We start from the raw sequence: 57671 nt of genomic DNA, 5'->3' as shown, positions 1-57671 counted from the left end.
ATATGTTTCTTTAAATAGTTTTATATCATTAAATATGTAACCAAAAATAAACTCTGCAATTTGAATTGCGTGTACGCCTCTAGCATTTGTTAATTTAATTCTTCTTTTGTCGATATAATCGAGTGGTAAATTATTTACACCAGTAGCAAACCACGCTATCAATTTTAAGTTCTTGCATTTATCTAAAAAGGTTTCATCTACTTCGCTATGATAAGCTACCAATACATCCGCTTCTTTTAATACATCATTATCAGCTAATTCTGGATGCTTATAGAAAGTAAATTCAACTTTAGGAAATGCATTTACTAATCTTTCTTCTTGATCCTTCAATTTCATCAAAGCAACTACCTTCATTTATATCATTCCTTCAAAAAGTTTTTTAAGTCTTCTATTTGTGTTTTAACTTTAACTTTTTCAATAACATGTATTACTTTATTATCTTCATCAAGAACAAATGTAGTTCGAACTATCCCCATTGATTCTTTACCAAAAGATTTTTTCAGTTGATATACACCAACCTTTTCAGATAATTGATAATCTTCATCTACTAACAAGTCAAAATTTAGGCTATGTTTGTTTGAGAAATTAGAATGTTTCTTCTCACTGTCCCCACTTATACCATATACTTTAGTATTCAATTCATTAAAATCTTCTAAATTATCTCTAAAGTCACATGCTTCTGTAGTACATGTAGGTGTATTATCTCTTGGGTAAAAATACACAATAGATTTACTGCCTTTTAAGTCTTCACTAGATATTGTTTCACCATTTTGATTCTTTAAATTAAAATCTGGAAATTTGTCACCAATTTTTGTCATCATATACACTCCTTATCAACGATAGATACTTAATTTTATGATACGATATATATGAAAATAATTAAAACAAAAGAGGTTGATAAAATGGATTTTAAAAATAGTGAATATTTACAGACACTTTCTGATGAATATATTTTAGGTGGCGTTAACTCCCCTTCTCGTTCATATAAAGCGGTCGGTGGTGGAGCACCTGTAGTTATGAAAAAAGGGAAAGGCGCTTATTTATATGATGTAGATGGAAATAAATTCATAGATTATTTACAAGCTTATGGCCCTATTATAACAGGCCATGCTCATCCTCATATTACTGAAGCTATTAAAGGAGCAGCAGAAGATGGCGTACTACTAGGTACACCAACTGAATATGAAATTACATTTGCTAAAAAGCTACGTGAAGCTATCCCTTCATTAGAAAAAATTAGATTCGTCAACTCAGGTACAGAAGCTGTAATGACTACAATAAGAGTTGCGCGTGCATATACAAAAAGAGATAAAATTATAAAATTTGCTGGTTGTTATCACGGTCATTCAGATTTAGTACTAGTTGCAGCGGGTAGTGGTCCAGCTCAATTAGGAACGCCTGATTCCGCAGGAGTACCAAAAAGTGTAGCTCAAGAAGTAATAACAGTTCCTTTCAATGACATTGAATCATTTAAAGAAGCAATGGAACATTGGGGCGACCAAGTTGCTGGTGTTCTAGTTGAACCTATTGTAGGTAACTTTGGTATGGTTGAACCTAAAGAAGGTTTTTTAGAAGCTGTAAATGATATTACTCACGAACATGGTGGCTTAGTTATTTACGATGAAGTGATTACAGCATTTCGTTTCCATTATGGTGCAGCTCAAGACTTACTGGGCGTATACCCTGATTTAACTGCTTTTGGTAAAGTAATTGGTGGTGGACTACCAATCGGCGCTTATGGCGGTCGACAAGAAATCATGGAACATGTTGCACCTTTAGGTCCAGCTTATCAAGCTGGTACAATGGCTGGTAATCCATTATCAATGAGAGCAGGAATTGCATTATTAGAAGTTCTTGAACAACCTGATGTATATGATTATTTAGATAAACTAGGTAAACAATTAGAAGATGGTCTTCTAGAATTAATTGAAAAACATAATGTTAAAGCTACAATTAATCGTATTAAAGGTGCTTTGACTATCTATTTCACTGATGAAAAAGTTGAAAATTACATTCAAGCTGAAAACACAGATGGTGAGAAGTTTGCTAAATTCTTTAAATCTATGCTAAATCAAGGTATCAATTTGGCTCCATCTAAATATGAAGCATGGTTCTTAACAACTGAACATACTGAAGAGGATATAAAAGAAACTATAAAAGCAGCAGATATCGCTTTATCTCAACTATAAACTTGAAAATTGTTTAAAAAGAATGTATAACCTATATATATATAATAGACTTGTGAATAAAGTTACAAGCTTTCTTCAACAACAGAAAGGAATGGTTCTATGAAATTTGGGGCAAGAATATTTAAGACAGGTATCGCAATTGTCCTTGCTATATTTCTAGCAAATTTACTACCAGGTTCAGTCATGCTTACTTCCATAGCTGGGGTTACAGCAATGGTAGCTATGCAACCAAGTGTTTATCGATCATTTAAAACAGTAGTAGAACAATTTCAAGGTAATATCATTGGTGCGGTTACTGCCATTACCATATTCTCTATTTTTGGTAACAATGTAGTCTTTATTGGTCTTACTGCGGTTATTATTATTTCAATACTTTATAAATTTAATTTACAACACGTTTCTAATTTAGCCGTTGTTACAGCTTTAATCATACTTGGGCATCATGAAGGCGACTTCTATATTTCTGCATTCTACAGATTTGCTCTCGTTATGATAGGTGTATCAAGTGCATTCATAGTGAATTTTGCTTTTCTACCACCAAAATTTGAAACTAAAATGTATTATAACTCTTTAAATATCTCTACAGATATATTTAAATGGTTCAGATTAGTATTAAATGGTACAACAGAATTTCATTACGTTAAACAAGATTTAGAAAATATTAGAACTCGTATTGTAAAGTTAGAACAGTTTTATCTTTTCTATAAAGAAGAGAGAGCTTATTCTAAGAAAAAAGCATTTGCTCAAATGCGCAAAAAGGTGCTATTTAAAGAAGCTATCATGGCAACTAGGCGAGCCTATGAAGTATTGAGAAAAATGAATCGGTATGAAAATGATATTCATAATTTAGATGATGACTTTAAAGTACAAATGAAATTTGAATTAGATGAATTGATGGCATTACATGAACAAATACTCGTTCGTATCTCACAAAAAGCAAAACACGAACTCGATAATGTGCCTGATCATCTAGTAGAACCATATAAAGAAGAGCTAATGGATATTTTCATTAAAGAAATCACAAGTAACCCTGATCAAGATGATTATGATATAGAAAACATAATGCAAGTCATTTCAGCAATGTTGGATTACAAATCTAGTATTTTACATTTAGATAGACTTTCATCAAGTTACTTTAAATTCCACCCTGAAGATAGTGATATAGAAATTGCTGAGGAAGATTTCGATTTATAAGTTTGACTGGCAAAGCTACAATATTAACACTTATCTTAAAAAGAGACGGAGACACTTTTATGTCTCCGTCTCTTTTATTATATTGCTCTTTTTTCATTATATAAAGATTTTTTATACTGTATACCATTTAACACGTGCCCATTATAACTTCTATAGAGTATATGTTTTTCTTCTATTTGATTCGGACTTTTAACTCCAACTGCAGCTGCTAAATTAAATAATCCTTCATGCAAGCTTACAATATAATTCGACACTCTATATTCTTTCTCTGATACGACTAATGCTGTTTCTTTTTTAGGGTCAGTAGTTGCAACACCAACCGGACAATTATTAGTATGACATTGTTGTGCCATGATACACCCTACATTAATCATCAAACTTCTTGCAACATTGACTAAATCTGCGCCTAATCCTAATGCAATAGCAATTTGATCAGGTGTAATTAATTTACCTGAAGCGAATACTTTTACTTTATCTCTAATTCCGTTGTTTTTGAGTTCTAGGTCAAGCAGTGGTAAAGCAGTAAACAGTGGTAATCCTACTGTATCCGTCAATTCTTGAAAAGTTGCCCCTGTCCCACCTTCACTACCATCTACTGTAATGAAATCAGGAATGATTCCACTTCTTGACATTTCGCTTATCAAATCTTTTAAGTCTTCTATATTACCTACTACGATTTTAATTCCTACAGGTTTTTCTGATAGATTTCTTAACTTATCAACAAATTGTAATAGCTCTAGGTTATTATGTAGAAATTCAAATCTATTTGGTGAGTTAACAGTTTCATATGGCGTCACGTTTCTAATTTCAGCAATTTCTTTCGTTATCTTCTTGCCATCAATATGCCCGCCTCTTGTTTTTGCACCTTGAGCTAATTTTAGTTCAAAAGCTTTTACTTGTTCTATTTTAGATTTCTCTATAAATTCATCCTCATCGAAGTTACCTGCTTTATCTCTTACTCCGAATAATCCCGGGCCAATTTGAAAAATGACGTCACAATTTCCGGATAAATGATGGTCACTTAAACCACCTTCTCCTGTATTCATCCAAGAACCGCTTCTTGCTAAGCCTTTAGATAATGCAGTTATAGCATTTTTACCAAGTGCACCGTAGCTCATCCCTGATTGGCCTACTAATCTATTTACTACAAAAGGATGCTTTAATTCTGGACCAATTACCATTTCATTAGTTTCCGTTAATTTATAAGGTTCTACAGTTTTTTTAACTTGTGACTCTTTTCTATCAAATAACCCTTCATTATCAACATTATAAATATAAGTAGACATCATATCTTTTTGATTTATTTCTAATTCATCAACATCTATAGGAAACATAGAATTTTGAATATAAAAACCTGGTTCTTCAAATTGTCTCTTAGAACCAAAACTTTCTATTCGACTCTTATATTTACCTGGCATTACCATATTTAAATATTGCTTTCTAGAAAATGGTTTGCCATCGTTATCATTTAATATTAGATATTGTCTTAATTCTGGCCCAACACTTTCTAAAAAGTATCTTGCTCTCCCTAGTAAGGGATAATTTCTTAATACGCTATGATGTTTTTGTCTTTTGTCTATTATATAAAGCGTTACCCCCGTGATTAACAATCCAATTATAATAACAAAAAATAATATGTTCACAATTAATTGTAATACACTTAGAAAAGTCATAAAAATTCCCCCTCTTTTCTACTATGATAACTTAATAATATCATAGTTAGATAGAGGGGGGTGTAATTTTACTCGAAAGATTGTATATTGTATAAATTGAAGTAGCTGCCTCTAGCTTCCATTAACTCTCTATGCGAACCAACTTCTTCAATATTTCCATTTTGTATAACGACTATTTTATCTGCATGCGTAATTGTTGAAAGTCTATGCGCAACAATTAAAGTCGTTCTTTCAGCGCTTAATATTTCAAGTGCATCTTGAATAATTTTTTCACTTTCTAAATCTAACGCACTTGTCGCTTCATCTAGAATCAGTACAGGTGGGTTATTTAAGAATATTCTCGCAATAGATACACGTTGTTTTTGTCCACCTGAAAGTTTAACACCACGTTCTCCTACTTCTGTTTCATATCCATTAGGCAATGACATAATAAAGTCGTGAGCATTAGCTTTTTTACTTGCTTCAATGACTTCATCTTCAGTCGCGTCTGGTTTACCTAATAATATATTTTCTTTAATTGAATCCGAGAATAAAATATTATCTTGTTCAACCATGCCTACTTGATGACGTAAGCTCTCTGTTGTGAAATCTTTAACGTTATGTTCATCTATCATAATTCTACCTTCTGTTACATCATAAAATCTAGGTATCAAACTAATTAATGTAGATTTACCGCCGCCACTCATGCCCACAAATGCAACTGTTTCACCTTTATTAATATTTAAATTAATTTGATGTAACACTTCATCGTCATATTCATTATATTTAAATGAAACATTTTCAAATTCAATATCACCATTCGTAATTTTAATGGGTTCGGCATCTTCTGTATTTTTAACATCGTATTTTTCATCAAATAAATGAAAAACTCTGTCCATAGAAGCAATACTTTGAGTTAACGTTGTTGATGAAGAAACTAGTCTACGTAACGGTCCATAAAGTTGTTCTAAGTAAGCAACAAATGCTGCTAAAGTCCCTACTGTTAATTGTCCATTTATAACTAAAAATCCTCCGATACCTACTACTAACAATGGCCCTAAATCTGTTACTGTATTGATGACAGCAAATGATTTAGCGTTCCATAATGTATGTTCAGTAGCTTTCGTTAGAAAATTACGGTTACGTTCGTCAAATCTTTTTTCTTCATTTTTTTCAATAGCAAAACTTTTAATCACAGACATTCCAGAAACTCGCTCATGTAGAAAACCTTGAAGCTCAGCTAAACTTTGTGATCTTTTTCTAGTTAGCCTTCTTAACTTTCCGAAGAAGTAATAAATACTAAAGATGAATAGTGGAAAAATTGCAATTGCTGCAAAAGTTAATTTAATATCTAAAACAAACATAATACTTAATGCTATAACAATTGTTACTAAGTCTAGCCAAACATTCATAAGCCCTGTTAATATAAAATCTTTTGTCTGTTCAACGTCATTAATAACACGTGAAATTACTTCACCCGCTTTGTTGTTCGCATAAAATCTTGAACTCAAAGCCTGTAAATGTGTATATAATTTTTTACGAATATCATACAAAATCTTGTTAGATGTCCATTGCGCTAGATATTGTCTAAAGTACTCTATTGGTGGTCTTAAAACTATAAATATAAATCCCATAATTAATAGTGCATAAGTTAACTTTTCAGTTTTTTGCCCAATTGATAGTGCACCATTATTTATTACATCATCAATAACGAATTTTATTAATAATGGTAATAATAAAGGAATCCCAAATTTTAAAATCCCAATGATAATCGTACCTACAATATGCCAAGTATATGGCTTTACAAATTGTAAATACCTTTTGATCATTTTTGTTCCCCCATTCATAATATCAAAACGAAACAGCCTAGCAGATCGCTAGGCTGTATAATTTTTTCATTCTCCTGGATAATGTCTATCAATAGAATGAAATCTTTCTTGCCAAACTTTAATAAAGTCAGGCGCAAATGGTCCTTTTTTCCTTTCAATCCATTGTTGTAGAATATCAACATTTCTTCGTAGAATTGTATCAATATCTTTTGGATAATTCATTTGTTTCATATGCTGACGATATTCATCTTCATCTAAGAGATGATATTTCCCACTTGGGTACACTTTTATATCTAAATCGTAATCAATATATTTAATTGCTTCTTCATCACAAACAAATGGTGAAGAAAGATTACAATAATAATAAACACCGTCGTCGCGGAACATACAAATGACATTAAACCAATATTCAGCATGGAAATAAACAATCGCAGGTTCTCTTGTAACCCAAGTTCGTCCGTCACTTTCTGTTACGAGTGTACGATTGTTTCCACCGATAATGACATGACTCGTACCTTTAAGAATTGTTGTTTCAGACCATACACGATGTATATTACCATCATGTTTATAACTTTGAACCTTAATTACTTGGCCTTCTTTTGGTATGGATTCTTTGACCATGTTCCACACCACCTTTTAAATATTTACCAAGCTATTATATCATACTTCAATAAATAATCTAAAATAATGTTTTAGTTAAAGTAATTGATTCATTTGCGTGAAAATTTTAGTCATTGATGTAGAAAATGACAAAGTATCTTTTTCGTTTTTGTTCATCCACTTATAAGGTAGTTTAATATTTTCTTTTTGCATGTATGCCTTATATACTTTCATATTCCAAGTCATATGCGTAAATACATGTTTAGTTTGTATAACAGGTTCATTTTCTATCGTAATGACAGCATCAAGTTCATCTTCAATAGCATCAATACTTGTGTCTTGTTCAAACATTGGAAATTCCCACATACCATTTAATAATTTAGTATCTCTTTTACGTATAAGGATTTGACCTTCTCGGTTCGTAATATAAAGTACGTCATAATCAATTGTTTTTTTCTTAATTTTCTTTTTCTTAACTGGTAATTCTGAAACAACACCTTCTGCAAATGCTTCACAGTGCTTTTGAACTGGACATAATATACATATAGGCTTTTTAGGTGTACAGATTGTAGCGCCTAGTTCCATCATCGCTTGGTTAAAATCACCAGACTTTGTTTCTACGAATGGTTGCAATTCTTTTTCAAACAATTTTTTAGTTTTAGGTTGAGCAATATCAGCATCGTTACAAGTTAACCTACTCCAAACTCTCAATACATTTCCATCCACTGCCGGCAATGGATGATTATGTACGATACTCATAACAGCAGCATTAGTGTATGGACCTACCCCTTTAAGGGATTGAAAGCTTTCTGGATCATCAGGTACTTTCCCATTATATTTGTTGTGGACTTCTTTGACCGCTTCATGAAAATTTCTAACCCGTGAATAATAACCTAAACCTTCCCAATATTTAAGGACATCTTCTTCATTTGTAGTACTTAATGCTTCAATTGTAGGGAAACGCTCTATAAAAGCATTATAATATGGTCTTACAGTATTAACTTGAGTTTGTTGCAACATCACTTCACTTAACCAAATGTAATATGGATTTTTAGTTTCTCTCCAAGGCATTTGTCTTTGATTTTCATCAAACCATTTAAGTAAATCGTGCTTAAATTCATTTATTTCTAACATTTTGACACTACTTTCTGGTTAATTGCTTTAAGATTTCTATACTTATGCTATATAATATATATCATATACCTTAAAGTAAAGAGGTGAAATTTATGGATACTGGAACACATGTCGTTATGGGTGTAGCCTTAACTGGCCTTGCAACGTTAGATCCAAACGTAACACCAACGTTTGCAGCAGTTGCAACTGGTATTATGGTTGGCTCTCAAATTCCTGATATAGATACAGTATTGAAGTTTAAAAATAATGCTATATATGTAAAAAACCATAGAGGAATCACGCATTCTATTCCTTTTACATTATTATGGCCACTTATTTTATCATTTTTAATATTTGTTATATTTCCAAGTGTTAATTTATTACACATTTGGTTATGGACACAGCTTGCTGTATTCTTTCATGTTTTTGTAGATATTTTTAATTCTTATGGTACACAAGCACTCCGGCCAATTTCTAACAAATGGATACAATTAAGTATTATAAATACCTTCGACCCTATCATATTCATTACGCATTTGATTGCTATACTTTTTTGGACATTAGGATTGAATGCGGGTGTTGCATTCGGCACACTATACCTTGCACTGGCATTTTATTATGCGATACGATTCATATTACAAGATGCTATCAAGAAACAAGCTTTAAAACAAATCCAACAAGAGCATAATCCAGTGAAAATTTTCGTAGCTCCAACCATTCGTTTTATGGAATGGCGCATTGCGATACAAACTGAAACGCACGATTATGTTGGACGAAGCTACGGTCGTAACGTTTCATTTAATGATGTCTTCAAAAGACAAGCTTTCCCTAACGACCATATTATGGAACATGCTAAATTCGACAAAAATCTCAGAGCATTTTTAAACTTCAGTTCAATATATAGATGGGAAGTTACTAGAGTAGATCAACATACGACAGAATTAAGGTTCATCGATTTAAGATATTTAAAAAATGGCCATTATCCATTCGTTGCGATACTACTACTAGATGACGATATGAAAGTCACAAGTTCATATATCGGTTGGGTCTTTACAGAAGAAAAATTAATGAAAAAATTAGAAGTATAATTAATATATGACACGAGAAAGTTCAGCATATAAAAAATCCCCTTTCAAAGTTTTAAACGTTTAAGTTGCATACTTTGAAAGGGGGTTTTTCTTCAGTTTAATCTTTAAAATATTTTACTTTATCTGCTCTATTAACATTTATCCAAGCTAAATACACAATACCTAATTCAAAATAAAATAATATGTGATAAGGTAAATTGGTTACAGAAGCATTCCCTAAAATCATTGTCTGTTGGAAACCATTAATAATATAAAATAATGGATTTAACTTGAGTACATTTACCCAAACAGCATACATATTATTCGGGACATATAAAACTGGCACGATGAATAATAATATGATTAATAAACCAAATACAATAAATCTCGTTTTATAGAAATATTTTCCCAGCAAACCAATGATGGATGCTAATGGAACAAGTAAAATATATGCCATTACTAAATAATAGAAAAAACCTAAATGATTAATATCTATTATTTCAGACATGTTTGTAGATACCATACCTGTAATTGTAATAATTATAAGAAACATTAACATTGCTAAAAATACTTGGGCAGATGTCCCAACATAATAAGGAACTGATAACCTATTGTATAGTGCCCCTTGCTTTCTTACAGTTTTCTCAGCGTGAAATAACGATAAAAATATCCATATATAAGCAAAAAATCCTACAAGTCTAAAGAATGAAGTTGATCGTTGTATATCTATTGTATCTCGTATCAACAGTTGTCCAAATGTTAAAATAAGCAATAATAACATTATACCAAACGCTGATAAATAGTACTTGTAATGATAACGAACTTCAAAGAAGCAATATTTGATCATATGTGGAAAATGCTTGATGTGTTGTTCAAATAATTCGTTCATATTAACCTCCTATAATCGAATAAAGATCCATTTGTTTGCTTTCAAGTCTGCTACCATATACCCGTCTCTTGATTTAACGACCCAATTATCACTAGAAATATTATATTTTTTGATGAGTTTTTCTTTATTTTTAATATCAAATGTAAAGCCAATTAATTTATTATCGCTGTCAAAAATCATATGGACTTTTTGACCTTCCATTTGCTCATTAAACCTATTTTCATTTTCTGGTCTGATAGTCTCAGATACTTGTTTATGGCTTTTATGCATAAAACTATTATAAAAATCAATATAATTTAAATAATTATCATCCACATAATCTTCTAATTCAGACCAATTTTTTTCTTCGTATAAGCCTGCTGGATTAAAGAAGTATAAATTATTTTTATTTGTTGTATAAGCTTGACTGTCTATTTCTAGTCTGTATTTAGATTCATTTTCACCAGTGACATCTAGGAAACTATATTGAGGAAGTTTATAATTTTTATCTTTAGATGATGATTGTACTTCTGTATCTTTTTTTAACGATAATATATATGCTGATTTGTCTATGTATTCAGGCTTACTGTTCGTAGCAATAACTTGTTTAGTTGTATCTTCTTTATTAGAACTTAAATTTCCTACATCCAAGAACATGAATAATGCTGCTAACGATGCGCCAATAAGAAAAGTCGTACCGTAAAATAACATTTTTTCTATAGAATTAGGTATTTTACCGTATTGATATTTGCGCATTCTTTTATAACCTTCACCTTGTGCAACTGGTAACTCTTGCTGTGATATTCTCCATTTCAAATCATATAACGACTTTTGTTCTTTGTCATAAAGTTGATTATACTTTTTATAATAATCTCTATAGTGATTTAAAACTTCTTTCACTGTACCTTCTTTTCTAACTTGACCGTATGTTAACCAAATTAAATAGTTGCTCATTTTCTCTATAGAATGAACATGATCATCTATCAATACTGCAGCTCTATCATTTTCTTTCTGTTCTGTTAAAAAATCATGAAATTTTTGTTGAAATGATTCATTTAAATATTGAATGATATTTGTAAAAATCGCTACAGTAGGTTTCATATAATTACTAATACCAATAAGTAATTGAGCATACTCACTTTGGGTAATTTCTTGGCATGTAGAAGTACCTTTATCTTTTAGCTCTGCAAAATCTAAAATCTCATCTTGTAACTTAGATATGTTTTTAGCACTAACCTTTGATAAACTTAGCGTTCTTATAATCAATTCATTTAAAGTTTGAAAATCATTTTCTTTATGCGAAACATCAGCAAGAAATGTTTGTTCGTTATTGGTTACTTTACCTATGTTGGGCGATATTTCCTTTGTCATTAATCTGCTGATTAATTCTTTACCTGATTCATCATCGCCTATTATGCCAAGTACTTCACCACGATATAGATGTACCGTCACATTCTTCAAAATAATTTCTCTATCTAAACGATTTAATTTGAACAAAGATATAATTTTATTCTGTTTTTTAGTTTTGTAATAATATTTTGTTGCATTAACAACTCTTACTAATATTTGCTGTGTCATACTGCACCACCATTATAGTTGTAGAAGACTAACTGGAATGCCTTCCTCAATTTTTGAACCTTTTAATCTAAAGCCCCACGCAAACACACCATTAATTCTTTCAACTTTAAAGTAACTGCGCGTCTCACCTATTAGTCCATAAACCTTTCCTGTTTCTATCTTAGATGTATCAACAAGATAAGCTTCTGCAATTAAAGCTTTTCTTTTATAAACTTCGTATTCATTTAGAATACCCATCGCTTCAGCTTTTCTCATTTTTTCTCTATAATCCGCTATTACTGTGTTTAATTCGTATTCTGTCATTTCTACAAATTTTTTATCTTCACTCATCTACAATACCACTTTCTCTTAATTTGTCATTAATCATATCAAATGTATAGCCTTTTCTCGCTAATGCTTGAACGACATGAGTTTTTAGTTCATATCCATTATATTTCTTTTGATATTTATTATATACCTTTTCTAAATCTTTCATCAAAATATTTTCAACATCGTCAGAAGTTGGTTCTATATTTAAATCTGTTAAATGCTCGTTAATAAGCGAAAAAGCATATCCTCTTTGTTGTAGCGTTTGTACGATAGATTGTTTTAACCTATTTGGTGGCTGTTTCTTTTTACTCATAATTTTATTTGCAATATTTATAATTCTATCATCAGACATTTCTTCTTCAAATTTTGATTTATATTTTAATATTAAATCATTTGATAGTCCTTTTTCTTTAGCTACTCTTTCAAAATGATCTGGACCTTTATCAGTTGTTTTTAAAATTGTATTTTTCAAACTTTCAATATAATCTTCGTGATTAATATAGCGATTGTTTTTACAGTAATCAATTACATCTTTAACTAAATCGTAACTGTACTCTTTGTCCGTTAAATATTGTTCTACTTCTAGTTCCGTTCTTTTTTTATGGGATAGATATATAATTGCTTGATTTAAAGCTTGTCTATATTGATCATAGTCTTTAATTTTTTGAAGTTGTTCTTTCGTAACTTCCATATCTTTTCTTAAATTAAAATATATATAAGTAGCTTGATCAATACCCATCTCAAATTCGTTGTTAATAAATAAATTTAGCCGTTCTTTGTTTTTCTTTTGTACTTCTAATTTAGTGATTTTCAGCAAATTGAATCCCTCCACATTTATATATAGAATACAATAAAACACACTGAGTTTAAAAGTTTAATCACTTAACCCAGTGTGCTTTGTTATTGCTTTAATTCATTTATAGCTTGTGTATATTGACTATCTGTAATATATTTTTGTTGTTTCATTTTCTCTAATGTTGATTTAATCCTTGTTACATAACTATCACTAATGTTATTAATATCGAAATTTGATGGCGCATTAACTACGCTTGCTAAAATTGCACTTTGTAATACTGTAACTTGTGGTAAATAAGGATTATTTTTATCTACTGTAGCGCCAAAATAATAATTAGCCGCTTCTTCTATAGTATAATTGTTTCCTCCGAAATATATATTATTAACATAAAAACTTAGTATATCATTTTTATCATAAGTATCTTCTACTCGCTTAGCTACAAACATTTCTTTTACTTTACGCGTCATTTGAGTTTCGTTCGTATAAAAATAATTTTTAACGACTTGTTGTGTTATCGTACTACCACCTTGTGTCAATTCACCATTTTTTAATGATACTACTAAAGCTCTTGATACACCTCTTAAGTCTATACCCTCATGATCATAGTACCGTTTATCTTCTACGGCAACGAATGCATTTTTCGTATAATCAGGCATATCTTCAACTTGAACATAAGATGGTTTATCTTCTATTTTTGTTAATTCATCTACGTCCGATGTTCTTGACCACATATACATAACTGCGATATAGAACGCGATAACAACTATGATTAATATAGCTAAAAATCCAAATAATTTGGACACTTTTTTTCTTTTTCTAGGTTGTATAGGTTCTTGATAGTAGTGTTGATATCTTCTATATTGAACTTCTTCTTCAGAATTTGTTTGAGAAATATCATTTTTCTTATTTTTAAATAGCCCCATCTTTGCGCTCCCTCATTCGTATTTCTTTTATTATTATATCTTGTAATAAGTATTTTAAACACTGGTTTTTACTTAAAAACAAGAAAATCAGTCCGGAGACTTACTTTTACGTATTACTTTTAGCGTATTTGGGTATATATATTAGTATATGCAAACAAGGAGGAATAATGAATGGCAAAAATAAAAGCAAATGCAGCACTTGTACAAGTTTTAAAAAATTGGCAGATTGACCATGTGTATGGAATACCTGGTGATTCAATAGATAAAGTTGTTGATGCTCTTAAAACAGAAGAAGAAGCGATTAAATTTTATCATGTGAGACATGAAGAAGTCGCTGCACTTTCCGCTAGTAGTTATGCTAAGCTAACTGGAAAAATAGCAGTAGCTCTAAGTATAGGCGGACCAGGAGCAATCCATCTATTAAATGGTATGTATGATGCCAAAATGGACAACGTGCCTATGCTTGTATTAGCTGGTCAAACAGACTCAGACAAATTGGGAACAAAATTTTTCCAAGAGGTTGATTTACCAGCATTATTCGAAGATGTTGCCGTTTATAATAAACAAATTGAATCAGCGGAAAACATCCACGAAACAGTTAACGAAGCAATTAAAACAGCATACGCTAAAAAAGGTGTTGCTGTACTTACAATTCCAAGTGATATATTAAGTGGAAAAATAGAAGATAAAGTTCCAAGAGAAACTTATGAATTTCAAAATTCAGTTAAATATGCTGAAGAAAGTGAAGTTCGAAAAGCAGCTGAATTAATTAATAATAGTGAAAAACCTGTTGTATTAACGGGTGTTGGAGCTAAAGATGCAAAAGATGAACTACTCGATTTCATCGATCACATTGATGCGCCGGGTGTAATCACATTACCAGCAAAAGGTATCATCCCTGATAAACACCCTAATTTCATGGGTAATTTAGGTAAAATTGGTACAAAACCAGCTTTCGAAGCTACTAAAGACGCAGACTTATTAATTTTAGTCGGTACTAACTATCCTTATGTAGATTATTTACCTGATAAAGATATACCATGTATTCAAATCGACATTAAACCATCAGTTATTGGCAATCGTTTTAATGTAGATGTTGGTTTAGTTGGCGATACTAAAAATGTACTAGATTCATTAACTAAAGAAGCTAAAAAAGTAAATGACCGTAAATTCCTTAAAGCATGTCAAGAAAACATGAGAACATGGAATAAATGGCTTGAAGAAGATAGAACAGACGATAGCATGCCAATTAGACCTGAAAGATTAATGGCAGAAATTGAAAAAATAGCTACCAAAGATACTGTTTATTCAGTAGATGTTGGCACTTCCACAGTTTGGAGTACACGTTATTTACAGCTAGACCATAATAATCAATTTATTACTTCATCATGGTTAGGTACAATGGGCTGTGCTTTACCAGGAGCAATCGCTAGTAAAATAGCAAATCCTGATAAACAAGCAATCGCAATTACCGGTGACGGTGGTTTATCTATGGTTATGCATGACTTTGTAACAGCCGTACTATATAAATTACCAATCATTGTTGTCGTATTAAATAACCAAGAGCTTTCCTTCATTAAATATGAACAACAGGCAGCTGGTGAATTAGAATACGCTATCGATTTAGGAGATATAGACTTCGCTAGATTTGCTGATAATTGTGGTGGTATCGGTTATAACGTTTCAGATGTAGAAGATATTGCACCAACATTAGAAAAAGCAAAACGAGCAGATAAACCAGTAATCGTTAATGTAAGAGTAGATCCAGATGCTGCCCCACTACCAGGAAAAATCGTTTGGGATGAAGCACGAGGCTATGCGAAATTCGAAATTAGAACAGCGTTAGAAGAAAACAGATTAGAAAAAATGCCACCATTAAAAACATTAATTAGAAGATTCTTCTAAATTAATAGTCTAATTAGACGAGCTAAGGACATAAATCCTAACTCAAAATAAATAGCATCTCATTTCACTGATTTATTCAGTTAGAAATGAGATGCTATTTTTATATAATCTTCGATTTTATTTGTGCATGCTTAAGGTATGAGTCTTTGACCCAATGTCATATACCTTTGGTTATATTGGCAGTAGTTGACTGGACGGGCTTGTTTATACTTTCTTGCACGTTAGACTCTTAATTTTCTATTTAAGATTTACCATATAAAAAAACCACCCACCGTAATGGTGAGTGGCAATTAAAGCATTTATTGAAGCAATGCAAGTGATTCACGGTTAAAGTCTTCTAAGTCATCTGGTGTACGACTTGTGACGATGCCATTGTCAACGACTACAGATTCGTCAACGACTTTTGCACCTGCATTTTGTAAATCTTTACGAACTGATAAGAAACTTGTTAAAGTTCTACCATTTAATAAATCAGTATCAATTAATAATTGAGGTCCATGACAAATTGCGAATGAAGGTTTCTCTTCTTGTACGAAATGTTTTACGAATTCTCCAAAACGTCCTTTTTCATCTCCACGTAATAAATCAGGAGAAAAGCCACCAGGAATCAAGACTGCATCATAGTCTGCTGCATTTGCTTCATCTATACCAACGTCTACTTTAACTTTTTCGCCTTTTTTACCAGTGATTTCTTTACCTTTTTCTTCACCTACAACAACAACTTCGTGTCCTGCATCTGTTAATGCTTTTTGTGGGCTTGTTAATTCAACGTCTTCAAATAAGTCAGTTACAACTGCTGCTACTTTCTTACTCATAATATCAATCTCTTCCTTTCATAATGTGTCTACTCTCTGTATACCACATATCTGAAATTATAAACTTATTTCAAGTTTATTTTATGATAGGAAGACACCGTATTAGTCTTGCATAGCTTGAACTTTTTTCTCTAATTCATCTAATAATGCAATCCATTCATCCACATCAGAAACTTCCATATCTTCTGGATTCATTGCTTCAATTTCATCTAAAAAATCATATAATCTTTGTTTAATATCAGTCAAAGACGTCTTTTGGGTCATATTGATACTCCTTTTAATGTTTTTAATAATATTATTATGAATGATTACAAGTATAAAAACAATGATAATCCAGTATTGGCATTCATTCCTACATAAATAACCAAAACTAAAGGCCCATCACAGAGCGAAATAAGCATTTGACAAAAAGCTTGAAGAGATGGAAAATAAAAAATCGAGAGAGTAAACAAAAGTTTATTTTATTCAAAGTTAACGATAGTGCTATAAAATGAATGATATTAAACAGGTATCATTCAAGATGAAAGGATTTTATAAATGGCAATACATAGTGGTTTAAAGAAGAAAAAAATAACAATTAATAACGACCCTTGGGAAGCTTATAATGACATAGATGAACATGGCTCACTTCAACTAAGTAATATTGAATTTACAACTACGACTTTATGTAATATGAGATGTGCGCATTGTGCAGTTGGCTACACTTTACAATTGAGAGACCCTGACACTTTACCGATGGATTTAATTTTAAAAAGATTAGACGAAGTTCCTCATCTAAAAACAATCTCTATTACTGGTGGAGAGCCAATGTTTAGTAAAAAGTCTATTAGAGAAACAGTGGTACCTCTTTTAAAATATGCATATGATAGAGGTATTTATACTCAGATGAATTCTAACTTAACACTGCCTTTAGATCGTTATTTAGAAATTGCTGAATACATAGATGTGATGCATATTTCTCACAACTGGGGTACGATTGATGAATTCAGTGAAGTCGGCTTCCACGTAATGGACAAGAAACCACCTTTAAAGGCACGCTATAAACTTTACGAACAAATGATTCAAAACTCAGCTACTTTGTCAGAACAAGGCATGTTTGTATCAGCTGAAACAATGTTAAACCGTAACACTAAACCTTATTTGAAAAAGATTCATAATGAGATTGTACATGATATGAAATGTAGCCGACATGAAATACACCCGATGTACCCATCAGATTTTGCTAGTCAGTTAAACATCATGACATTAGATGAAATGAAGGAAACTATACATGATATTTTAGACTTTAGAGATAAAGATACTTGGATGTTATTTGGCACATTACCATTTTACCCATGCTTCTTAAATGAATCGGATCAGCACTTATTAAATCGTTTAAATCAAGCTGAAAATGTCACTTTACGAAATGACCCTGATGGTCGAAGTAGATTGAATGTTAGTGTATTTTCTGGAGATGTTATCGTTACAGATTTCGGTGATGAAACTGGATCAATCGCAAATATTAAACAAGATAAATTAGAAGATGTTTACCAAACATGGATAAATTCGTCACTAGCAAAGTCTTTAAATTGTCATTGTCCAAAAGTTAAATGTTTAGGTCCTAACTTACTTGTAAAAGATATGTATTATAAAGATGTAGACTTTAAAGCAAATGAGCATAGAATGAATCACTTATAAAAAGATTTCCTAATCCTAGCTTGTTTTAGATTTATCGGACCGTATTTTACATTTGCGGTTCGATATTTTTTATTTATCGAACCGCATTTTGCATTCCATATACTTCTTACATAAAATCCTCATCTCTGATTTTTCATTACAACATAGTTAAAAGAAAGATTTTTACATGATTTGCAATAAATATAAGAAAAAACAGTAGAAATTCAATATTAAAATTGAATTTCTACTGTTTTTGGATTTTCAGGACATTTATGACCAAGCCTAACTTTATTAAATATATAGTTTTGTCGACATAAATTCTAACGTTCTCTTGCTTTCGTCTCTTCTTTCGTGTCTTAAATTCACACGATCTTTAGCTGTTTCGTAAAACCACTTTTCATCTTCTGTTTCTGGATAAATAGCTGGTACTTTAACTTTTTTACCATTTTCGTCTAGTGCAACAAATGTTAAAAAGCTATATGCAGCTAAGTGTTTATTTTGGTTAATATTATCTTCACTGACAACTTTCACGCAAATTTCCATAGAAGAAGTGCCAGCATATGTAACGAATGAAACTAAAGAAAGTACTTCTCCAGTTCTAATCGGTTGAATAAAATCTACAGAATCAATAGATGCTGTAACTACTGAATTTCCACTATGTCTCATCGCTGCAATAGCAGCTATTTCATCGATTTCTGCAATTAATTTACCACCGAACATAGTATTATGATGATTTGTATCTTCAGGAAAAATCTGAATAGATTTAACGCTTCTTGATTCTGTCATGCCTTTACTTTCTTTCATTATTACATCCCCCTATTAAAAACTATGTAATTTAAAAATCTTGATATATTTAATACAGTTCTCTACTACCTATATAATATTTTAGGCTGAGACATAAATAATGTCTCAGCCTCATTAAAATTGATTAATGATAATGTTCTTCGTCATCGAAAACTTTCTTTTCTAGTGCTTCTTCTGCTGTATCAATACGTACTGATTCTTTGCCATCGAATGTTTTCGATAAATATAACATGATCGCTCCACCGAATGTAAAGATAGAGAAAACAAAAGCAATCATTACTGCCCATTCCATAGGTGTACTCATGATAACCCCTCCTTAGAATAACAAACTTTACAATTTTATTTATCTTTATTATACATGATGTTTTAGCAATTGGCTATGTTTTAAAATGCCCAGTTACCATCTCTAAAGACTGGTTCTCTCTCACCATTTTCTAAAATACCATCGATTGATAAATCTTTACTACCTATCATAAAGTCAACATGTGTCATAGAGTCATTTAAGCCATTTTCAGCTAGTTCTTCTTCTGTCATATTTTTACCAGCTTCAATACAGAATGCATAAGCTGAACCAAGAGCAATGTGGCATGAGGCATTTTCATCAAATAATGTATTATAGAATAAAGCATTCATGTTAGATATCGGTGAATCTACTGGCACAAGTGCTACTTCACCTAATCTTTTAGCACCTTCATCTGTTTCTAAAATACCTTTTAATATTTCTTCACCTACACCAGCTTTATAATCAACAACTTCTCCGTCTTTAAAAGTAATCGTGAAATCATCGATGATATTACCGGAATGGCTCAATGGTAAAGTGTTTTTAACAGTTCCATTTACACCATTTTTATGCGGTGCAGTAAATACTTCTTCAGTTGGCATATTAGCAACAAATGAATTACCTTTAGAGTTTACTGAACTAGCACCGCTCCAATATTGAAGTTTCGGTAATTCAATTGTTAAATCTGTGCCTTCAGATTTATAATGCAACGCTTTATACTTTTTATTATTTAAGTATTCAGCCTTCTCATGTAATGTCTTATCATGCTCTTCCCAAGCTTTAACCGGATCTTCTTGGTCAACACGTACTGTTTTTAATATTGTTTCTAATAGTTTATCAAACGCTTCTTGATCATCTAAATCTGGGTACATCATTTTTGCCCATCCAACAGAAGGATAAGCAGCAACGCACCAGCTTACTTTATCACTTTGAATAGCTACCATATAATCTTTAAATGCTTTACCACTTGCTGCCATAGCTTTATTAATTTTCTTCGGATCAGCATCTTTTAGGCTATCAGGACTTGAAGATATAAGCGATAAGAAAGCTGCTTTTCTATCTAAGTAATCTAATCTTTCATCGACTACATATTGTTTAATTTCACTAAAGAATTCTTCTGGTTCATATTTATATTTCAATTGTTGTAATCGATCATCTTTATATTTAACTTGTACGTCTTCTGCGCCAACTTTATAAGCTTCTTCAACTAACAAGTGAACGAATGAACTTGATTCAATAGATGCTTGAATATAGACAGGTTCCCCTTTTTGTACATTCAAACCGACTTTGACTAATAATTCTGCATACTTTTGTAAGTCTTTCTCATATCCCATATTGATAACCACCCTCTGCTATTTTCTTAATTCACCTAATGCTTGAGTAATTGCACTCATCTCACTTGCTGAAATGTTTTTTCTAGACATAACCATAGTATGAATATCTTTTAATTCCTCTTTCTTTTCTTCTGGAATTGCGTCTTTATTCAACACACTCGTGTTTACTAGACGTAATTTTTCTTTTAGATCATCTACCATTTGTTCAATTGTTTCTGTCATTTGTTATCATCCTTTCAGAATAAGTTTAGCAAAAAGTACATATAATTAAAATAGTGAAACTATACATTAACTTTACAATATATATTAAGATTATATACAATAAAATCAAGTAATTTAATAGGAGTGATATAAGATGGCAGTTCAAGAGATACTTTCATGGACACTATTTGAAAAAATAGACATTCCAAATGAAATTAATCAATATCTCGCTAATGGTGAAGAAGCTTATAGTGCTTTCAAAACATTTAGAGATACGGCAGTCTTTACTAATAAACGCATTATAATTCGTGATTTACAAGGTATAAGTGGCAAAAAAATCGAAACTTATTCCATACCATACAGTATAGTTTTAATGTGGTCTACAGAAAACGCAGGTAAATTTTTAGACTTAAACGGAGAAATAACCTTGTGGACTAAAGCTGGCCAATTTAAAATTAAAATCGGAAAAAATCTTGATATTATGCCATTCGAAAAGTTACTATCAAACGCTTTATTGTAGATTATTTGTGTTTACAATATCACATTAATGGGAATGAATGTAATTAGTTAAATTTTAAATAATAAATGATGCCTATGTAAACAAATTTTATGCATTTATATGATATGATATGTAGGTCGAAGATATTTATTTAGATTAATATATTGAAAGGGGAAAACATTATGCAAAACAAATTAGTTCCTGCAATTTTGATTGGTGGCGCTATCGGTGCAGCAATTGCATTAGCAGATAAAAACACACGTCAATCATTATCAAATCAAGTACAAAATATTAAAGAAGGTAACACTTCTAGAGAGCCTTCTAAATTCGATCAAATTAAAGACGAAGTTTTATATTGGAAAGATGTAATAGAAGAAATTCGTCGTAAAAACCCAGAGTTAGAACAATCTATTATGGATGCGAAAGACACATTCATTGAGAAGAAAAATAACAGACAAATCTCAGGTCCAAATCATTCATAAATTTTAAAAGACTAGGCTTCTTTAAGCGACCTAGTCTTTTTTAACATTAAATATAATTAGGAGAATTTTTATGGCAAAAGATAAATCTAGCTCAAAGTTTTTAGAACAAGCTAAACACTTTAAAGATGAACAAAAAAAGTCTATAAAAAAAGAAAACTATATTCAACCTCAAGTGTTTGAATCTAAAACACCAAAAAAAGATAATCAAATATTTTTTGTATCAAAAATAAATAAGCCGGCAAAATACACTAAAAATGGTAATATTTTAACTACGTTATTATATAGAATTAGTAAAGATAATGCTACAGGTTTAGCTGCACAGCTATCTTACTACTTCTTATTAGCATTATTCCCTACACTTATCTTTATATTAACATTGATTCCGTTGTTCCAAATTAGTCCAGATACAATTACGAACATGATTTCGGAAAATGCTCCTGGCGATACAGCTAAACTGATTACCGGTATAATTGATGACGTCATGCAGAACGCTAGTGGCGGCCTATTCTCATTCGGTTTAATTGCGGCGCTTTGGTCCGCATCAAACGGAATGACAGCTTTAATGAACGCATTTAATGTTGCATATGATGTCGAAGACGGCCGTAACGCAATCGTATTAAAAATAATGAGTGTGTTCTTCACAATCATTATGGTTGTTGTATTTGGTTTAGCAATTGCATTACCAATATTTGGACAACAACTTGGTAATCTATTATTTGGTCCACTTGGTTTAGAATCTGAATTACGTTGGATCTTTAGTTTAATTAAATTTGTGTTACCACTAATCGTGACATTTATAGTATTTATGACGCTTTACGCTTTAGCTCCAAATATTAAAATTAAATTACTTTCAGTAATTCCTGGTGCTGCCTTTACTACAATTGTATGGTTAGGCTCAAGTGCCCTATTTGGACTATATGTTAATAACTTTGCTAACTACTCAAAAACATATGGTAGTATCGGAGGTATTATCGTGTTAATGTTATGGTTATTCTTAACAGGATTAATCATTATCATTGGAGCAGAAATAAATGCTGTTTTACATCAAAAGAAAATGCTTAAACATGGGCCACCAGAACAGCAAACTTTTGATAATATAGCAGAAAATGGTGAGATGACGAATGCCTCTATTGAATGATATTTTAAAATTCAATCAGACCTTTGTGGCAAACAAAGAATATGAGAACTTTATTACTACAAAAACACCTAACGCAAAAGCAGTTATATTAACTTGTATGGATACACGGCTTACCGAACTATCAACAAAAGCATTAGGCTTTAAAAACGGTGATGTTAAAGTCGTTAAAAATGCAGGTGCTACTATATCGCACCCATATGGATCAACAATGCGAAGTTTATTAGTGGCAATATACGCTCTTGGCGCAGAAGAAATTATTATAATGGGTCATAAAGATTGCGGAATGGGTAACCTTGATGTAGGTTCAGTAATTGAAACTATGAAAAGTCGTGGTGTTACTCAAGATACATTAAATACGATTCAACACTCTGGCATTGACATTCAACGATTTTTAAGAGGATTTGACGATGTAATACAGAACATTGAATCGAACATACAAAAAATTTATAATCATCCATTATTCGACCAATCAATTCCGATACATGGATTAGTCATTGATCCACATGACGGGTCATTGGAACTTATACAAAACGGTTATGACGCTATTAAATAGCACTTTAACTTGTAAAATACTATTAGAGATTTAAATATCAATCACATAGTCAAAATAATGCTGCTACTTCGTTGAATTTTAGTCAACCGAGTAGCAGCATTTATTTATATATGATTTTGTATGTGTGTACTTATTTTTAATTTATCAAATTGTGTTGAAAAGCGTAAATAACAGCTTGTGTTCTATCTTGTACTTCTAATTTACTCAAAATATTACTTACATGTGTTTTTACAGTTTTAATCGTAATATGTGAAGCACTAGCAATTTCTTGATTAGAATAGCCTTTTGCAATTAATAATAGTATTTCCATTTCGCGATCTGTGAGCATCTCAAATAATTCAGCTTTTTGATTCATACGGTTACGCATTTTAACTAATACTTCCGCTTCAAATACTGATTCTTTATTATAAGTTTTACGAATAGCATTAGCGATATCATCTGCTGAAGTTGTCTTTAAAATATAACTATCAACTCCTGCATCTAAAGCTTGATATACTTCATTGTCATCTATAAAACTTGTTAACATCACAATTTTAACGCTTGGCTGGTGTTGCTTAATATATTGAGTTGCTTCGATACCGTTCATATCATCCATCACTAAATCCATTAATATTATATCTGGTTTCAGTTCTTCTGCTTTCTCGATTCCTTCTCTACCAGAAGCAGCTTCACCCACTACTGAGATATCTTCTTGTGTTGATAAATAACTTGATATACCTATTCTTACCATTTCGTGATCATCAACGAATAATACTCTAATTGTCATACTCTTCCTCCTTATTATTCGGTACCTTCACTTCTATTCTCGTTCCTGAATTAGGCATAGAAATAATATTAAGTGTTGCGCCAATTTCAAGTGCACGTTCATTCATAGTATTTAAACCATAGCTTTGAGGATCTCTTTTAGATGTGTCAAAGCCTACGCCATCATCTTGTAATCTTAAAATAACGTAATCGCTTGTTTCGATTAATTCTATTGATAACTTCGTACCTTTAGAGTGACGTAATGTATTTGAAATTGCTTCTTGCGTTATTCTAAACAAGTGGTCTTCAGTACCTTTAGCAATTTCTATATCCTCTATATCATAAACAACTTTCATAGGTATTTTTTGTTTTAAATCGACGACTAAATCTTTAATACCTTCACCCAATGATTTGTTTTTTAAACCTAATGGTCTTAAATGGAGTAACAATGCTCTCATTTCAAGTTGTGAATCTTGAATCATCTTTTCTAATAAATTAACTTGTTTTGCTAAAGGATCGGTTAATTCAGTAGATTTAATAGCAGATAACATCATGCTCGCAGCAAATAATTGTTGGCTGACAGAATCATGTAGTTCTCTAGCTAATCTTTGTCTTTCGTCTTCTATAATTTTCTTTACAACAGAATCTTGCATTTGGTAAGACTCATTAATAATTTGTTGAGATTTCAACCTTAATGTATAAAGTTCTTCATGTAATGGGATTAAAGTTTGATAAATTTCTAACGTTTCTTTGTGTAAATCTATTTCATGATTATTAACGCCCAACACTTCACCTTGAAAGGAACGTTCTAATTGTTCTTTAATCCAATGGTGTTGCTGATTAATCTTATAAGCTACTGCTGAACCTATGATAATACAAAGAAGTATAACAACAATATTAACGAATAAAAAGGCAGGTATACCCATTATTTGTGTATAAAACAAACCTTGAAAATAAATAATGTTAATAAATATTCGATCTAAGAAAAACAATACAACTACAATTGAATAAACAAGTATTAACATTGAACCAATGATACGTGAATAGTTATTCATCGGAAAATCACCTCAACATCTCCCATAAATGTTGAGTAAAATATATTCACTTTAAATGTATTTTTGTGACTATTAACGTTGTAGTGTACAGTTTCATTTTTAACTCTGTAAACTTCGTCATTTAAATATAATCTACCAAAAAGAGCTGTAACATGTACATTAACTTGGTAATTATATGGTACGATAACTTGAGTTTTACCTATAAGTTGCCTTACAACTATTACATTGTTTTCGGATAAATTGGCAGCTAAAGATAAATCTAATTCTACATCTCCTACAGCTTGTTGAATTTGGATATCATCCCATTTATATATGTAGTGAGGTGTTTTTTGAGGTAAGAACCAACGTTGTTTAATGAAAGACTCATTTATGTTTTCGTTAGCTGTCGTTTCGACATGCTCGACTTTCAAAGGTTTCTTCCTGTATATGATATAGCGAATCACTAAAAATATTAAAAATAAAAATAAAATCATAAGCATATACGGGTTTGAAAGTAACGCATAAATTAACAAGATAGCCCCTATCCAAAATAAAATTAGACCTCTTAATTTATGGAAGTATAAATAGCCTACATAAATAAAAATCATGCCCGTTATTACAACAAGCAGTAATCCTATTTTTTCAAAGAAGATATAGTAAATATTCGATAATAAAATTAAAATTGTTAATACAATTAATAATTCTGTCGATATAAATTTATTCTTCAATCTACCACTCCTATTTTAGAGAAGCGAATTCATTTGTGTGAGCATTGACCGCTCAGCTACAGCATGTGCAATTTGATCTAAAGTACGTTTTATCGTTTCTTCAATCTTTGCTGAATCACTTTCTAACATATTGATTTGTTTTTGTAACCATACTAAATCATGGTCTTCTAATTTTTTGGCATACGTAATTTTAAAGTCTTCTATTTTGTCCATATACTTATTGTCTAATTCTAAAGTATACTTTTCAATTAGTTCAAATAAGTTTTGACGCTTTTGTTCTAAATATAAAATATATTCTTCCATTGCTTTTATTTTAACATCTAATTGCTTTGCACATGTATCTAAACTTTCATAATAAGAAACAAGAATAAGTTGCTTTAATTGATTTGAAACAACATTAAACATAGAATCACCTATTTCTTTCAGATTAACCTCTATTATAAAATGTTATTAAAAATCTCGAAATGGACCTAGGAACCAACTTTCTATAGGTCCTTAGTCTTAGATAAGAAAGTATATAGAATGAATTAGGCTGAGACATTGATCAATGTCTCAGCCTCTGTTTTTAGTCTTCTAATTTCGTTAATAATAATGGTCCATCTTTAGTAACAACTATAGTATGTTCTATTTGAGCGACAAAACTTTTATCTTTCGTCTCAAATGCCCATTCATTTTTACCATCGCCAACAATTGTAGCGTTTGATGAAATAAACGGTTCAACTGCTAACACCATTCCTTCTTTTAGCAATTGCTTTTCTAAAGGATCAAAATAGTTCATAACATGTTGTGGTGAGTCATGTAGTGAACGACCAACACCATGGCCAGTTAAGTTTTTAATTACTTTCAAGCCATTCTTTCTTGCTGTAGAATTTACAGCTCTACCAATTTGAGATAATTTAGTGCCTGGTTTAATCTTTTTCATTGCTTCTTCAAAAGCCATTGCTGCAACATCTACTACAAGTTGTTTTTTAGGATCATCTGCTTCTCCTACAACGAAAGAAATACCTGTGTCAGCATAGTATCCATTCTTTCTTGCTGAAACATCTATATTAACTAAATCACCTTCATTGATTACACGGTTACCAGGAATACCATGCGCAACTTCTTCATTTACACTTATACATGTATAACCAGGAAAATCATATTCTGCGATAGGAGCAGATTCTGCTTCTAATTCCTCAAATCTTTCCTTCGCTATGTTATCCAACTCTTTAGTTGTAATTCCGGGTTTCGTTGCTTCTTTCAATTCATCACGAATTATTGCACAGATTCTGCCTATTTCTTTAAGGCCTTCAAGTTCTTCATTGTTTTGAATAATCATTTAAATCCCGTTCTTTCTTTTAAATTTTTTTGTCGTCTTTATTATATCAGAAAATACATGGTATACTATAAAAAAATGATTTCGGAGTTTTGTATATGAAAGAAAATTGGTTAATCAGATTTATAGGTGCAAGAATTATCAAAACAGGTTTAGCTACATTTTTAACTGCACTAATATGTATGGTTTTGAATTTAAATCCCATTTTTGCGGTTATAACATCAATTGTCACAATAGAACCTACAGCAAAAGCATCTTTAAAAAAAGCTTTTGTCCGCTTCCCAGCTTCTATATTAGGCGCATTTATAGCAGTAATCAGTACATACTTCTTCGGTGAGTCGCCATTAAGTTATTCTTTGGCTGCTACAGTAACTATATTTGTATGTTACCAACTTAAACTTATAGATGGTATGCTCGTAGCTGCTATTACAGCGGTTGCAATGGTGCCTGTTATCCATGATGCTTTCGTATATAACTTTATATCTCGTTTAGCAACAACGACAATCGGGTTAACAACAGCAGGTTTAGTAAACTTCATTATATTACCACCAAAATATATTACACAAATTGAAAACATAAATAAAAATATGGAACGTCGTATTTTAGAAATTTACATAAACAGATTAAAAGAATTACTCATTGGAGAATATGAATCTAATATATCAATGAAACAAATGACTTCATTGCAACAGTCAGCAACAAAAATAGAACAATTGATTAAATATCAAAAAGAAGAATATGATTATCACCGTACGAAAAAAGAATCTAAAGCATATATTAGAAAAGTAGAAATGGCGTATCACACAAATAGATTATTGAATTCTCATTTATTAAATCTCATTTATTTACCTGAAGAAACATTCATAACGTTTACTGAAAATGAAAGAAGAGCAATTTCTAATTTAATCATTTCTTATAAAGATTTATTAAATCATAAAGAATTTAAAAAGCAGAAAAAAAGCCGCATCTATCCTTAAAAACAGCGTTAAAGGCCTCGATGAATTTGATGAAAACCAAATAAAAAGCCATATCATATACGAAATCTTAATGATAAACCGAATTATAAACGATCGTTTTTCTAATATAACGAAAAAGGGTTAAAGTAATAAAACAAAAGTCTGGGACATTGATAATGTCCCAGACTTTTGTTTTTATATTATTTTTCTTTTAACAACCTATTTATAATAGCTCGTTTTGCTGCTTCTTCAACTGAATTATCTAATTCTTCTGGACTGAATTCAATCCCTTTTCTTTCACAAGCTTTTTTCAATAAATAATCAGTAATTTCATGATTTTTTGGTAATATTGGTCCATGTAAATACGTACCTATTAAGTTTTTATAATGTATACCTTCTTTTTTATCTGTATCATTATTTCCGTACCCATTTATAACTTTACCAAGTGATGGATATTCATGATATGTACGACCACCATGGTTCTCAAAACCAACAATTTGACCAAATGTTTCAGACTCCATAACAATATCTCCAGTAAGCCTTTGTTTTTTAGATTCAGTATATATGTCTAAAATATTTAAGCCTTCAAGTCTCGTACCGTCTGGCGTTACATATTCAGAACCTAAAAACTGATAACCACCACAAATCGTTAATGTTGGCAAGCCGTCTTCGATTGCGTCTTTTAGTTGTGTTTTAATTTTCTTAAGTTGTTCAGTAGCAAGACTTTGTTCTCTGTCACTGCCTCCTCCAATAAAGAAAATATCACAATCATCCAAACTCAAACCTTCTGTATCTATAATATCTACGACTTCTACTTTAATATTGCGCCATTTAGCACGTTGCTTTAAAGCAATAATATTACCGATATCTCCGTAAAGATTTAATTTATCTGGCATAAAATGAAATATTTTTATCGCTGACATTATACTTCCTCCTTAAACGCTCTATTTAGTACACGATGCATCGGAGATAGTGAAGTATAGTTAGGTATAGCAACAGTAAATTGAGGATACTCCATTGACATTCCAGTCGCTTTTTCAATAGACTTTTCAATGATAATGTCTGCATCTACTTCTGCATATTTTAATCTAAGTGCTAGTTCTTCAGCTCTTTGTCCCGTACATATAACTGCTTTTATATTTTGGCGTGATAACTTTTCAAAGTCCGCATCGTAAATCCAAGAAATATCTCTACCATCAGCCCCATTATCATTTAAACTGATAATGTATACTTTCTCCGAATCTATTTGTTCACCTACTGATAGACTAGCATTTAAACCAGCTGGATTTTTAGCTAAGTTAATTAATACTTCTTTATGACGATTTTTGTAATATTGCATACGCCCATTATCAGACGTATAAGATTCAAACCCGGCATTAATACTCTTATCGTTCAACCCTAATTCCCTTAAAACTGTATATGCAGCAACAACATTAAACACGTTGTAGTCTCCAGCTATTTTCATATCAAAAATAGTACCATTTATACCTGCATCTATAAATGGCTCTTGTTTAAAGGAGGAAACTTCATATTTAGGTTTTTCACGTTTAAATCCACAAACACAATCATAATGACCAATTTGATTGTAATGAACATGTTTGTAATTTAATAATCGACCACAATTCGGGCAATATTTACTTTCAACCATCGTACTTTGTTCAAATTCATGAATGCCCGCTTTCATGCCGTAGTATATAACTTCATCACTAGCAATTTTTAATCTACTTACGAATGGATCATCAGCATTTAATAATAGTTTAATACCCCTACCTTTAATTGTATTAGCTATATTATCGACCATTGTATCAATCTCGCCAAATCTATCCATCTGGTCTCTAAAGAAGTTTGTTACGACCATCATCGTTGGTGTCATTTCTTTCAATACTCTTGGTATTGAACCTTCATCAATTTCGATAATAGCAATTTTAGTATCTTTATTAGACTGAATAACAAAGCTTGAAGTAATACCCGCTGCCATATTGGCACCTTCATTATTATGTATTATATTTATATTATTTTTCTTTAAAGTATGGCCAATTAAATTGGAAGTAGTCGTCTTACCATTTGTTCCACTTATCATTACAATTTCATCAACATCATTTGCTAACTTTCTTAATATAAGTGGATCTATCTTACGAGCGACTTGTCCCGGAAGGTCGGTACCTTGTTTTCCCATTTTTCTACTTGCAAACCTAGCAAGTTTAGCCATATTTTTCGCAACATACTTCTTCATACGTTACCTCCTTATTCTGTCATATTATTATAACACGTTCAAAAGCTTTTAAAAAAGACTTTCACTAAGTTAAAACATTGGTATACCCTTACAAATAATGTATAATAAATATATAAACAAGTTTATTATAGAAGGGAAGATTTTAAATGTTATCTAAAAATATACTAGACGCTTTAAACAATCAATTAAATCACGAGTTTTATGCAGCACACGCATATATGGCTATGGCAGCATATTGTGCGGATAAGAGTTATGACGGTTTTGCAAACTTCTATATTCAACAAGCTAAAGAAGAACGTTTTCACGGTATGAAAATTTATAATTATATAAATGACCGTGGTGAAAAAGCTATCTTTACATCATTAGAAGCTCCAAAGACTGAATTTAATTCATTATTAGAAACATTTAAAGATGGCCTTGAACAAGAAAGAGATGTAACACGACGCTTCTATAACTTATCGGAAATCGCTAAAAATGAAAATGACTTTGCGACTATTTCGTTCTTAAATTGGTTCTTAGATGAACAAGTTGAAGAAGAATCAATGTTTGAAACACACATTGACTACTTAGAAAGAATACAAGAAGATAATAACGCACTATTTATATATGAAAAAGAATTAGCTGCTCGTCAATTTGATGAAGATGGTGAATGATTCTTAAAATAAGTAAAGGTCTAGGACATAAATGTCCTAGACCTTTTTATATTGCAATTTTAAAGTTGAACGTTGCACGTGGATCTCGTCTTGTAACATTAACCCTCCCCACCATCTTTATTTTTATCATTTCGAACAATTTTATTTACATTTTCATTATATATCCATATAATGACTTTCAAAGGAAGTGATTGAATGTCTTCATTTGTCGCGTTAGATTTTGAAACGGCTAACGGCAATCCTGAAAGTATTTGTTCAATAGGAATGGTTAAAGTTGTTGACCATCAAATTACTGAAGATTTTTATACTTTAGTTAATCCTAAAGATTATTTTTCTAAATTTAATATTAAAATTCATAAAATACAACCATCTGATGTGGAAATCTCCCCTACTTTTGATGTAGTCTTCCCTTATATGATGGACTTCATAGGCGATTTACCTGTTGTCGCACACAATGCAAAATTTGATATGAATGTATTATTTAAATCGCTTATCAAATTGAATATAGAAATACCCGATATGACATATTTTTGTTCTTGTATATTAGCAAGAAAAACAGTAAATAATCATAGATACGGTTTAGCGCATATGATGTCTTATTATAATATTGATTTTAAAGGTCATCACCACGCTCTTAACGATGCAAAAGCATGTGCAATTATCACTTATAGATTGTTGCAACACTATCAAGATTTAAACAGTGTCATAAACATTTACGGTAAAACTTTATCTGACAAAAAATATGTATATAAAAAATAGGGAAACAACTTAATTAAAAGTTGCTTCCCTATTTTTTATTTTATTCTTTGTGCTGAAATTCTTTTTTAATATCTCTTTTAAGACTTGCTTTATTGACTGGTCTTTCTAATTTTCGATCTGCCCAGAATAATAATAAAGCGATAGCAACAATACCTATTAATTTAACAATATCAAAACTTCCTGTATCGATTGTACTCTTTACAAAAAGTAAAATCATTAATACTGTTATTCCGATAATAGCAAATTTAAATTTCATATCAATCTCTACTTTCTGAATAATGAATAATGAATAAATACCCGTTCAATGTGATTTCAAAACTTAATCACAATCTATATTAGGATACTAGTACTTTAACACTTTATCAAGTTTTCTACTTATAAAAAGTCATATATCGTCAAATTCCGGTATGTTTTAGACACTAAATTTCCTATTGAAACACCAATTAATCTAATTGCTGTATCTTGATCTTTAAGACTGTTATATAGTTCATATGCAATGTTATATATTTCTACTTCATCATGTACAGGGTTATTCACACTTGTTTGTTTAGACAATGTTTCAAAATTATGAGTTTTCATTTTCACCGTTATAGTACGACCTGCAAGTTCGTGCTTATCTGCTCTAACAGCTACTTCTCCACTTAAAGTACGTATTTTATTTAATATGAAATCATCATCATTTTGGTCTGTTTCAAAAGTAGTTTCTCTACCTATAGACTTTCTAATTCTTACTGGTTTAACAGGTGAGTTATCAATTCCTCTTACTTTATTATAAAAACTCAATCCTCTTTTCCCAAACATTTGAATAAGTTCCATTTGACTATAATCATATAAATCTTGACCAGTATGGATGTTCAATTCTTTCATTTTTTCTTCAGTCACTTTACCTACTCCTGCAAACTTACCTATTGGTAGTGACATCAATAAGTCATGTGTGTTCTCATAATTTATAACTGTTCTACCACTCGGCTTGTTCATACCACTAGCAAGTTTTGCTAAAAATTTATTATACGAAACACCTGCCGAAGAAGTAAGTTGTGTCTTATCGTAAATGTCTCTTTGAAGATATTGAGCAATAGTAGAGGCTGATAAATCTCTGCGAACTAGTTCAGTTACATCTAAATATGCCTCATCTAAAGATAATGGTTCAACTATATCAGTATAACTTTTAAATATCTCCATAATTTCATTAGAAACTTCTCTATAATGATTAATTCTAGGCCGAACATAATAACCATCAGGACATAATTGATGGGCTCTAGCCATAGGCATCGCAGAATGTACACCATATTCTCTAGCTTCATAGCTTGCAGTCGATACAACGCCACGTCCAGAAGCTCTACCACCGATGATAACCGGTTTACCTTTTAACTTTGGATTATCCCTCACTTCTACTTGAGCAAAGAATGCATCCATATCTATATGAATGATTCGACGTTCCATCTTTAACACCTCAATAAAAAATAGGAATATGGTTTCCCAAATTCCTATATATTATAACAAAAATTGTATTAAGTTGTTGAAGATATGTTTTTCTTGTCAGTATATAAATTTATGCCTACATCAGTATCTTCGATATATTTCATTTGTTGATGATTATATAAAACTTGCACCATATAGAAATCCCCTATACAAGCTGCACCATGGAATGCAAAAATATATATAATCGAACTTAATTTCAACCATAATAGTACCAAAAGTAAACCAATACTAATAATTACAAATGGAGCTAGCGCAATGGTATAAAATTGTCTACGTGTAAATATTTCTTTTGGCATAGATGCGTAGAACATACCACTCTTGTAACCGTATTTTACTTTTTTCGATGGTTGAAAAATTTTAAAACAAATACCATGAATAAGTTCATGAATAAATATTAAAATTATTAAACCAATAACACCTACAATAATATTTCTAAGAATACCTTCTTCTTGTATATATATAAAATTCGCCATTACTTTAAAACCAATTAATACGAGTGAAAGAAATAGGACAAATTGTAATAATGCTAATCGTTTTAATATAGAAGTGCTATTGAGTAAGTCAATTTTTAACATACAATTCCTCCATCAGATTGAATCTCTTTATCCGTCCCCTCATATTATAGATTAAAAACGATATTAATTCTATTCTTAATTTAACTTATTTGATATTATTTTAATTGGTTTAATGGTATTTTATATAGCTTATCATCATTATCAGAAGGATTACCTCTACCATCTGAATTATTACTAATGAAATACAACGTTTCTCCTTCAATCATGACATCTCGAATACGTCCGTGATCTGTAATGACCTTTTTAACTTTATCAATTTTAGTGTCAAATTCTAGAACTGCTTCACCTCTTAAAGCTGCAGAATAGATTTTCCCATCATGGTAAGCTAAACCTGAAGGAGCCCATGTTTCATCTGCTCCAGAAGTAAATAACGGTGACACCATACCATCTTTTTCTTCATTACCTTCTATAACCGGCCAACCATAATTTTTACCTTTCTTTATGTCATTAATTTCATCATTAGCTAAGTCTCCGTGCTCGCTAGCATAAAGCTTATTATCTGAAGGCCACACAAGACCTTGCGGATTTCTATGACCATAACTATAAACATATGAATTTGAAAATGCATTATCTTTCGGTTTACTACCATCTAAATTTAACCTTAAAATCTTGCCACCTAAAGAATCTTTATCTTGTGCAATTTCATCATTTGCAGCGTCACCAGTAGTAGCATACAACTTATCATCAGGACCAATCTTCAATCGACCACCATGATGGAAATCTCCACTCGGAATTTTGTCTAATAATACTTCCTCTTCTTCCCATGAGTCACCATCTAACTTCAATTTTACAATTCTATTAAACTGCCCTTCGTTGCCTTCATACGTATAATAAGCATAAGCTTCATTGGATTCTTTAAAGTCAGGTGCCAACACAAAGCCTAATAATCCCGCTTCAGCAGCAGTTGCAATCTTCTCATCTAAGTTCACCTTTTGATCAGTCTTCTGATTACCCTCAATCTTAACAATCTTGCCAGGACGCTCAGTTAAATAAAAAGTATTATCCATCTTCTCAATAGACCAAGGTGTGTTCAAACCATCAACCACAGTCTCCATACCTTTAGATTCCTCATCATTAGACTTCTTCTCATCCGAATCACTTTGTTGTTTATTAGAATCATTTTGCTTTTCATCACTACTCTCTTCAGTCTTATTCACACTCTCCTCAGAATCATTACCACAAGCCGTTAATAAAAAACTTACAGAAATAGCACTTGCCAACATTCGTTTCATAAACAACCCTCCTTAACTTATTTATACAGATGAATGCGTTTACAAACAATAATATCGCTCAAAATAATAAAAAACAACCAGCTAATAAACTGGTTGTTTAATAAATTTATTTACTTAAATTCTTCTAACCTGTGAAGTTGTCTTCCTTCTTCATCAAAATTCTCTTCTGCCAACCATTTATTAAATGCTTGTTTATGCTTCGGCCATTCCTCTATTAACATGGAAAACCAACATGTGTCTCTTGAGCGATTTTTATAGACTACAGCGTTTCTGAAAGTCCCTTCATACTGAAAACCTAAACGTAATGCAGTTTTATAGGAGTTAGCATTTAAAGAATCACATTTCCATTCGTAGCGTCTGTATTGAAGTTCTTCGAATACATATTTCGCTAATAAATAGTGTGCTTCTGTAGACATTCTTGTTCTTTTTAATGAATCTGAAAAGTTAACATGTCCTTCTTCGACTACTCCATTTGCTTGATCAACTCTCATTAAACTAAATATTCCTAGAGCTTTGTTTGTCTCTTTATTTATCACCGCATAGAAGATAATTGTCGTGCTTTCAATCTTTTCGTTTAACTCTTCTTCAAAAGATTCATAGTCTTGAGGATACTCATATGGTAAGTAAGTCCAATTACTAGGATGAGAATCTCTATATGCATTATAGAGGTCTTTAGTGTGTGAATGAGATAACCGAGTAATAATAGTATACTTACCGACATAATGTATATCAGTAGGAAACTTTCTTGGCTGCCAGTTAGGTAACTCTTCACCAATTGGTAGGTTATATTCGTTAATTCTCTGTTTCATTTAATCACCCCATTACTTATTTATTCACTTATTTTCTCTATTAAAGCGACTGTTTCTACATGTGTCGTGTGTGGAAACATATCTACAGGAGTTATTTCTTTTAGTTGATAGCCGCTTCCTTTTAAGATTTCTACATCTCTTACTTGTGTTGCTGGATTACATGATATATACACAATACGCTTTGGTGACAATTCAATTAGTGTTTCTATGAATGTTTGATCGCACCCTTTTCTTGGTGGATCGACCATAACGACTTCTGGCTTGATACCTTCTTTTTGCCATTTTAATATAACTTCTTCTGCTTTTCCTGCTTCCCATGTCGCATTCTCTATATGATTGATTTTCGCATTTTCTTTTGCGTTTTCTATAGCTTGTTCTACTATCTCTACACCATATACGTGTTTAGCTTTTTGTGACATATATGACCCTATTGTGCCAATTCCACAATATGCATCAATTACTGTTTCTTCACCGTTTAATTGTGCGTATTCTAATGCTTTGCTGTATAGTTTTTCGGTTTGAGTTGGATTAATTTGATAGAAAGATGTATCTGATATTTTAAATTGATATTCTGCTAGTTGATCTGTAATTGTATCTTGTCCATAAAGTGTATAAGAAGTTCTTCCCATTATAACATTTGATTTTTCTCGGTTCACATTGTGTTTAATACTAACTACATTATCAAATTCTGAAGTAATAAATTCTATGATTTGATTTTTATGACTTAATTGTTTACTGTTTGTTACAAAAATAACCATAGTTTCCCCAGTATAATAACCTGTTCTTAAGATGATATGTCTTAATTCACCTTTATGCTTATGTTCGTTATAAATACTTAAATTCAAATCTTCTATTAATCGCTTTATTTTAACCATAATTGTGTCATGCTTCTTATCTTGTATCATGCAGTGATCGATATTTACAATATCATGGCTTCTTTGTCTATAAAATCCTAATTCAATTTCACCATGTTTATTTTTCCCGACTGGTATTTGAGATTTATTACGGTAATGCCAAGGGTTCTCCATACCTATTGTGTCATGTATAACGGTATCTTCAAAATTCGATTTACGTTTGAATAAATTGACGACTTGTTCTTTTTTCATTTGTAATTGGGCTTCGTAGCTTAAATGTTGTAATTGACACCCACCACAAACTTTATAATATTCACAAGGTGGTTCAACTCTTTCATTTGATGTTTCTTTTATAGTTAACAGTTTACCAATAGCAAATTGCTTTTTTACTTTTATAACTCGGAATTCTATTTCTTCATCTTTAATTGCATTTGGTACAAATATTGGGTATCTATCAAATTTTACAACGCCATGACCTTCATGTGTAAAATCTATAACTTGTCCCGTATACACTTCGTTTTTATTTACTATACTTGCCATAATTTCTCCTTCTTTCACGTACAACATAGAAAAAAGGGACAGTTAAATGTCCCTATGTATTTATTCTTCAGTTTGCTCTTCGTGAAGTCTTTCTCTTTCTCGTTCTACAGTTTCAATACCATGTTCTGCTTTCACACGTTCTAATTTAGAAAATACTTGTATATGTCTTTTTAAATTCACAAAATTGGCTGGTAGAACGCCACCAAATTCACCATCTACATTCAACTGTATTTGTTCAAATGATGATACGTTAATCGTTTTTGCTTTTGTATAATGTACTTTAGGGTGGTTAATGTGATCGCCTCTAGAAGCTAATGTCATAATATGACCAAGTTCAGCAAAATTAACTTTCTCTAATATTAATAAAGTGAAATTACCATCATTGATTTCAGCATCTGGTACTAATTTTTCAAAACCACCAATTGAATTTGTTAAACCTATTAAAAACATCATGGCTTCACCTTGAAAAACATTACCATCATATTCAATTCGAATATCTGTTGATTTAATTTGTGGTAACATTTCTAAACCTTTGATGTAATAAGCTAATGGCCCTACCATAGTCTTTAATTTGCTTGGTGCTTCATATGATACTTCGGTGATTTTACCACCACCAGCAATATTTATAAAGTAGCGATTGTTCATTTTACCAACATCTACTGGCACGAGATCACCTTTAATGATTGTATCTACAGCTTCCATAATATCATTAGGTATAAGCAATGCTCTTCCAAAGTCATTTACCGTCCCCATTGGAATTAAACCTAATTTAGGTCGATTAGTTGCTTCAGCGATACCATTGATAACTTCATTAAGAGTACCATCTCCACCAGCTGCTATAATAACATCATAATCATGTTTCAAAGCTTCTTTAGCAGCATATGTAGCATCTCCAGCACTCGTTGTAGCATGAGCGCTTGTTTCGTATCCAGCTTGTTCTAATTTAATCAACACGTCTGGTAGTGCTCTCTTAAATAACTCTCTACCTGATGTTGGATTATAAATGATTCTAGCTCTTTTTTTCATTGTGATCCCTCTTGTATATTCTTATATCTTTATATTATAGCAAATGATACATATTAGAAAGTAAAATATATTAACGTTTTGTGTACTATAAATATTTTTATATTTCATTTTAATTGATTCCACAAAGTATTAAGTAATAACAAAGGTTATACCAAAGAAAAAATGGGTCTGAGACAATTAAGTATGTCTCAGACCCATATATTTATCTTTTATCTTTTTTCTAATTCTGATTTTAGTAATTGGTTAACAACTTGAGGGTTCGCTTGTCCTTTTGAAATTTTCATAATTTGACCAACTAAGAAGCCCATTGCTTTGCCTTTACCATTTTTAAAGTCTTCTACTGATTGTGGATTATTGTCTAATGCTTCAGTAACAAATCCTAATAACGTTTCTTCATCAGAAATTTGAACAAGACCTTTATCTTTCATAATTTGTTGAGCGTCGCCGCCATTTTTAGCTAATTCAGGGAACACTTTTTTCGCAATTTTACTACTCATTGTTCCATCTTCAATTAACTTAATCATTCCAGCTAAGTTTTCTGGTGTTAATGCAGTATCTTGTAAATCGATTTGATTTTTATTTAAATATTCATTAACTCCACCCATTAACCAGTTTGAAGTCAATTTAACGTCTGCTCCATGCTCAATCGCTTCTTCGAAGAAATCAGACATTTCTTTAGTTAATGTTAATACGTGAGCATCGTATGCTGGTAAACCTAAGTCATTTACATAACGCTCTTTACGAACGTCTGGTAAGTCAGGAATTGTTTGTCTTACACGTTCTTTCCATTCATCATCAACATAAAGTGGCACTAAATCTGGTTCTGGGAAGTAACGATAGTCGTCTGAACCTTCTTTAATACGCATTAAGATTGTTTCGCCAGTAGCTTCGTTAAAGCGACGAGTTTCTTGTAGAATTTCTCCACCTGCTAATAAAACTTCAGCTTGACGTTTTTCTTCATGTTCTAAACCTTTACGAACATAGTTGAAAGAGTTTAAGTTTTTCAATTCTGCTTTAGTACCAAACTCTTCTTGGCCGTATGGACGTAATGAAATGTTAGCATCACAACGAAGTGACCCTTCTTCCATTTTACAGTCTGATACGCCAGTGTATTGGATAATAGCGCGTAATTTTTCTAAGTAAGCATACGCTTCTTTAGGTGAGCGAATATCTGGTTCAGATACGATTTCAATTAATGGCGTTCCTTGTCTGTTTAAGTCGACTAAAGAATAACCATCTTTATGAGTCAGTTTACCCGCATCTTCTTCCATGTGTAAACGTGTGATACCAATACGTTTTGTTTCGCCGTCAACTTCTATATCAATCCAACCATTTTCACCAATTGGTTGATCAAATTGTGAAATTTGGTACGCTTTCGGATTATCTGGATAGAAATAGTTCTTTCTATCAAATTTTGATTCTGTAGCAATATCCATGTTTAATGCCATTGCTGCACGCATAGCCCAATCTACAGCAGTTTTGTTTACTACTGGTAGAACACCTGGATATGATAAATCTATTACATTTGTGTTTGTATTCGGTTCAGCACCAAAATGAGCTGGTGATGGTGAAAACATTTTTGATTCTGTTTTTAATTCGACGTGTACTTCTAAGCCGATTATTGTTTCAAAATGCATTCAGATTCACTCTCCTTGTAATGTTTTATAGTCATCATGTAAGTTAAATTGTGTTTCATATTGATAAGCAACTTTGTATAATGTTTTTTCATCGAATGGTTTACCAACAATTTGTAAACCAATTGGACGACCATTTGATTTACCACAAGGAATTGATATTGATGGTACGCCAGCTAAGTTAACAGGAATTGTTAAAATATCATTCGCGTACATTGTTAATGGGTCATCAACTTGTTCACCAATATTAAATGCTGTTGTTGGAGCAGTTGGTCCAACGATAACATCATAGTCTTTAAATATTTTTTCAAAGTCTTGTTTAATTAATGTTCTTACTTTTTGAGCTTTTTTGTAATAAGCATCATAATAACCAGAACTTAATGCAAATGTTCCTAACATAATACGACGTTTAACTTCATCTCCGAAACCTTCGCCACGAGATTTTTTATATAACTCTTCTAATGTATTTGCAGATTTAGAGTGGAAACCATAACGGATACCATCGAATCTAGCAAGGTTTGCAGACGCTTCTGAAGATGCAATGATGTAATAACTTGCTACACCATATTTAGTATTCGGTAATGAAACGCGATCAACAGTAGCACCTAAAGATTCTAAAGTTTTAACAGCTTCAGTAACTGAATTTTTTACATCTTCAGATACACCTTCACCAAGAAACTCTTCTGGAACTGCTATTTTTAATCCTGTGATGTCTTTACCTATTTCTGAAGTGAAATCTACATCTTCAACAGGTGCACTTGTTGAATCTTTTTCATCATGACCTGCGATTGTTTCTAAAATTAAAGCATTATCTTTTACGTTTCGTGTAATCGGTCCAATTTGGTCTAATGAAGATGCAAATGCAACTAAACCAAAACGTGATACACGTCCATATGTAGGTTTCATACCTACTACACCACAATATGATGCAGGTTGGCGTATTGAACCACCTGTATCTGAACCTAATGAGAATGGTACTAAACTAGCCGCAACTGCAGCTGCTGAACCACCAGAAGAACCACCAGGAACAGCTTTATGATCAAATGGGTTTACGGTTTTCTTAAAATAAGAATTTTCGTTTGAACCACCCATTGCGAATTCATCCATGTTTAATTTACCAATTAAAATTCCATTTTCAGCTTTTAATTGATTCATTACAGTAGATTCATAAATAGGAATGAAACCTTCTAACATTTTACTTGCACAAGTCGTTTCTACGCCTTCAGTAATAATGTTATCTTTGATACCCATTGGAATACCAAATAGTTTACCTTCCATTTTATCTTCTGCTTGTAATTTATCTTGTTCTTCTGCCTGTTTTAAAGCTTCTTCTTTGTTAAGAGCTAAGAAAGCTTTTATGTTTTTATCATCTGATTCAATTGCATCAAAAATGTCTCTTACGATATCAGATGGTTTGATTTCTTTGTTTTTAATCATTTCTGATAAACGTTCTACCGTTTCATAACGAATTGTCATGCTTTAGTCCTCCTCGTTCATAATAGCTGGTACTTTAAATTGGCCAGCTTCAGTTTCTTTAGCATTTTTTAATGCTTCTTCTTGAGGAATCCCTGATTCACTCTTATCTTCTCTTAGAACATTTTGTAAATCTAATACGTGGAATGTTGGCTCAACATTTTCTGTATTAGCTTCATCTAATTGTCCTGCAAAGTTTAAGATATCCTCTAACGATTGTGTGAATTCATTGACTTCGTCTTGTGAAACTTCAAGTCTAGCTAAATTAGCAACATGTTCAACTTGCTCAGATGTTACTTTCGTCATGTGCGACGCCTCCTTAGTTAATCTAACATCATATAATTTTAACAAATTTTCATATAAAAATCTAAAGTTAATAGAAAATAACTACATGAAAGCGTATACATTGATGTATAATAAATTATCAGAATAATTTCTGAACTTAAGTCAATGAGTGAGAGGTGGTTTTTCATGTTAATACTTGGAAATACGTTTAAAAATGTAAAAGTCGAAACTTCTTGGGAAACATATGTCATGATTGCTGTATATTTTACGATTTTGTTAGCAATCGGATTTTATGCATACAAAAGATCGACAAGCACGCTTGACGAATATATGTTAGGCGGAAGAGATTTAGGTGCATTAGTAACAGCATTATCTGCTGGGGCTTCTGATATGAGTGGTTGGATGATTATGGGGCTACCTGGGTCTGTTTATAGTATTGGATTATCAGCTACTTGGATAGCTATCGGGTTAACGATTGGTGCATGGCTTAATTACGTATTAGTTGCATCACGTTTAAGAATTTACACAGAGCTTTCCGACAATGCGATAACATTACCTGATTTCTTTGAAAAGCGATTATCGGACAATACTAGAATTGTAAAAATAATTTCTGGTTTAGTAATCGTCATATTCTTTACTTTATACACACATTCAGGAATGGTGGCAGGCGGTGTTTTATTTAATAGTGCATTTGGATTAAACTATCATGTCGGTTTAATACTAGCTGCTAGCATCGTTATTCTCTATACATTATTTGGAGGTTATTTAGCTGTATCATTAACTGACTTTTTTCAAGGTGTCATTATGATATTAGCTTTAGTGCTCGTTCCAATAGTAGCTATACTCAAATTAAATGGTCTAGATACATTTTCAGAAGTCGGCCGATTAACCCCCACTAGTCTAGATTGGTTTAAAGGAACAACAACGGTTGGCATTATCAGTTTACTCGCTTGGGGGTTAGGTTACTTTGGTCAACCACATATTATAGTACGTTTTATGTCTATTAAAACTCACAAATTAATGCCGAGAGCTAGAAGAATCGGTATTTCATGGATGGCAATTTCTTTAATCGGAGCATGTATTACAGGTCTTATCGGTATCGTTTTTGTGGAAGAAAACAATGTAAAAGTCGATAATCCTGAAACTATTTTTATTGTGATGAGTCAATTTTTATTCCATCCATTAATCGGCGGATTTTTCTTAGCAGCTATTTTAGCAGCTATTATGAGCACGATATCTTCACAATTACTAGTCACTTCTAGTGCATTAACTCAAGATTTTTATATGCTTTTAAGAGGTAAGACATTACAAGATAAAGAACACGAAAAAGAGTTCGTTCTCGTCGGACGTATTTCAGTATTAATCGTATCCTTAATCGCAATGTATATTGCTTGGCATCCAAACGATACAATACTCAATTTAGTGGGAAATGCTTGGGCTGACTTTGGAGCGGCATTTGGTCCCCTTGTACTATTATCGTTATATTGGAAACGCCTTACTAAATACGGAGCTATAGCTGGGATAGTAAGTGGTTCACTAATTGTAATATTTTGGATATTAATGAAAGAACACGGCGGTATTTTTGAATTTTATGAAATTATTCCTGGTTTTATAATGAGTATGATTTTAACAATCATTGTAAGCCTATTCACAAATCCTCCAGAGGAAAAAACAGTAAATAATTTTGATGAAATGGTTAAAATTCTAAAAAATTAATAAGAAATTTTTAATATTTTAATTAGTCAAACTTTTAAGTTTTGGCTGAATTTTAAAAATTCGCTATACCCTACATAAACACAGGCGTCAGCATATTTTACTTTTATTCGAATTGTGTACAATTTGTGACATGAAAATCAAAACATGGTAAGCTAAATATACACTTTGGTTACTTTTTACCCTTTGAATATTATTTCAATTGTGTATAATGGGCAACGTGCAACTTTAAAAAATATAAAGGAGCGGGAAAATGTTTATTTTAGGACAAATTGACGTTAGTGCTGGAGTTGTTTCAGGCTGGCAGACTTACTTCATGATTATAGTCTATTTTGTTGTACTATTAGCGATTGGTTATTATGCATATAAACAATCTACAAGCAATTTAGATGAGTACATGTTAGGTGGCCGTAGTATAGGTCCTTACGTAACAGCTTTATCCGCTGGTGCATCCGATATGAGTGGTTGGATGATTATGGGGCTTCCGGGAGAAGTTTATAGCATTGGTCTATCAGCAACATGGTTAGCTATCGGTTTAACAGTAGGTGCTTGGTTAAATTACATATTAGTCGCACCAAAATTACGTGTTTATACAGAACACACAGGAAACGCGATTACAATTCCAGATTTCTTTGAAAAACGCGTAGCAGACAATACACATGTATTAAAAGTTATTTCAGGTATTATTATAGTAGTATTCTTTACATTGTATACATCAGTAGGTATGGTTTCTGGTGGTACACTATTTGAAAGTGCATTCGGTTTAGATTATAGACTTGGAGCTATTTTAACAATGGGTATCGTTGTAATATATACTTTCTTTGGAGGATACTTAGCTGTTTCTTTAACAGACTTCTTCCAAGGTGTCATTATGTTAATAGCGATGGTTATGGTCCCTATTGCAGCACTAATAACGCTAAATGGTTTTGATACATTTAACACAGTTGCAGAAGTAAAACCTACAAACCTTGATTTGTTTAAAGGTACTTCAGCAATTAGTATCATTGGTTTAATAGCATGGGGCTTAGGTTACTTTGGTCAACCTCACATAATCGTTCGTTTCATGTCAATTAAATCTCATAAACTTTTACCAAAAGCTAGACGTTTCGGCATTGGCTGGATGGCTATTTCATTAATTGGTGCTTGTTTAGTTGGTTTAACTGGTATTGCGTACATTCATGATACAACTCAAACAATTGATAACCCAGAAACAATCTTTATTTTAATGAGTCAAGTATTGTTCCATCCATTAGTTGGTGGGTTCTTCTTAGCTGCTATATTAGCTGCTATATTAGCTGCTATCATGAGTACAATTTCATCTCAATTACTTGTTACATCAAGTGCTTTAACTCAAGACTTCTATAAGATTATAACTAGAAAAAGAGGTAAAGAAGCAGATAGAGATAAAGAATTTGTATTAATAGGACGTTTTGCAGTATTACTTGTAGCAATCGTTGCTATGATGTTAGCATGGACGCCAAACGATACTATTTTAAACTTAGTAGGTAATGCTTGGGCTGGTTTCGGTGCAGCATTCGGACCTCTAGTATTAATGTCATTATACTGGAAAGGCTTAAGTAAAAATGGCGCTATCGCAGGTATGGTAACATCATCTATCGTAGTATTATTCTGGATTATGATGAAAGGACACGGAGGTATTTTCGAACTTTATGAAATTATCCCTGGTTTCTTAACTAACGTTGTTGTAACAACAGTTGTAAGTTCATTTACGAAAAAACCAGAAAAACACGTTATTGATAATCTAGATAAAATGAATCGTATTTTAGATGAAAAATAAAATAAATGATTATAGATTATAATATTTGTAGTCAGAGTAAAGCTCCCGATCCGATGGATTGGGAGCTTTATTATGTATTGATAGTGGTAAACTGGAGACGCTATGTTGCACGTGGGTCGCGTCTTGCAACATTCGAGGACATTATGTTGCACGTGGGCTACGTCTTGCAATTTTTAGGAGTCTTATTGCCTTTTCTCACCAAACGTGTCAATAATGGTAGCCTTGCTCCCTTTTCTCCATAATCTTGGCAATAACGAGATTTCTACCCCACTCCTATATTAAAAATTCTCCTAATCTGCTATTTAAAAATTAACGGATTAGGAGAATTATTTTAAGCTCTTATTTATTTGTAAATATGAATTTCTGGTTCTTTATCATCTTTTGTTTTAGTAATTAAAGACTGTGGTTCTTCCCCATCAATTATTGAAATTTCAATATCATCTATACCTTTAAAGTACTTCTCAGATAAATCTGCGACATATTGCGTCACACCTATAACTTCGGCTTTGCCATAATAATCTAGTGGAATTTTAATTTCAAGCTCTGTTAATTTATCATCTTCAAACTTACCTGTACCTACTGATTGTGTAAAATTAGGGAAATATTTTTGTAAGTCCTGGTTAAATTGTTCGAAATTAGAATTTAAATTTTTGTCTAAATCAGCTGCTTCTGATGATGGAATCGTGACATGTTTTTCATTCATATTTTCCCAGCTTTTAACTGACCTTTCACCGCCTTCACTTGTTCCATATGTTACAAACTTACCAGGTTTAATATCACCTTCACCTGATTGAATGAATATAGCAAAATTAATCGGGATATTTTTTATATCATCTCTTACACGTAATCGAGATAAGATTTCTTCCGCCATTTCTTTACCTTGTTTCTCTGCTTCTTTTTCATCTAACTTTTTAGTATATGTTTCACCATATTCTTCTTTTTGATATATATGCTCACTGTTCATTGCTAAACCGATCGTCATACCTGAGATCTTTTGTTTCTTAGCATCACTTTCGGTAAAGTAATCTTGCTCAATAATATGAGATAAGTATGTAGGAGAATTCTCAGCTATTTTTTCAGGGTCTGTTTCGCCTTTATGACTTGGGTTCAGACCTAAATTTTCACCAGCTTGTTTTTCTTCCTTTTCTTCAGCACTCATATTCTTTATTTCATCTTTAGTATATTTAGGCGCTAAATAAGCTCTAACTGTATCTTTTTCAAGATATTGACCATCACGGTACAAATATTCATCAGGTGAAAATGTTTGTTTACTAATGTCTAACAAGCCACTTTCAAATGCTTCGCTATTATAACTAGATACCATATTATCTTGTGTTAATCCTCTAGCAGCACTTATTTTAAATGGTAATAAAGTACGATAATAATCATTTGAGATTTGCATACCAGTAGAAATCTGTTTTGTTTGTTCTTTATCTTTTTCAGATTTGTTTTGGTTATCTTTTTGAGTTGTATCAGATGAGCATGCTGTAAGTAACATAACAGATGCTAATATTAGTAACCCTTTTTTCATATCATTAACCTCTATTCATTGATATTACGATATTTATCCAACCAGTCTTGTTCTGACCAAACTTCGATATTTAATTTTTCTGCTTTTTCGAGTTTAGAACCTGCTTCTTCACCAGCTATTACAACATCTGTGTTTTTAGTAACACTATTTGTTACTTTAGCTCCATATGATTGTAATATATTAGTAGCTTCTGGTCGTGTCATCTCTGTCATTTTACCAGTTAAGACAAATGTTTTTCCACTAAAATCTGGATGACCTTCTATTTCGGATTGTTTAACACCTGTATATGTCATATTAACATTTTTCTTTTTTAATTTTTCAATTAAAACTTGTATGTCTTCATTTTCCATATATGTTACTAAAGATTGAGCCATTTTATGACCAACATCAGGAATTTCAGTTAAGTCATCAATTTGTGCTTCGAATAATCGATCAATCGTCTCAAACTTTTCAGCAATCACTCCACTTGCTTTAATACCAAGATGTCTAACACCTAATCCGAATAACAGATGTTCTAATGATTTTTCTTTAGATGCTTCGATTGCCGTTAATAAATTTTGAACTTTTTTCTCGCCCATTCTTTCTAACGGTAATAAATCTTCTTTTGTTAAATAGTATAAGTCGCCTACGTCTTTAATCTTATCGTGCGTGTATAATTGTTCGATAATTTTTTCGCCTAAACCATCTATGTTCATAGCTTGTCTTGATACAAAGTGAATGATCCCTTCGACAAGTTGAGCTGGACATTTAGGATTAATACAACGTAGAGCAACTTCTCCTTCGATTCTGACAAGCTCATGATCACAACTAGGACAATGTGTTGGCATGTGATAAACTTCGCTATCTTCTGCTCTACTTTCTACTATACTACGTATAACCTCAGGTATGATGTCTCCTGCTTTTTTAATAACGACTTTGTCGCCTATTCTAATATCTTTTTCATGGATTAAATCTTCATTATGTAATGATGCTCTAGAGACAGTCGTTCCAGCTACTCTAACTGGTTCTAATATAGCAGTTGGTGTTACTACACCTGTTCTACCTATACTTAATTCAATATCTAACAATGTTGTTAAAACTTCTTCTGCCGGGAATTTATAAGCAATTGCCCATCTTGGTGATTTTTGAGTAAATCCTAGCTCTTCTTGCTGACTTAAGTCATCTACTTTTATAACAATTCCATCTATATCATAAGGCAATTGGTTTCTTTTTTCTGTCCATTTTTCAATAAATGATAATACACCTTCAATATCATCAAATGTTTCTCTTTCTTTATTCGTTTTAAAACCGAGTTCATCTAAGTTGTTTAACGCTTCTGATTGACTGCTCGCTTCAATTTCTGTTAAATCATTCACACTATATAAGAAAATATCTAACTTTCTCTTAGCAGTTAGCTTAGAGTCTAATTGTCGCAATGATCCTGCAGCCGCATTACGAGGGTTTGCAAATAGTTGTTCTCCATTCTTTTCTTTTTGCTCATTTAAAGAAAGGAAAGAACTTCTAGGCATATATGCTTCTCCACGCACTTCAATAGAAAGAGGTTCTTTAATTTTTAAAGGTATTGCGTGAATTGTTTTTAAGTTTTCAGTAATGTTCTCACCAGTAGTACCATCACCTCTTGTTAAACCTTGCACAAAACGCCCATTATCATATTTTAGAGATACTGCTAGTCCATCAATTTTAAGCTCACAAGTATATTTTATATTACTTACTTTATCTCTTACACGCTGGTCAAATTTTCTAAGGTCTTCTTCGTTAAAAGCATTACCTAAAGATAACATCGGTGTATCGTGATTAATTTTTTCGAATTGAGATAAAGGTGGTCCACCAACTCTTACAGTTGGCGAATCACTTGTTTTAAGTTCTGGATGTTCTTCCTCAATTGAGATCAATTCATGTAGTAATTTATCATATTCACTATCAGGAACAGATGGATTATCTAATACATGGTATTCATAATTAAATTTATGCAATAAGTGGTGAAGTTCATCAACTCTTGATTTTAATTCTTCCATATTTATTCTCCTTTTTTCTCAATTGGTGCAAACTGTGCCAGTAATCTCTTTGGTCCTTCTTTTTGGAATATAATATCTAATTCAACTGAACCGTTCTTATCATTTACTGCACTAACCATTCCTTCGCCCCATGATTTGTGCGTTACTTTATCTCCTACATTCCAAGTAGTATTAGAATTTTGATTATTATTAACTCTTCTCGCAAAACCACGTTTAGGCGCTGCTGTTTGTTTAGATTTAAATGAAGTTTTTGGTTTAACGCCGTCTAATAAATCTTCTGGGATTTCTTTTAAGAATCTAGATTTCATATTAGCTTGAGATCTACCAAATAAACTTCTAGTCGTTGCATGAGACACATGTAATTGTTCTTCAGCACGTGTAATAGCTACATATGCTATGCGTCGTTCTTCCTCCATTTCATGTTCTTCTCCAGATTGTAAACTTCTGAAGTGAGGGAAAATACTTTCTTCCATACCCACTATAAACACTATTTTAAACTCTAAACCTTTGGCTGAGTGCATTGTCATTAAAGTAACACCCGCTTCTAAATCAGCGTCATCTACGTCTGCAACTAATGATAAGTCTGTTAAGAAATTCATTAAAGATTGTTCTTCAACTGGTGTGTTCTTTTCATAGTCTCTAGGTACTGATAAGAATTCATCGATGTTCTCTAGTCTACTTTGAGATTCTAAAGTTTGTTCATTTTCAAGCATTTTTCTATAACCAGATTTATCTAAAATTTGTTCAACTAATTCTGTTATAGATAAAAATTCTTGCTGCTGCATAAAGTTATTCATCATCTCATAAAAATCTGCACCTTCTTGAGTGACTTTTTTAGATAAACCAATAAAGTCTACTTCTCCTAATGCATCAAAATAACTTAAATTATTTATAGAAGCATATTGTGCAATTTTTTGAACAGAAGAAGGACCAATGCCTCGTTTTGGTATGTTTATAATACGCTCAAAACTAATATCATCATTACTATTTGAAACTAAACGTAAATAACTTAAAATATCTTTAATTTCTTTACGGTCATAGAACTTTGTGCCGCCTACCATAGTATAAGGAATGTTGGATTTTAAAAATGTTTCTTCAAGCACACGGGATTGTGCGTTTGTTCGATATAAAATCGCGATATCTTGATTATTATACCCTTCTTGCTTTTTCTTTAATATTTGACGAATAACATATTCTGCTTCGTCACGTTCAGTTGTCGCTTCATAATACTGAATTTTTCCACCTGAAGTATTGTCAGTCCATAAAGCTTTCGGTTTTCTCTCTGAGTTGTTTCTGATGACTTCGTTGGCTGCAGTTAAAATAGTTTTAGTTGAACGGTAATTTCGTTCTAAATAAATAGTTTGTGCGTTTGGATAATCCTCTTCAAAAGATAAAATATTTTTAATATCAGCACCACGCCAACCATATATAGATTGGTCAGAGTCACCTACCACACATATATTTTGAAACTTATTTGCTAATAATTGTACAAGTGTATATTGCGCTTTGTTTGTATCTTGATATTCGTCTACATGAATATATTGGAATTTATTTTGGTAATATTCCAATACTTCTGGTACGCGATTAAATAACTGAATCGTATACATAATTAAATCATCAAAATCTAAAGCATGATTTCTTAATAATTTTTCTTGATAGCCTTTATATACTCGTGCGACCATTGAAGCATAAAAATCATTCACTTCTTTTTCTACATCTTCAGCTGTCTTTAATTCGTTTTTTAAATTAGAAATAGCACCAATAAACATTCTTGGTTCATATTTTTTACTATCTATATTTTCTTTTTTTAATACTTCTTTTATAACTGACTTTTGGTCAGTTGGATCAATAATTGTGAAATTTCTTTCGATTCCAATTCGATCAATGTCACGTCTTAAGATTCTTACACACATTGAATGGAATGTTGATATCCAAATACTTTCAGCCTCAGGACCAACGAGATGACTGATTCTTTCTTTCATTTCTTTAGCTGCTTTATTTGTAAACGTTATAGCCAATACGTTATATGGCGATACATCTTTTTCATCAAGTAAATATGCTATTCTATGCGTCAACACTCTAGTCTTACCACTACCAGCACCTGCCATGATTAATAATGGGCCTTGAGTCGTTTTGACTGCTTGTTTTTGTTCGTCATTCATTCTATCTAACAATGCGTTCATAAAAACCTTCCTTTATTGTTTTACTTTTACAGTTTGTAAAGCTTTTTTTAAATTATCATATATGATGTTACCAACTACTATTGTATCTGCGTACTCTGCCATTTCTTGAGCACTATTCAAATCATTGATACCGCCACCGTAGAAAAGTTGTGCTTGCTCTAAATGTTCTTTAATAGCTTTTACTTCTTCTACGTTGCCATACTTACCACTATATTCTAAATAAAAAATTGGTAAATGATATAATTTATCGACCATACGTGCATAACTTATTAAATCCTCAACATCCAATTGAGTATTAGCTTTAGTTAACTTTGCTACCTTACTTTCTTCATTCATAACAACGTAACCTTCTAAAAATATTTCATCGAAATCCATCATGTATCCATATTCTTTCACCGCTTCATGTAAAATACCGTTATGATATTTAACTTCATCACTGTTTAAGACACTTGGAACAAAGTAGAAATCGAACCCTGGTACAACACTTTCAATATTCGAAATTTCTAATGCACAAGGTAAAGGATAACGTCTAACACGACTCATCAAATTCAGTATATTGTCTTCTGTCACGTTATCTGTACCACCAATTATGATGGCATCTGTTCCTGATTCACAAACTTTCATTAAATCATCGTCTGTTATGGATTTAGCAGGATCTAATTTAAACACATGTCGCCACAATTTAATATCGTACATACTCAATCTCCTTTAATTATCATAAGATTAATTATAGCATTTTTGTGATTGAATTCCGAAATGAAATAGACGATTTCAAACAAAAAAGAAGCGAATAATACGCTCCTCATAATCGTAAAAATTCGCTTATTGTTTTTAGCATTTAATAAAATTAATATCCATAATCAAAATACTCTTCTAATGTTACATTTTTTTGATGAATCTTCTGTGCTAAATCTTTTCCAACATATCTTAAGTGCCATGGTTCATATTGATATCCGGTAATATCTTCTTTACCTTCTAAATATCTAATAATAAACCCATATTCATGTGCATGTTTTTCCATCCATTTACCTTCATCAGTATCACCGAAAGAAGATCTAAAATCATCTGTAGCTGTATCAGAACCTACGTCAAAAGCGAGACCTGTTTGATGTTCTGAGTTACCAGGTGTTGCGCTATACTGGTTTGCAGCTTCTTCTCCATCTCTTGCTACATAATCTTTATATAACTGTTCTTGGCTCTCATAAGAACGATAACCACTTCTAAACACTAAATCTAAATCTTGATTTCTTGCATCTTGAATTAATTTGTTCAATTGATTTCTTGCAGTAGCATTTTCACCAGGCGCATAATCTTTAGGTAAATCAATTTTTTTATTTACAAAAACATGACCGTCAACATAAGTTACACCATTTTTCTTAGTAACTTTATGTTTATCTTTTTCATCTTGTTTTTCATTTTCTTTTTGCTTGTTGTTTTCATTTTGTTTCGATTCATTGTTAGACTTATTCTCTTCTGACTGATTATCTTCTGTATTTTGCTGTATACCACATGCACTTAATAAAAGTGTAGCAACAGCAAGTGCTGTAAATAACTTCTTCATTATAAACGCTCCCTAATTAACCTAGTTTAATAATTATATAGCTTTTCATATAATTTATCAAAATTAAATATAATGAATAAGGCTGAGACATAATTAAATGTCTCAGCCTGTATTTTGAGTGAGAGATATGTATCTCAGACTCTATTATCTATTTTTCGAATTCTATGTTCATTCTTTCTAAAATCATCGTGTAAGCATCATTGCCCCATTGCAAAGAACGTTTAACACGTGAAATAGTAGCTGTCGATGCACCTGATTCTTTTTCAATATGTGCATATGTGTTGCCTTGTTTAATCATCTTAGCAACTTGAAGTCGTTGAGATAATGATTGTATTTCATTAACTGTACATAAGTCATCAAAAAATTGATAACATTCTTCTCTAGTTTCGAGCGTTAAAATAGCATCAAATAGTTCGTTTAGTGCTTGACCTCGTAATTTTTCAATTTGCAAAAAATCAACCCCTGTTTAATAAGTTCATTAATTGCATTTTAATGCATTACTCTATTAAAGTACAGCATAAACTATTTTATTCGATTCCAGCTCTCTTGAATATTGTATCTACTTGGTTTAAATGATGATTTTCATCGAAGCATTCATCTAATTCTTTAGCGTCCAATAATTCAGTAATTCTACTGTCTTGTTCAACTAATGTTCTAAATGGTGTTTGAGTTTCCCAAGATTCCATCGCTTTTGGTTGAACGATATCATAAGCTTCTTCTCTAACCATACCTTTATTGATTAATGTTAGCATAACACGTTGAGAGTATATAAGGCCAAATGTTTTGTCTATATTTTTTTTCATATTTTCAGGATATACTGTTAATCTATCTATAATATTTGTAAATCTATTTAAAGCGTAATCTAAAGCTATTGTTACATCTGGTAACATAATACGCTCTGCTGAAGAATGTGAAATATCTCTTTCATGCCATAAAGGAACGTTTTCATAAGCGGTAGTGATATAACCACGAATAACTCGTGCTAAACCAGTAACGTTTTCTGATCCAATTGGATTACGTTTATGAGGCATAGCTGATGACCCTTTTTGTCCTTTTGCAAATGCTTCTTCAACTTCTCTTGTTTCAGTTTTTTGTAATCCACGAACTTCAACAGCGAATTTTTCTATAGAAGTTGCGATTAAGCCTAATGTCGCAATGTAGTAAGCGTGTCGATCACGTTGTAATGTTTGAGTTGAAACCGGTGCACAATCTAACCCAAGTTCTTTACATACATGTTCTTCGATTTCAGGCGGGATGTTAGCGAATGTACCAACAGCTCCACTCATTTTACCAACTTCAATTTCTTCACGTACACGTTTAAATCTTTCTAAGTTACGTTTCATTTCCGTATACCATAATGCCATTTTGATACCAAATGTAGTTGGTTCTGCATGTACACCATGTGTTCTACCCATCATTAAAGTTGTTTTATGTTCAATAGCTTTATTTTTTAAAACTTCTAAAAATCTTTCTAAATCTTTTTCAATGATTTCATTTGCCTGTTTAACAACATAACTTAATGCCGTATCTACTACGTCAGTTGAAGTTAAACCGTAATGTACCCACTTACGTTCTTCTCCTAATGTTTCTGAAACTTGTCGTGTAAATGCTACAACATCATGTCTTGTTTCTTGTTCGATCTCTTTTGCTCGGTCTACATCGACTTTAGCATTTTCTCTAATTAACTTTACATCTTCTTCTGGAATATGTCCGAGCTTGCTCCATGCTTCACAAGCAAGTATTTCTACTTCTAACCAAGCCTCAAAACGATTTTGTTCAGACCAAATATTAGTCATTTCTTCTCTAGAATAACGTTCAATCATTGATAAATTCTCCTATCATATATTAGTCACTTACAGTATAACAAACATCACACAATACGTACATTATTTATAAAAATATAAATATAGTTCGTGAATTAGTGCAAGAAATATATTTTTAAATACATTATACATTGTAACAGTGCTTATCAAAATTAAAAGCTAAATACGATAAAAACATAAAAAACTCCTATCAAAGTTTTACTTTTTAAGTATCTACTTTGATAGGAGTATAATGCTCAATTTAAACCTAAGTTTTAATTAATCTTTTATTTTTTTACCGACAAATTGGATTTCTTGTTTTAGCACTTCATATTCGCCCTCTTTATTTTCTATAAATACAGGTTTTTCGAATCTTTTTACAGGTGTGTATCCTTGTTCTCTCATACGTTTAAGGCACATTTCGATTGTTTCATTGTCTTCTACTTTAAACTTCATCTGTATCATACGCCTTTAATTTTTTACTTCGTACGCCTTTAACCCAGAAGCCACCATGAATATTTTTAGGTTCGTATGCTATTACGAAAGCTTTTGAATCTAACTGTTTAATTGTGTCCATCAGTTTTAATTCAAATCTTCTTGGTGTTAATATTTGCATTACTAATCGATCGCCGTCTCTTCCTTTGGCAACGTAATGCGTTACACCATATCCTAAATCTCTTAACTTTCTCGGTAAATCTGTTTCATATTCTGCAGTTGTAACGTTAACTACAATATATCCTAAAGCTATTTTTTCTTCAATCTTCATACCAACAATAATACCCGCTGCAAATCCTAACGCATAAGCTAAAATGTTTTGAATTTGATCTAAACTATTAATTACTAAACCTAATCCAATAACATAAACAACTACCTCTAGTACACTTACTGCAGCAGCTACATATCGATATCCCTTTAATGTCAAAATGGTTCTCATAGTTAAGCATGATACATAAATAATATTAATAATAAATATTGATAGTACCATCAACCATGGATTATCTAATATAGCTGACATTTAAACCCTCCATTTTTCAAAATACTGGAATCATTTTATCAACGTAATTAACAAAAGTCACGCTTTATTTTGGCCAAGTGTATCTAGTATAAGGCATTTCTCTTTTATGAGCGTTTCTTACATAATGATTTTGAATGATTTCTTGATCTTTTTCATCAATTTTCTTACCTTCTAAGAAATCATCTATCGCATCGTATGTTACACCGAGTGCTACTTCGTCTGGTAAAGCTGGTTTGTCTTCTTCTAAATCAGCAGTTGGTATTTTATTAATAAGATGATCTGGTCCACCTAAATATTTTAAAATTGCTTTACCTTGCCTTTTGTTCAAACCAAATAATGGAGCTACATCACACGCACCATCGCCAAATTTAGTAAAGAAACCTGTAATGTTTTCAGCCCCGTGGTCAGTACCTAATACTAAACCACTGTTTGCAGATGCAATTGAATACTGTACTTTCATACGTTCTCTTGCTTTTTCATTTCCTTTTTGGAAATCCGTCAATTCAACGCCCGCTTCATTTAAGCTTTTAATGCTTGCTGTCACTGCAGGTTTAATATTAACTGTTACACGTTTCGTCGGGTTAATAAAATCTAACGCATCTTGCGTATCTTGTTCATCAAATTGTTCACCGTATGGTAGTCTTACAGCTATAAATTCGTACTCAGCGCCTTCTTCTTCATTTAATTCATCTACTGTAATTTGTGCAATTTTCCCAAGCAATGTAGAATCTTGTCCACCAGAAATACCTAAAACAAGTGATTTAATAAAGCTATGCGCTTTTATATATGACTTTAAAAAGTTTTTAATTTCTATAAATTCTTGTTCTGGATCTATCGTCGGTTTTACGTTCATTTCTTTAATTATGATTGATTGTAAATCTCTCATCATTCATCCACTTCCTTTATATCGTCTGCTACTCTTTCAGCAACTTCAAAGATTTTCTTATTCTTATTATCCCAACAAGTTTTACTTAAGTCCACTGGATACTCTTCAGGGTTCAAGTAACGCTTATTTTCTTCCCATAATATTTCTAGATTATTGAATGCAAATTCCTTAATTTCTTCAATTTCAGGTAATTTATAGACTAGTTCTCCATCTTTAAAAATATCATGGTGTAAATCGATTGCTTTAAAGTTTTTAATATATTTCATTTTATAAGTATGAACTGGATGGAACATTTTTAATTTTTCTTCTTTATTCGGATCTTCTTCTTCTAAAGTAATATAGTCACCTTCAGATTTATTTGTTTTCGTATTTATAATTCTATAAACATTTTTCTTACCAGGAGTTGTAACTTTTTCAGCATTATTTGAAATTTTAATTCTGTCTGATAATTCACCATTCTCATCTTCAATAGCTACTAATTTATAAACAGCACCAAGAGCTGGTTGATCATAAGCTGTGATTAATTTTGTGCCAACACCCCAAGCAGTTACTTTTGCACCTTGCGCTTTCAAGCTTGTAATTGTTTCTTCATCTAAATCGTTAGACGCAAATATTTTAGCATCTTCAAAACCAGCTTCGTCTAACATTCTTCTTGCTTCTTTAGATAAATAAGCGATGTCTCCAGAATCTAAACGAATTCCAATAAAGTTTATTTTATCGCCTAGTTCTTTAGCCACTTTAATAGCATTTGGTACACCCGATTTTAGTGTATGGAATGTATCTACTAAGAAAACGCAATTTTTATGTCTTTGAGCGTATTTCTTAAATGCTACATATTCATCATCATATGTTTGTACCATTGAGTGGGCATGTGTTCCAGAAATAGGAATACCAAATAATTTACCAGCTCTCACATTACTAGTTGAATCAAAACCACCAATAACAGCAGCTCTAGCTCCCCAAATTGCAGCATCCATCTCTTGTGCGCGTCTTGTGCTAAACTCCATAACGATTTCATCATGCACTACCTGCTTAATCCTACTTGCT

General features: G+C 31.8%; 58 protein-coding genes and 1 pseudogene (2 of these 59 cut by a window edge). 14 read left to right on the top strand and 45 right to left on the bottom strand.

What is annotated here, in order from left to right; all coding sequences use genetic code 11:
• Together CD135_RS07030 and bcp are read right to left on the bottom strand one after the other, a co-directional pair.
• Positions 1 to 354, bottom strand: the start of a protein-coding gene (locus CD135_RS07030; protein WP_103269097.1) for a phosphoglycerate dehydrogenase. 600 nt of this gene lie to the left of the window's left edge; 354 of the gene's 954 nt are visible here — the first part of the coding sequence; its start codon is at positions 352 to 354; its stop codon lies beyond the left edge, outside the window.
• Positions 355 to 359: 5 nt separating this feature from the next.
• Entirely contained in the window at positions 360 to 818 is a 459-nt protein-coding gene (gene bcp, locus CD135_RS07025; RefSeq protein ID WP_017000496.1) for a thioredoxin-dependent thiol peroxidase, read from the bottom strand.
• An 84-nt stretch (positions 819 to 902) separates the two neighbouring features.
• Here bcp and CD135_RS07020 point away from each other — a divergent pair, with 84 nt between their 5' ends.
• Positions 903 to 2189 (top strand): glutamate-1-semialdehyde 2,1-aminomutase, encoded by a 1287-nt coding sequence (locus tag CD135_RS07020; protein ID WP_017000495.1) that lies wholly within the window; start codon positions 903 to 905, stop codon positions 2187 to 2189.
• Positions 2190 to 2288: 99 nt separating this feature from the next.
• Positions 2289 to 3383 (top strand): FUSC family protein, encoded by a 1095-nt coding sequence (locus CD135_RS07015; RefSeq protein ID WP_017000494.1) that lies wholly within the window; start codon positions 2289 to 2291, stop codon positions 3381 to 3383.
• Positions 3384 to 3460: 77 nt separating this feature from the next.
• Here CD135_RS07015 and CD135_RS07010 read toward each other — a convergent pair whose 3' ends face one another.
• The 4 genes from CD135_RS07010 to mutY form a co-directional block, all read right to left on the bottom strand.
• Positions 3461 to 5056: an FMN-binding glutamate synthase family protein gene (locus CD135_RS07010; RefSeq protein ID WP_103269096.1), complete on the bottom strand. Its 1596-nt coding sequence runs from the start codon at positions 5054 to 5056 to the stop codon at positions 3461 to 3463.
• 68 nt (positions 5057 to 5124) lie between these two features.
• Entirely contained in the window at positions 5125 to 6864 is a 1740-nt protein-coding gene (locus CD135_RS07005; RefSeq protein WP_017000492.1) for an ABC transporter ATP-binding protein, read from the bottom strand.
• A 66-nt stretch (positions 6865 to 6930) separates the two neighbouring features.
• Positions 6931 to 7485, bottom strand: a complete 555-nt coding sequence (ntdP, locus tag CD135_RS07000) for a nucleoside tri-diphosphate phosphatase (RefSeq protein ID WP_017000491.1) — start codon at positions 7483 to 7485, stop codon at positions 6931 to 6933.
• Between the two features lie 75 nt (positions 7486 to 7560).
• On the bottom strand, positions 7561 to 8598 hold the full coding sequence (gene mutY / locus CD135_RS06995; RefSeq protein ID WP_103269095.1) for an A/G-specific adenine glycosylase: 1038 nt from the start codon (positions 8596 to 8598) through the stop codon (positions 7561 to 7563).
• A gap of 92 nt (positions 8599 to 8690) precedes the next feature.
• Here mutY and CD135_RS06990 point away from each other — a divergent pair, with 92 nt between their 5' ends.
• Complete coding sequence (locus CD135_RS06990) at positions 8691 to 9665, top strand: metal-dependent hydrolase (RefSeq protein ID WP_017000489.1); 975 nt, start codon at positions 8691 to 8693, stop codon at positions 9663 to 9665.
• 97 nt (positions 9666 to 9762) lie between these two features.
• Here CD135_RS06990 and CD135_RS06985 read toward each other — a convergent pair whose 3' ends face one another.
• From CD135_RS06985 to CD135_RS06965, 5 genes are all read right to left on the bottom strand, one after another.
• Positions 9763 to 10533, bottom strand: coding sequence for an ABC transporter permease (locus CD135_RS06985; protein ID WP_017000488.1), 771 nt, complete (start codon positions 10531 to 10533; stop codon positions 9763 to 9765).
• A 9-nt stretch (positions 10534 to 10542) separates the two neighbouring features.
• Positions 10543 to 12090: an ABC transporter ATP-binding protein gene (locus tag CD135_RS06980; RefSeq protein WP_103269094.1), complete on the bottom strand. Its 1548-nt coding sequence runs from the start codon at positions 12088 to 12090 to the stop codon at positions 10543 to 10545.
• Between the two features lie 12 nt (positions 12091 to 12102).
• Positions 12103 to 12420: a YfhH family protein gene (locus tag CD135_RS06975; protein WP_017000486.1), complete on the bottom strand. Its 318-nt coding sequence runs from the start codon at positions 12418 to 12420 to the stop codon at positions 12103 to 12105.
• A complete protein-coding gene (gene recX / locus CD135_RS06970) occupies positions 12413 to 13216 on the bottom strand; it encodes a recombination regulator RecX (RefSeq protein WP_017000485.1) in 804 nt (267 codons plus the stop codon). Before recX ends, CD135_RS06975 begins: the two co-directional genes overlap by 8 nt.
• An 83-nt stretch (positions 13217 to 13299) precedes the next feature.
• A complete protein-coding gene (locus tag CD135_RS06965) occupies positions 13300 to 14118 on the bottom strand; it encodes a glycosyltransferase (protein ID WP_103269093.1) in 819 nt (272 codons plus the stop codon).
• A 171-nt stretch (positions 14119 to 14289) separates the two neighbouring features.
• Between CD135_RS06965 and CD135_RS06960 the strand changes: the two genes are divergently transcribed.
• Positions 14290 to 16023, top strand: a complete 1734-nt coding sequence (locus tag CD135_RS06960; protein ID WP_103269092.1) for a pyruvate oxidase — start codon at positions 14290 to 14292, stop codon at positions 16021 to 16023.
• Positions 16024 to 16322: 299 nt separating this feature from the next.
• Here CD135_RS06960 and CD135_RS06955 read toward each other — a convergent pair whose 3' ends face one another.
• Together CD135_RS06955 and CD135_RS12975 are read right to left on the bottom strand one after the other, a co-directional pair.
• Positions 16323 to 16838 carry a type 1 glutamine amidotransferase domain-containing protein gene (locus CD135_RS06955; RefSeq protein ID WP_064204906.1) on the bottom strand — a complete coding sequence of 172 codons (516 nt, stop codon included), beginning with the start codon at positions 16836 to 16838 and terminating at the stop codon, positions 16323 to 16325.
• Between the two features lie 102 nt (positions 16839 to 16940).
• Entirely contained in the window at positions 16941 to 17102 is a 162-nt protein-coding gene (locus CD135_RS12975) for an SE1561 family protein (protein WP_017001206.1), read from the bottom strand.
• A gap of 273 nt (positions 17103 to 17375) precedes the next feature.
• On the opposite strand from CD135_RS12975, the gene yfkAB reads away from it, so the two are divergent.
• Positions 17376 to 18515 carry a radical SAM/CxCxxxxC motif protein YfkAB gene (yfkAB, locus tag CD135_RS06950; protein ID WP_103269091.1) on the top strand — a complete coding sequence of 380 codons (1140 nt, stop codon included), beginning with the start codon at positions 17376 to 17378 and terminating at the stop codon, positions 18513 to 18515.
• Between the two features lie 270 nt (positions 18516 to 18785).
• Here the strand turns inward: yfkAB and CD135_RS06945 are convergent, their stop codons facing one another.
• The 4 genes from CD135_RS06945 to CD135_RS06930 all read right to left on the bottom strand — a co-directional run bounded on the left by CD135_RS06945 (position 18786) and on the right by CD135_RS06930 (position 21134).
• A complete protein-coding gene (locus CD135_RS06945; protein WP_064204904.1) occupies positions 18786 to 19298 on the bottom strand; it encodes an acyl-CoA thioesterase in 513 nt (170 codons plus the stop codon).
• Between the two features lie 124 nt (positions 19299 to 19422).
• A complete protein-coding gene (locus tag CD135_RS06940; protein ID WP_016999024.1) occupies positions 19423 to 19602 on the bottom strand; it encodes a hypothetical protein in 180 nt (59 codons plus the stop codon).
• Between the two features lie 80 nt (positions 19603 to 19682).
• A complete protein-coding gene (locus CD135_RS06935) occupies positions 19683 to 20912 on the bottom strand; it encodes an aminopeptidase (protein WP_103269090.1) in 1230 nt (409 codons plus the stop codon).
• Positions 20913 to 20930: 18 nt separating this feature from the next.
• Positions 20931 to 21134 (bottom strand): DUF1128 family protein, encoded by a 204-nt coding sequence (locus CD135_RS06930; RefSeq protein ID WP_016999026.1) that lies wholly within the window; start codon positions 21132 to 21134, stop codon positions 20931 to 20933.
• A 133-nt stretch (positions 21135 to 21267) separates the two neighbouring features.
• Here CD135_RS06930 and CD135_RS06925 point away from each other — a divergent pair, with 133 nt between their 5' ends.
• The 4 genes from CD135_RS06925 (at position 21268) to CD135_RS06910 (ending at position 23785) form a co-directional block, all read left to right on the top strand.
• On the top strand, positions 21268 to 21633 hold the full coding sequence (locus tag CD135_RS06925; protein ID WP_064204901.1) for a PH domain-containing protein: 366 nt from the start codon (positions 21268 to 21270) through the stop codon (positions 21631 to 21633).
• A gap of 161 nt (positions 21634 to 21794) precedes the next feature.
• Positions 21795 to 22094, top strand: a complete 300-nt coding sequence (locus CD135_RS06920; protein ID WP_016999028.1) for a hypothetical protein — start codon at positions 21795 to 21797, stop codon at positions 22092 to 22094.
• Between the two features lie 70 nt (positions 22095 to 22164).
• Positions 22165 to 23232, top strand: coding sequence for a YihY/virulence factor BrkB family protein (locus CD135_RS06915; RefSeq protein WP_064204900.1), 1068 nt, complete (start codon positions 22165 to 22167; stop codon positions 23230 to 23232).
• Positions 23216 to 23785, top strand: a complete 570-nt coding sequence (locus CD135_RS06910; protein WP_016999031.1) for a beta-class carbonic anhydrase — start codon at positions 23216 to 23218, stop codon at positions 23783 to 23785. The genes CD135_RS06915 and CD135_RS06910 overlap by 17 nt, the downstream gene beginning before the upstream one ends.
• Before the next feature lie 136 nt (positions 23786 to 23921).
• Here the strand turns inward: CD135_RS06910 and CD135_RS06905 are convergent, their stop codons facing one another.
• From CD135_RS06905 to map, 5 genes are all read right to left on the bottom strand, one after another.
• The gene (locus CD135_RS06905; protein WP_016999032.1) at positions 23922 to 24551 is read right to left on the bottom strand and encodes a response regulator transcription factor; all 630 of its coding nucleotides are present in this window, start codon (positions 24549 to 24551) and stop codon (positions 23922 to 23924) included.
• Entirely contained in the window at positions 24541 to 25584 is a 1044-nt protein-coding gene (locus CD135_RS06900; protein ID WP_016999033.1) for a sensor histidine kinase, read from the bottom strand. Before CD135_RS06900 ends, CD135_RS06905 begins: the two co-directional genes overlap by 11 nt.
• Positions 25581 to 26291, bottom strand: coding sequence for a cell wall-active antibiotics response protein LiaF (gene liaF, locus CD135_RS06895; protein WP_016999034.1), 711 nt, complete (start codon positions 26289 to 26291; stop codon positions 25581 to 25583). The genes CD135_RS06900 and liaF overlap by 4 nt, the downstream gene beginning before the upstream one ends.
• A gap of 15 nt (positions 26292 to 26306) precedes the next feature.
• Positions 26307 to 26696, bottom strand: a complete 390-nt coding sequence (locus CD135_RS06890) for a hypothetical protein (protein ID WP_016999035.1) — start codon at positions 26694 to 26696, stop codon at positions 26307 to 26309.
• Positions 26697 to 26856: 160 nt separating this feature from the next.
• Complete coding sequence (gene map, locus CD135_RS06885; protein WP_016999036.1) at positions 26857 to 27612, bottom strand: type I methionyl aminopeptidase; 756 nt, start codon at positions 27610 to 27612, stop codon at positions 26857 to 26859.
• Positions 27613 to 27707: 95 nt separating this feature from the next.
• Here map and CD135_RS06880 point away from each other — a divergent pair.
• Positions 27708 to 28710: pseudogene (locus CD135_RS06880) on the top strand (FUSC family protein).
• Positions 28711 to 28765: 55 nt separating this feature from the next.
• Here the strand turns inward: CD135_RS06880 and gatD are convergent.
• Together gatD and murT are read right to left on the bottom strand one after the other, a co-directional pair.
• A complete protein-coding gene (gene gatD, locus CD135_RS06875) occupies positions 28766 to 29488 on the bottom strand; it encodes a lipid II isoglutaminyl synthase subunit GatD (protein ID WP_016999038.1) in 723 nt (240 codons plus the stop codon).
• Positions 29488 to 30798: a lipid II isoglutaminyl synthase subunit MurT gene (murT, locus tag CD135_RS06870; protein ID WP_103269089.1), complete on the bottom strand. Its 1311-nt coding sequence runs from the start codon at positions 30796 to 30798 to the stop codon at positions 29488 to 29490. The genes gatD and murT overlap by 1 nt, the downstream gene beginning before the upstream one ends.
• Before the next feature lie 146 nt (positions 30799 to 30944).
• Here murT and CD135_RS06865 point away from each other — a divergent pair, with 146 nt between their 5' ends.
• Positions 30945 to 31451 (top strand): ferritin, encoded by a 507-nt coding sequence (locus CD135_RS06865; RefSeq protein ID WP_016999039.1) that lies wholly within the window; start codon positions 30945 to 30947, stop codon positions 31449 to 31451.
• A 195-nt stretch (positions 31452 to 31646) separates the two neighbouring features.
• The gene (locus tag CD135_RS06860) at positions 31647 to 32210 is read left to right on the top strand and encodes a 3'-5' exonuclease (protein WP_103269088.1); all 564 of its coding nucleotides are present in this window, start codon (positions 31647 to 31649) and stop codon (positions 32208 to 32210) included.
• Between the two features lie 40 nt (positions 32211 to 32250).
• Here CD135_RS06860 and CD135_RS06855 read toward each other — a convergent pair whose 3' ends face one another.
• The 10 genes from CD135_RS06855 to gatC all read right to left on the bottom strand — a co-directional run bounded on the left by CD135_RS06855 (position 32251) and on the right by gatC (position 42141).
• Positions 32251 to 32466: a hypothetical protein gene (locus CD135_RS06855; RefSeq protein WP_016999041.1), complete on the bottom strand. Its 216-nt coding sequence runs from the start codon at positions 32464 to 32466 to the stop codon at positions 32251 to 32253.
• Between the two features lie 119 nt (positions 32467 to 32585).
• Positions 32586 to 33653, bottom strand: coding sequence for a DNA polymerase IV (dinB, locus tag CD135_RS06850; protein ID WP_016999042.1), 1068 nt, complete (start codon positions 33651 to 33653; stop codon positions 32586 to 32588).
• 68 nt (positions 33654 to 33721) lie between these two features.
• Positions 33722 to 34267 carry a DUF3267 domain-containing protein gene (locus CD135_RS06845; RefSeq protein WP_016999043.1) on the bottom strand — a complete coding sequence of 182 codons (546 nt, stop codon included), beginning with the start codon at positions 34265 to 34267 and terminating at the stop codon, positions 33722 to 33724.
• Between the two features lie 95 nt (positions 34268 to 34362).
• Positions 34363 to 35499: a PQQ-dependent sugar dehydrogenase gene (locus tag CD135_RS06840; RefSeq protein ID WP_103269087.1), complete on the bottom strand. Its 1137-nt coding sequence runs from the start codon at positions 35497 to 35499 to the stop codon at positions 34363 to 34365.
• Positions 35500 to 35609: 110 nt separating this feature from the next.
• Positions 35610 to 36308 (bottom strand): GNAT family N-acetyltransferase, encoded by a 699-nt coding sequence (locus CD135_RS06835; RefSeq protein ID WP_016999047.1) that lies wholly within the window; start codon positions 36306 to 36308, stop codon positions 35610 to 35612.
• 20 nt (positions 36309 to 36328) lie between these two features.
• The gene (rlmD, locus tag CD135_RS06830; RefSeq protein ID WP_103269086.1) at positions 36329 to 37702 is read right to left on the bottom strand and encodes a 23S rRNA (uracil(1939)-C(5))-methyltransferase RlmD; all 1374 of its coding nucleotides are present in this window, start codon (positions 37700 to 37702) and stop codon (positions 36329 to 36331) included.
• Between the two features lie 60 nt (positions 37703 to 37762).
• The gene (locus CD135_RS06825; protein WP_016999051.1) at positions 37763 to 38728 is read right to left on the bottom strand and encodes a diacylglycerol kinase; all 966 of its coding nucleotides are present in this window, start codon (positions 38726 to 38728) and stop codon (positions 37763 to 37765) included.
• Between the two features lie 209 nt (positions 38729 to 38937).
• Complete coding sequence (gene gatB, locus CD135_RS06820) at positions 38938 to 40365, bottom strand: Asp-tRNA(Asn)/Glu-tRNA(Gln) amidotransferase subunit GatB (protein ID WP_064204894.1); 1428 nt, start codon at positions 40363 to 40365, stop codon at positions 38938 to 38940.
• Positions 40366 to 40371: 6 nt separating this feature from the next.
• Positions 40372 to 41838 carry an Asp-tRNA(Asn)/Glu-tRNA(Gln) amidotransferase subunit GatA gene (gatA, locus tag CD135_RS06815; protein WP_064204893.1) on the bottom strand — a complete coding sequence of 489 codons (1467 nt, stop codon included), beginning with the start codon at positions 41836 to 41838 and terminating at the stop codon, positions 40372 to 40374.
• 3 nt (positions 41839 to 41841) lie between these two features.
• Positions 41842 to 42141 (bottom strand): Asp-tRNA(Asn)/Glu-tRNA(Gln) amidotransferase subunit GatC, encoded by a 300-nt coding sequence (gene gatC, locus CD135_RS06810; protein ID WP_016999054.1) that lies wholly within the window; start codon positions 42139 to 42141, stop codon positions 41842 to 41844.
• 165 nt (positions 42142 to 42306) lie between these two features.
• Here gatC and putP (CD135_RS06805) point away from each other — a divergent pair, with 165 nt between their 5' ends.
• Both putP (CD135_RS06805) and putP (CD135_RS06800) read left to right on the top strand, forming a co-directional pair.
• The gene (gene putP, locus CD135_RS06805) at positions 42307 to 43836 is read left to right on the top strand and encodes a sodium/proline symporter PutP (protein WP_103269085.1); all 1530 of its coding nucleotides are present in this window, start codon (positions 42307 to 42309) and stop codon (positions 43834 to 43836) included.
• A 250-nt stretch (positions 43837 to 44086) separates the two neighbouring features.
• Positions 44087 to 45631: a sodium/proline symporter PutP gene (gene putP, locus CD135_RS06800; protein ID WP_103269084.1), complete on the top strand. Its 1545-nt coding sequence runs from the start codon at positions 44087 to 44089 to the stop codon at positions 45629 to 45631.
• A gap of 343 nt (positions 45632 to 45974) precedes the next feature.
• Here the strand turns inward: putP (CD135_RS06800) and CD135_RS06795 are convergent, their stop codons facing one another.
• The 11 genes from CD135_RS06795 to CD135_RS06745 all read right to left on the bottom strand — a co-directional run.
• Positions 45975 to 47162, bottom strand: a complete 1188-nt coding sequence (locus CD135_RS06795) for a CamS family sex pheromone protein (RefSeq protein ID WP_103269083.1) — start codon at positions 47160 to 47162, stop codon at positions 45975 to 45977.
• A gap of 11 nt (positions 47163 to 47173) precedes the next feature.
• Positions 47174 to 49177 carry an NAD-dependent DNA ligase LigA gene (ligA, locus tag CD135_RS06790; RefSeq protein WP_016999058.1) on the bottom strand — a complete coding sequence of 668 codons (2004 nt, stop codon included), beginning with the start codon at positions 49175 to 49177 and terminating at the stop codon, positions 47174 to 47176.
• Positions 49178 to 49179: 2 nt separating this feature from the next.
• A complete protein-coding gene (gene pcrA, locus CD135_RS06785) occupies positions 49180 to 51360 on the bottom strand; it encodes a DNA helicase PcrA (protein ID WP_103269082.1) in 2181 nt (726 codons plus the stop codon).
• A 12-nt stretch (positions 51361 to 51372) separates the two neighbouring features.
• Complete coding sequence (gene pcrB, locus CD135_RS06780; RefSeq protein ID WP_016999060.1) at positions 51373 to 52056, bottom strand: heptaprenylglyceryl phosphate synthase; 684 nt, start codon at positions 52054 to 52056, stop codon at positions 51373 to 51375.
• Positions 52057 to 52207: 151 nt separating this feature from the next.
• A complete protein-coding gene (locus tag CD135_RS06775; protein ID WP_103269081.1) occupies positions 52208 to 52921 on the bottom strand; it encodes a M15 family metallopeptidase in 714 nt (237 codons plus the stop codon).
• A 148-nt stretch (positions 52922 to 53069) separates the two neighbouring features.
• Positions 53070 to 53372: a YerC/YecD family TrpR-related protein gene (locus tag CD135_RS06770; RefSeq protein ID WP_016999062.1), complete on the bottom strand. Its 303-nt coding sequence runs from the start codon at positions 53370 to 53372 to the stop codon at positions 53070 to 53072.
• 76 nt (positions 53373 to 53448) lie between these two features.
• Entirely contained in the window at positions 53449 to 54744 is a 1296-nt protein-coding gene (gene purB, locus CD135_RS06765; RefSeq protein WP_016999063.1) for an adenylosuccinate lyase, read from the bottom strand.
• A gap of 258 nt (positions 54745 to 55002) precedes the next feature.
• Positions 55003 to 55179: an NETI motif-containing protein gene (locus CD135_RS06760; RefSeq protein ID WP_064498971.1), complete on the bottom strand. Its 177-nt coding sequence runs from the start codon at positions 55177 to 55179 to the stop codon at positions 55003 to 55005.
• A complete protein-coding gene (locus CD135_RS06755) occupies positions 55169 to 55738 on the bottom strand; it encodes a DUF2179 domain-containing protein (protein WP_016999065.1) in 570 nt (189 codons plus the stop codon). The genes CD135_RS06760 and CD135_RS06755 overlap by 11 nt, the downstream gene beginning before the upstream one ends.
• Positions 55739 to 55802: 64 nt before the next feature.
• Positions 55803 to 56624 carry an ammonia-dependent NAD(+) synthetase gene (gene nadE, locus CD135_RS06750; RefSeq protein WP_026023611.1) on the bottom strand — a complete coding sequence of 274 codons (822 nt, stop codon included), beginning with the start codon at positions 56622 to 56624 and terminating at the stop codon, positions 55803 to 55805.
• A protein-coding gene (locus CD135_RS06745; protein ID WP_103269080.1) for a nicotinate phosphoribosyltransferase crosses the window boundary here: on the bottom strand, positions 56624 to 57671 show its 3' portion. The gene runs 425 nt beyond the window's last position; the window shows 1048 of its 1473 coding nt (coding positions 426-1473); the start codon falls outside the window, past its right edge — the gene reads right to left on this strand; the stop codon is at positions 56624 to 56626. Before CD135_RS06745 ends, nadE begins: the two co-directional genes overlap by 1 nt.

This window comes from Mammaliicoccus lentus (assembly GCF_002902755.1).
Taxonomy (GTDB): Bacteria; Bacillota; Bacilli; order Staphylococcales; family Staphylococcaceae; genus Mammaliicoccus; species Mammaliicoccus lentus.
Note: the sequence above shows the minus strand (reverse complement) of the source record. Positions and strands in the feature narration are given on the sequence as shown.

Coding starts and splice junctions, on each gene's coding strand:
- bcp (WP_017000496.1), bottom strand. CDS start 818: ATGACAAAAATTGGTGACAAATTTCCAGATTTTAATTTAAAGAATCAA.
- CD135_RS07020 (WP_017000495.1), top strand. CDS start 903: ATGGATTTTAAAAATAGTGAATATTTACAGACACTTTCTGATGAATAT.
- CD135_RS07015 (WP_017000494.1), top strand. CDS start 2,289: ATGAAATTTGGGGCAAGAATATTTAAGACAGGTATCGCAATTGTCCTT.
- CD135_RS07010 (WP_103269096.1), bottom strand. CDS start 5,056: ATGACTTTTCTAAGTGTATTACAATTAATTGTGAACATATTATTTTTT.
- CD135_RS07005 (WP_017000492.1), bottom strand. CDS start 6,864: ATGATCAAAAGGTATTTACAATTTGTAAAGCCATATACTTGGCATATT.
- ntdP (WP_017000491.1), bottom strand. CDS start 7,485: ATGGTCAAAGAATCCATACCAAAAGAAGGCCAAGTAATTAAGGTTCAA.
- mutY (WP_103269095.1), bottom strand. CDS start 8,598: ATGTTAGAAATAAATGAATTTAAGCACGATTTACTTAAATGGTTTGAT.
- CD135_RS06990 (WP_017000489.1), top strand. CDS start 8,691: ATGGATACTGGAACACATGTCGTTATGGGTGTAGCCTTAACTGGCCTT.
- CD135_RS06985 (WP_017000488.1), bottom strand. CDS start 10,533: ATGAACGAATTATTTGAACAACACATCAAGCATTTTCCACATATGATC.
- CD135_RS06980 (WP_103269094.1), bottom strand. CDS start 12,090: ATGACACAGCAAATATTAGTAAGAGTTGTTAATGCAACAAAATATTAT.
- CD135_RS06975 (WP_017000486.1), bottom strand. CDS start 12,420: ATGAGTGAAGATAAAAAATTTGTAGAAATGACAGAATACGAATTAAAC.
- CD135_RS06965 (WP_103269093.1), bottom strand. CDS start 14,118: ATGGGGCTATTTAAAAATAAGAAAAATGATATTTCTCAAACAAATTCT.
- CD135_RS06960 (WP_103269092.1), top strand. CDS start 14,290: ATGGCAAAAATAAAAGCAAATGCAGCACTTGTACAAGTTTTAAAAAAT.
- CD135_RS06955 (WP_064204906.1), bottom strand. CDS start 16,838: ATGAGTAAGAAAGTAGCAGCAGTTGTAACTGACTTATTTGAAGACGTT.
- CD135_RS12975 (WP_017001206.1), bottom strand. CDS start 17,102: ATGACCCAAAAGACGTCTTTGACTGATATTAAACAAAGATTATATGAT.
- yfkAB (WP_103269091.1), top strand. CDS start 17,376: ATGGCAATACATAGTGGTTTAAAGAAGAAAAAAATAACAATTAATAAC.
- CD135_RS06945 (WP_064204904.1), bottom strand. CDS start 19,298: ATGAAAGAAAGTAAAGGCATGACAGAATCAAGAAGCGTTAAATCTATT.
- CD135_RS06940 (WP_016999024.1), bottom strand. CDS start 19,602: ATGAGTACACCTATGGAATGGGCAGTAATGATTGCTTTTGTTTTCTCT.
- CD135_RS06935 (WP_103269090.1), bottom strand. CDS start 20,912: ATGGGATATGAGAAAGACTTACAAAAGTATGCAGAATTATTAGTCAAA.
- CD135_RS06930 (WP_016999026.1), bottom strand. CDS start 21,134: ATGACAGAAACAATTGAACAAATGGTAGATGATCTAAAAGAAAAATTA.
- CD135_RS06925 (WP_064204901.1), top strand. CDS start 21,268: ATGGCAGTTCAAGAGATACTTTCATGGACACTATTTGAAAAAATAGAC.
- CD135_RS06920 (WP_016999028.1), top strand. CDS start 21,795: ATGCAAAACAAATTAGTTCCTGCAATTTTGATTGGTGGCGCTATCGGT.
- CD135_RS06915 (WP_064204900.1), top strand. CDS start 22,165: ATGGCAAAAGATAAATCTAGCTCAAAGTTTTTAGAACAAGCTAAACAC.
- CD135_RS06910 (WP_016999031.1), top strand. CDS start 23,216: ATGCCTCTATTGAATGATATTTTAAAATTCAATCAGACCTTTGTGGCA.
- CD135_RS06905 (WP_016999032.1), bottom strand. CDS start 24,551: ATGACAATTAGAGTATTATTCGTTGATGATCACGAAATGGTAAGAATA.
- CD135_RS06900 (WP_016999033.1), bottom strand. CDS start 25,584: ATGAATAACTATTCACGTATCATTGGTTCAATGTTAATACTTGTTTAT.
- CD135_RS06890 (WP_016999035.1), bottom strand. CDS start 26,696: ATGTTTAATGTTGTTTCAAATCAATTAAAGCAACTTATTCTTGTTTCT.
- map (WP_016999036.1), bottom strand. CDS start 27,612: ATGATTATTCAAAACAATGAAGAACTTGAAGGCCTTAAAGAAATAGGC.
- gatD (WP_016999038.1), bottom strand. CDS start 29,488: ATGTCAGCGATAAAAATATTTCATTTTATGCCAGATAAATTAAATCTT.
- murT (WP_103269089.1), bottom strand. CDS start 30,798: ATGAAGAAGTATGTTGCGAAAAATATGGCTAAACTTGCTAGGTTTGCA.
- CD135_RS06865 (WP_016999039.1), top strand. CDS start 30,945: ATGTTATCTAAAAATATACTAGACGCTTTAAACAATCAATTAAATCAC.
- CD135_RS06860 (WP_103269088.1), top strand. CDS start 31,647: ATGTCTTCATTTGTCGCGTTAGATTTTGAAACGGCTAACGGCAATCCT.
- CD135_RS06855 (WP_016999041.1), bottom strand. CDS start 32,466: ATGAAATTTAAATTTGCTATTATCGGAATAACAGTATTAATGATTTTA.
- dinB (WP_016999042.1), bottom strand. CDS start 33,653: ATGGAACGTCGAATCATTCATATAGATATGGATGCATTCTTTGCTCAA.
- CD135_RS06845 (WP_016999043.1), bottom strand. CDS start 34,267: ATGTTAAAAATTGACTTACTCAATAGCACTTCTATATTAAAACGATTA.
- CD135_RS06840 (WP_103269087.1), bottom strand. CDS start 35,499: ATGAAACGAATGTTGGCAAGTGCTATTTCTGTAAGTTTTTTATTAACG.
- CD135_RS06835 (WP_016999047.1), bottom strand. CDS start 36,308: ATGAAACAGAGAATTAACGAATATAACCTACCAATTGGTGAAGAGTTA.
- rlmD (WP_103269086.1), bottom strand. CDS start 37,702: ATGGCAAGTATAGTAAATAAAAACGAAGTGTATACGGGACAAGTTATA.
- CD135_RS06825 (WP_016999051.1), bottom strand. CDS start 38,728: ATGAAAAAAAGAGCTAGAATCATTTATAATCCAACATCAGGTAGAGAG.
- gatB (WP_064204894.1), bottom strand. CDS start 40,365: ATGCATTTTGAAACAATAATCGGCTTAGAAGTACACGTCGAATTAAAA.
- gatA (WP_064204893.1), bottom strand. CDS start 41,838: ATGACAATTCGTTATGAAACGGTAGAACGTTTATCAGAAATGATTAAA.
- gatC (WP_016999054.1), bottom strand. CDS start 42,141: ATGACGAAAGTAACATCTGAGCAAGTTGAACATGTTGCTAATTTAGCT.
- putP (WP_103269085.1), top strand. CDS start 42,307: ATGTTAATACTTGGAAATACGTTTAAAAATGTAAAAGTCGAAACTTCT.
- putP (WP_103269084.1), top strand. CDS start 44,087: ATGTTTATTTTAGGACAAATTGACGTTAGTGCTGGAGTTGTTTCAGGC.
- CD135_RS06795 (WP_103269083.1), bottom strand. CDS start 47,162: ATGAAAAAAGGGTTACTAATATTAGCATCTGTTATGTTACTTACAGCA.
- ligA (WP_016999058.1), bottom strand. CDS start 49,177: ATGGAAGAATTAAAATCAAGAGTTGATGAACTTCACCACTTATTGCAT.
- pcrA (WP_103269082.1), bottom strand. CDS start 51,360: ATGAACGCATTGTTAGATAGAATGAATGACGAACAAAAACAAGCAGTC.
- pcrB (WP_016999060.1), bottom strand. CDS start 52,056: ATGTACGATATTAAATTGTGGCGACATGTGTTTAAATTAGATCCTGCT.
- CD135_RS06775 (WP_103269081.1), bottom strand. CDS start 52,921: ATGAAGAAGTTATTTACAGCACTTGCTGTTGCTACACTTTTATTAAGT.
- purB (WP_016999063.1), bottom strand. CDS start 54,744: ATGATTGAACGTTATTCTAGAGAAGAAATGACTAATATTTGGTCTGAA.
- CD135_RS06760 (WP_064498971.1), bottom strand. CDS start 55,179: ATGAAGTTTAAAGTAGAAGACAATGAAACAATCGAAATGTGCCTTAAA.
- CD135_RS06755 (WP_016999065.1), bottom strand. CDS start 55,738: ATGTCAGCTATATTAGATAATCCATGGTTGATGGTACTATCAATATTT.
- nadE (WP_026023611.1), bottom strand. CDS start 56,624: ATGAGAGATTTACAATCAATCATAATTAAAGAAATGAACGTAAAACCG.